Source organism: Sphingobium sp. IP1 (genome assembly GCF_002708645.1).
In the GTDB taxonomy this organism is placed as follows: Bacteria; Pseudomonadota; Alphaproteobacteria; order Sphingomonadales; family Sphingomonadaceae; genus Sphingobium; species Sphingobium yanoikuyae.
On sequence record NZ_NOIW01000042.1, the window covers coordinates 1 to 43,715 of the forward strand.

The window sequence follows — 43,715 nt, forward strand, 5'->3', positions numbered from 1 at the left end:
CTCGATAATCGCCCATTCCCGATCTGTCAGTTCGTACCGCCGCCGTGCCATCAAGCCCTCCAACTCTGGAGGCCTCTGAATCACGCCAATCGCCAATCCTCAAGGCTTTTTATGAGTTTACGGCCTAGGGGTGATAGGCTCTTGAAGTCAGGACAGGGGGCATGCCGAACCAGGTTCGGTATGCCCTCGGTCGGTCTGCGGTTCGACGGGCATTGCAAGGAAACAGAACGCAAAAACCCCGGACTTCCGATGGAAGTCCGGGGTTTTTCTGCTTACCGTCCCGAACCGAAGTCCGGGCGAATAAGTTGGTCGGGGAAAGAGGATTCGAACCTCCGGCCCCTGCCTCCCGAAGACAGTGCTCTACCAGGCTGAGCTATTCCCCGACCGGTGCCGAAGCCGCTTTTGGGGCGGCCCCGTAAGGCAGGAGTGCGCCTATAGAGAGGGGTTTGAGGGCTGGCAAGCCACCTGATGCGCTTTTTTGAAAATTCTACAAAAGGCCTGCGTCGCGGAAGCTGAAACAGCCGGTCGGCGTGTCGATCCGATGATCGGCGAGGTGGATGTCGAGCGCCCGCAGCCGGCGGTGCAGGCTGCGGGTCAGGGCGATGTCGACCGGCTGCGGTGCCGCCGTGCCCCGCTGCTGGTGCAGGATGACCCGCCGGGCATCGCTGGCCAGCAGATGGGCGACCAGGCAGGGCCAGTTGCCATCGGGGTGCAGCCGGTCGCGCGGTTGGCCGTCCTCGTCGAGAATCATCAATGTCAGCATCGCACCCCCTGGGCACGCAGCCTGTCAGCAATGGGCCGGGAGTGGAGACGCGGAATGATCCGTAGTGGCGGAACGCAGCGGGCCGGGATGGTAGTCGCATCCGTTATGGCGCGACCTTTGGTCGGGACAGCGGGGCAGGGGGGATGCTACATGGACGGGACGCCCAGATACATTCCCATCCCAGGATCATCGACCTTGCACGCCATGTCGCCGCAACCGCCCCATTATGAAGAGCAATATCTCGACCTGATGCGCCATATCTGGCGCCATGGCGACGAGCGGATTGATCGCACCGGCGTCGGCACCCGATCGATCCTGGGCGCGACCCTGCGATTCTCGCTGGCGGACGACGCGGTGCCGCTGCTCACGACCAAGCGGGTCTATTGGAAGGTCGCGGCGCGCGAGATGCTGTGGTTCCTGACCGGCGACACCAATATCCGCGAACTGGTGAAGCAGAATGTCCATATCTGGACCGACTGGCCGCTCGACAGTTACCGCAAGGCGACCGGCGAGGATATCGACCGCGACGCGTTCGAGGCGCGAATCATCGAGGATGAAGCCTTTGCCCGGCAATGGGGCGATCTCGGCCCGGTCTATGGCGCCCAATGGGTGAACTGGCCGCGCTACGAGCCGGCCGGCGACGGCCTGTTCCGCCGGGCGGCGCAGGGCCACAACCAGATCGCCGCGCTGGTCGATGCGATTCGCACCAATCCCGGTTCGCGCCGCCTGCTCTTCACCGGCTGGAATGTCGCGGAAGTCGCGCAGATGGCCTTGCCGCCCTGCCACATGACCTATCAGTTCCAGGTGTCCGACGGCCGCCTCAACGGCCTGCTCTTCCAACGCAGCTGTGACCTGGGATTGGGCTTTGCCTTCAACATCTTCGGCCTGTCGATGATTACCCGGATGCTGGCCCAGCAATGCGATCTGGAGCCGGGCGAGGTGGTCTGGCAGGGTGGCGACGTTCATCTCTACCTCAACCATGCCGATCTGGTGGAGGAGCAGATCAGCCGCACCCCGGCGGGTGCGCCGAAGCTGCGGATCAATCGCCGGCCTTCGAGCATTTTCGACTATGGGATCGAGGATTTCGAGGTGCAGGATTATGCGCCGCAGGCCCATATTTCCGCGCCCGTCGCTGTTTAAGGTGACAGCGAAGGCGACAGGCGAAAAGGAATTGGGTCAGTAAGGCTTGCCTTGCGCGGCGTTGAAATATAATAATTGCCACAAGCAATATTATTGCAACGCACAATAGGAGGCAGGATGACCGATTCGATCGAATCCGGCGCTGTGACGGACGGGCAGGGACGCAACCTGCCGCCGTTGCAGCTGCATGTGCCCGAGCCGCCCGCGCGGCCCGGTGAAAGCGCGGACTTCACCCATTTCGACATTCCCGCGGCCGACGCGGCACCGCGCCCGGACGAGGCGACCCATCCTTCGCAGATGCGCGACTTCGCCTATGGGCTGGTCCGCGTCCTGGATGAGGATGGCCATGCGGTCGGCGCCTGGGATCCCAAGCTGCCGGCCGACACGCTGCTGCGGATGCTGCGCTACATGGCGCTGACCCGCGCCTTTGACGGCCGCATGTTCCGCGCCCAGCGCCAGGGCAAGACCAGCTTCTACATGAAGTCGACCGGCGAGGAGGCGGTGTCGATCGGCGCAGCGCTCGCCTTGTCACGCGACGACATGTGTTTTCCGTCCTATCGGCAGCAGGGCATATTGATCGCGCGCGACTGGTCCATCGTCGACATGATGAACCAGATCTATTCCAACAAGGGCGACCGGATGAAGGGCCGCCAGCTGCCGATCATGTATTCGGCGCGCGAGGCCGGCTTCTTCTCCATCTCCGGCAACCTCACCACCCAATATCCCCAGGCCGTTGGCTGGGCGATGGCGAGCGCGGCCAAGGGCGATACCCGCATCGCCGCCACCTGGTGCGGCGAGGGCTCGACCGCGGAGGGCGACTTCCATTCGGCCTGCACCTTCGCCAGCGTCTATCGCGCCCCGGTCATCATGAATGTGGTGAACAACCAGTGGGCGATCAGCAGCTTCTCCGGCTTTGCCGGGGCGGAGGCGACCACCTTCGCCGCCCGCGCGATCGGCTATGGCATCGCCGGGCTGCGCGTCGACGGCAATGACGTGCTGGCCGTCTATGCCGCCACCCGCTGGGCCGCCGACCGTGCCCGCGCCAATGGCGGCCCGACGCTGATCGAACATTTCACCTATCGCGTTGAAGGGCACAGCACGTCGGATGATCCGACCGCCTATCGCTCGGCCGAGGAAAGCAGCAAATGGCCGCTCGGCGACCCGATCGCGCGGCTGAAACAGCATTGCATCACGCTGGGCATCTGGGACGAGGAGCGGCACGCCGCGATGGACCAGGAACTGGCCGAGATGGTCCGCGACGCCGCGCGCGAGGCGGAAAAGAACGGCATATTGGGCCATGGCCTCCACCATCCGATGGAAAGCATGTTCCAGGACGTGTTCGAGGACATGCCCTGGCACCTGAAAGAACAGCAGCAGCAGATGCTCGACGAATGGAAGGCGGCAGGGCTGTGAGGGCGCCTGCGTCCACCAGTTCCGTCATCCCAGCGAAGGCTGGGATCTCCCTTCTTCTGAAGGGCAGCACGAAGAAAAATGAGATGCCAGCCTACGCTGGCATGACGAATGGAGAGGATTCGCATCATGGCAGATGATGTGATGGAGGCTGTGGCTGACACCCAGCAGATGAACATGATCCAGGCGATCAACAGCGCGCTGGACGTGATGATGGGCCGCGACCCCGACGTCGTGGTGATGGGCGAGGATGTCGGCTATTTCGGCGGCGTGTTCCGCGCCACCGCCGGCCTGCAGCAGAAATATGGCAAGAACCGGGTGTTCGATACGCCGATCACCGAATGCGGCATCATCGGCGTCGCGGTCGGCATGGGTGCCTATGGCCTGCGGCCGGTGCCCGAAATCCAGTTCGCCGACTATATCTACCCCGCGCTCGACCAGCTCGTCAGCGAGGCGGCGCGGTTGCGCTATCGTTCGGCCGGCGAGTTCATCTCGCCGATGACGGTGCGCTCGCCATTTGGCGGCGGCATCTTTGGCGGCCAGACCCACAGCCAGAGCCCGGAAGGCATCTTCACCCATGTGTCCGGGGTCAAGACGGTGATCCCGTCCACCCCCTATGATGCCAAGGGCCTGCTGATCGCGGCGATCGAGGATAATGACCCGGTCATCTTCTTCGAGCCCAAGCGCATCTATAACGGCCCGTTCGACGGCCATTATGACACGCCGGCCAAGAGCTGGGCGGGCCATGCAGATGCGCAGGTGCCGCAGGGCTATTATCGCATTGATCTCGGCAAGGCGCGGATCGCCCGACCCGGCGAGGCGCTGACCATCCTCTGCTATGGCACGATGGTCCATGTCGTCGAAAATACCGTGGCGAAGCTGGGCATCGATGCCGAGATCGTCGACCTGCGCAGCCTGGTGCCGCTCGACATCGAGACGATCGAGGCCTCGGTCAGGAAGACCGGCCGCTGCCTGATCGTGCATGAGGCGACGCGGACCAGCGGCTTTGGCGCCGAACTGTCGGCGCTGGTGCAGGAACGCTGCTTCTACCATCTCGAAGCGCCGATCGAGCGCGTCACCGGCTTCGACACGCCTTATCCGCACAGTCTGGAATGGGCCTATTTCCCCGGCCCCGTGCGCATCCGCGAAGCCATCAACAAGATCATGAAGGACTGAGCGCCATGGCTCTTTTCACATTCAAGCTGCCGGACATCGGCGAAGGCATTGCGCAGGCGGAGATTGTCGGCTGGCACGTCCAGGTCGGCGACCGGGTCGAGGAAGACCAGCCGATCGCCGACATGATGACCGACAAGGCGACGGTCGAGATGGAAAGCCCGGTCGCGGGCACCGTCGTCCGACTGGCGGGAGAGCCGGGCGATCAGGTGTCGATCGGATCGATGCTGGTGGAGATCGAGACGGAAGGCGAGGGGGCTGCCGCCCCTGCGCCGTCGGTCGAAACGGTCGAGGCCGAGACCCCATTCCTCCCCGATACGGGGAGGGGGACCGTTCGCGAAGCGAATGGTGGAAGGGGGGCGCCGCTGGACGCGCCCGTCGAAGAACCGGCCATCACGCCCCAGCTTGCGAAAGCGGACAGCCCCCTCCACCAGCCTGCGGCTGGTCCCCCTCCCCGTGCCGGGGAGGATAGCCCCATCCTTGCCTCCCCAGCCGTCCGTGCGCGCGCCAGGGAACTGGGCATCGACCTCGCGCTGGTGAAGCCCAATGGCGACCATATCCGCCATGCCGACCTCGACGCCTATCTGCTCTACGGTTCGGGGCAGGGCTATCGCCCGGCCGGCCGCACGGCACCGCGCGCCGACGAACAGGTGAAGGTGATCGGCATGCGCCGCCGCATTGCCGAGAATATGGCCGCGTCCAAGCGTCACATCCCGCACTTTACCTATGTCGAGGAAATCGACGTCACCGCGCTGGAGGAGGCGCGGGCGCAGCTCAACGCCCATCGCGGCGATCGGCCCAAGCTCACCATGCTGCCGCTGCTGATCGTGGCGATCTGCAGGACGCTGCCCGACTTCCCGATGCTCAATGCCCGTTATGATGACGAAGCGGGCGTGGTGACGCGCCATGGCGCCGTTCACCTCGGCATGGCGACGCAGACCGACGCGGGGCTGATGGTGCCGGTGATCCGCGACGCGCAGGACAGAAATGTCTGGCAGCTGGCGACCGAGATCCGCCGCCTCGCCGACGCCGCGCGCAGCGGCAAGGCGACATCGGCCGAACTGTCGGGCTCCACCCTGACCCTGACCTCGCTCGGCCCGCTCGGCGGCATCGCCACCACCCCGGTCATCAACCGGCCCGAAGTGGCGATCATCGGCCCCAACCGCGTGATCGAGCGCCCCATGTTCCGGGGTAAGGAGATCGTCGCGGCAAAGCTGATGAACCTGTCGATCAGCTGCGACCATCGCGTGGTCGACGGCTGGGACGCGGCGAGCTTCGTCCAGGCCGTGCGCAAGCTGCTGGAAACGCCGGTCCTGCTGTTCGAGGGGTGATTGCGCGGGATCGGGGCGGCCTTTGTCGCTCCGGTCCCACCGGCGTCAGCGCACCTGCGCCCGATAGGTCAGCCGCCCCGATTGTCCCGGCGCCACGCTGTCGGGCAGGCGCCAGCGTATATGGGTGATATCCTCGGGCGTGGCGCGGCGGACACCGCCCAGCGGCGTCGGCAGCCATAATTGCTCCAGTCGGCCCCAATGGGCGCCGCCATCGACCGATGCCTGCATGGCGGGATCGGTCAGGTCGAGCAGGGTGCCGCGCGGCACCTGGCGAACCACGGTCAGCCCATGGGCCGTCCGGATGCCTTCATGGCGCCAGTCGACCACGACGATCAACTGGTCGCCCGACATGGCGCGTTCGGCATTGGCGATGGTGCGGCGCGGGCGGCCATTAATGTCGGTCTGCACCCGTTCGACGAAGGTCCGGCTGTCGAGCCGCATGTCCTGCGCCCCGGCCTGCCAGGATGCGGTCATGCCTGCGATCAGGCCCAGTCCCGCGATCAACCTTCTTGCCATGCGATATCCCCCTTATCGAATGTCCGCATCTCTTACGGCCAGTCTCCCCAATATTTGGTTAAGCCCCTGTTTGCCGTCTTCCTGATGCGACTCGCTGATGGCATTTGACCGGCCGCAGCGCCGGGTGCAGAGCGGCAGGGCTGCTGTACAGGGGACGGATAGGGCGTGACCACCAACGAGGAACTGGAAGTCAATCGGCGGCGCGACCGTTTGCTGGCGTCGATCGCCTTGTCCTCGGGCGTCGGCCTGTTGCTGGCCTTGCCCTTCGCCTTGCGCGCGGGCGCGGAGTTCTTCCTGCCGCTGACCGCCGCGCTGGTGATCGCGATCGCGCTGGTGCCGCTGCTCGAATGGCTGGAGCGGCGCGGGCTGCCCTCGGGCCTGTCGGCGCTGCTGGCGGTCATCGCCTTCCTCAGCGTCGCCAACACCGCGCTGGTGCTGATCGTGGTGCCGGCGACCGACTGGTTCCGCATCCTGCCCCAGCGCCTGCCCAAGATTCAGGCGACGCTGGCGCCGCTCATCGATTTCTATTCACAGGCCCAGCGATTCGTCGACGAAACCGTCCAGATGCTGGTCGCGGGTCCGGCATCGGTCGCGCACCGGGCGGCGGTGGAAACGCCCGGATCGCTGCTGCAGTTCGCGGCCGCCTCAGCCCCGTCGGCGATCATCCAGATGGTGTTCGCGCTGCTCATCATCTATTTCTTCCTTGCCGGCTGGACCCGGCTGCGCCGTCGCACGATCAACAGCCGGGGCAGTTTCGACGGCGCGATGGCGGTCGCGCGGGTGATCCAGAATGTGGTCGACGCAACCTCCGCCTATGTGATGACGATCGCCACCATCAACCTGTGCCTCGGCCTCGCCGTGGCGCTGGCGCTGTGGCTGATCGGCATGCCATCGCCCTGGATGTGGGGCGGCATCGTCGCATTGCTCAACTTCATTCCCTATTTCGGGCCGATGCTGGCCGCCGTGCTGCTGGCGCTGGGCGGCCTCATGGTGTTCGACGATGTCTGGACGGCGCTGCTGCCCGCCTTTCTCCAGATTGGCTTCCATCTGGTGGAGGCCAATGTCATCACGCCCACCATCCTTGGCCGTCGCCTGACGATGAACCCGCTGCTGATTCTCGTCTCGCTGACCTTCTGGGGCTGGGTCTGGGGCACGCCCGGCGCGCTGCTCGGCGTGCCGTTGCTCATCATCGTGCAGACCGTCGTGGCCGCCGCCGGCACCCCGGATATCGCCGGTTTCCTGTTCGAGCAGGGGACGCTGACGGTCAGCCGTCGCAAAGAAAATGCAACAAGTGAAGAAACTGATGGCGAGGACGGTTGACAGCTTGGCCGGACCCGCATAGACGGCCGCCCACACCGAACGCGGGTGTAGCTCAGTTGGTTAGAGCGCCGGCCTGTCACGCCGGAGGTCGCGGGTTCGAGCCCCGTCACTCGCGCCACTTTCCCTGACCGGAAAGTCGGAAGGTAAACAGATTTGCATCATCTGGTGGCCATGGGTCACGATAGGATGCCGCCCTGCGCGGGTGTAGCTCAGTTGGTTAGAGCGCCGGCCTGTCACGCCGGAGGTCGCGGGTTCGAGCCCCGTCACTCGCGCCACTTCATTCTCGAAGTGATCCGATCGCCAGGCGATCCTTTTTCCTCACATCGATACAGGCCAGCGGGCCGACACCAACGGCATCGGCCCGTGACGATTCGTCTCTCAGAGATGCTCGCCGGTCACATGCGGCGGCAGCGGTTCGTTGGCGAGCCAGCGATAGACGCCGCCGGCGGCCAGCGCGCCGATGATCGGCGCCACCCAGAACAGCCAGAGCTGATGCAGCGCCAGTCCGCCGACCAGCAGGGCTGGGCCGGTGCTGCGTGCCGGATTGACCGACGTGTTCGTGACCGGGATGCTGATCAGGTGGATCAGCGTCAGCGCCAGGCCGATCGCGATCGGGGCAAAGCCCGCGGGCGCGCGGCTGTCGGTCGCGCCCAGGATGACGCTCAGGAAGCCGAAGGTCAGCACCATCTCGATCGCCAGTCCCGATGAGAGCGTGTAGCCGCCCGGCGAATGCAGGCCATAGCCGTTGACCGCCAGGCCGTTGGGCGCCAGCTCATAGCCCGGCTGGCCGCTGGCGATGAACAGCAGCAGGGCGGCTGCGATCACCGCGCCCACCAGTTGCACGACGATATAGGGGGCGATGTCGCGGGCCGGGAAGCGCCCGCCGGCCCACAGGCCGATCGTTACCGCCGGATTGAGGTGGCAGCCCGAAATATGGCCGATGGAAAAGGCCATGGTCAGCACCGTGAGGCCGAAGGCCAGGGCCACGCCCAGCAGGCCGATGCCGACATCGGGAAAGGCCGCCGCCAGCACGGCGCTGCCGCACCCGCCGAACACCAGCCAGAATGTACCGAAACATTCGGCAAACAACCGCTTGCTCAATGGAACCATCAACGCCTCCTGTTGCACTGTGCGCCTGCCACCGGACATGGCTTGGGACCGGTGCGGGGTGGCGCCGCCCGGAGAATGCAGGATGATCGAAGGGAGCCGTCCGCGGCATGGGCGGCCGATGCTGGTGACTGGCGCATGGACATGCCGTTGCCCCCGTTTCCGGCGAGCCGCCTGCATCGCGCATGGCCGCGATGCGTCCGCTATGGTCGCCTAACGCTCAGGGATAAGGCGAAACGCCATGGGCTGGGCATCGGGATTAACCCTGACGCCAGCGCCCCGTTTCCATCCAGGCGAGCAGCCGCCGCAGCGGCAGGATACAGATCCAGATCAGGCCCAGGAAAATATAGACCGGCACCTGGCCCCACATCGGCAACTGGCCGATCAGCGGCGACAGGCTGCCGACCAGCACGGCCCAGCCCAGGATCAGCCCCAGGATCGCGAACATGCCAGCCGGCTTGCGCCAGCTGGGCTGATGATAATGGCGCGGGTCGATGCTCATCGGGTTCAGCCTGCCTCGATCACGGCGGTTTCGGTCAGGATCATGTCGAGCGGCAGATCCCAGGGGTCGGCCGGCACATCATCCAGTTCCTGCGCCGACCAGGCAAGGCCGACGCGCAAGGCATCGGGATGGCGGGCAAAGGCGCGGTCATAATAGCCGCCACCCTGGCCAAGGCGGTTCATTCGCCGGTCGAAACCCAGCAGCGGCGCGATGATGACATCCGGCGCCACCGCGCCGCCCGACGGTTCGGGATGGCTGGTGCCGAACAGGCCGGGGAACAGCTGGTCCTCGGGCCGCCACAGCAGGAAGTCCATGCTGCCCAGCCGATCGAGCACGCGCGGCAACGCCACCTGCTTGCCCATCACGCCCAGTTGCGGGGCCAGACGCTGCGCCGGCGCCTCGTCATCCAGCGCCATGTAGAGCGCGATCACCTGCGCGTCGGCGATGCGCTGGGCGAGCGGGGAGGGGACGGCCTTGAACGCCAGCCTGTGGGTCAGCGCGTCGAGCGAGGCGACGAAGTTGCGCCGCCGCTGCCGGGCGATCGCGCGCAGGGTCGACTTGTCGGCGGCATCACTGTCGTCGGGCATGGGGTGCCTTTGCTGGTAGGGGAGGGGTGACGGGACCGCCTTGGCCGTTTGCTGGAATATCCTCTGACGCCTCAACGTCAGGTGGGGACCATGTAGATCGGGCCAGAGCCCGCCCAGGGACAGCCCCCGTGGATGTGATTATCGCCTCAGGGATGTTCGCTAAAGCTCGCACCAGGCAGTGCCCGTCGCCGCCAATCTAGGCGTCGGCGGCGCGGGCGGCAAGAGCCTCGCTCAGCTTTTCTACGCGCGCAGCCAAAGCCTCGACCGCGCGGGCGGCCGGCTCGTCATCGCCGTCCAGCGCCAATTGCTCCTGCCGGCCCGCCGCGGCGCGCTTCAGTTCGTTGAGTTCGTCCGCCATGAACAGCGCCGCGAACAGCAAGGTGCGCACCTCGGTCAGCCCCGGCGTGCTGCGCTGCGCCTGATAGGCCTTGTCCTCGATGATCTGGGCCAGATGCGCCATATGCGCTTCCTCGCCATCGCGGCAGCGCAGCTGATAGGGGCGGCCGGCGATCTGCAGCATGATTTCAGCCATCGGTGCGCCCCCGCAATTCCCCGATCAGATCGTCCAGCGATTGCAATGCCGCCTGGGCGGCCATCTGGTCGATGCCGGAATTGGCGTGGGGGACAGCCTGCGAAAGGCTGGCCACATTCTGTTCAAGCCGACTGATCGCGCGCTCCAGCGTGCCGATCGCCTGCATCATGCGGTCGCTTGCCATATTTTCTGCATAGCCAATGTTTTCGCCTTGCAAAAGCGCTGTTTGGACGGCTTGCCGCGCACCACGCCCCGCCTGCGGTTGACGCATGGGGATTGACGCGACAAAGGGAACCCAAATCGACTCGCCCGTTCGCGCGGGCATTCCATGCCAGTCATGAAAGACATCTTCCCGCTATGACCGTTTCCGACACGCAGCTCGCCAACGCCATCCGGGCGCTTTCCATGGACGCCGTGCAGGCTGCCAACAGCGGCCATCCCGGCATGCCGATGGGCATGGCCGATGTCGCCACCGTGCTGTTCAAGGATTATGTGAAGTTCGATCCGGCTGCGCCGAAATGGGCCGACCGCGACCGCTTCGTGCTGTCGGCCGGCCATGGCTCGATGCTGATCTACTCGCTGCTGAACCTCACCGGCTATGCCAGCCCGACGATGGAAGACATTCGCAACTTCCGTCAGCTCAGCAGCCCCTGCGCCGGCCACCCGGAGAATTTCGAGCTGGCAGGGGTCGAAGCGACCACCGGCCCGCTGGGTTCGGGCCTCGCCACCGCCGTCGGCATGGCGATTGCCGAGCGTCACCTGAACGCCGAGTTCGGTGACGATCTGGTCGATCACCGCACCTGGGTGATCGCTGGCGACGGCTGCCTGATGGAAGGCATCAACCATGAGGCGATCGGCCTTGCCGGTCACCTCAACCTCTCGCGCCTGATCGTGCTGTGGGACGATAACAAGATCACCATCGACGGCGCCGTCAACCTGTCGAGCAACGAAGATGTCCGCGCCCGCTATGCCGCCACCGGCTGGCATGTCGTGTCGTGCGACGGCCATGACGTTGCCGATGTCCGCCGCGCCATCGACGAAGCGCTGGCCGATCCGCGTCCCTCGCTGATCGCCTGCGCCACCAAGATCGGTTATGGCGCGCCGAACAAGGCCGGCACCTCGGGCGTCCATGGTTCGGCGCTGGGCGAGGCCGAAGTCGCCGCCGCCCGCGAGTTCCTCGGCTGGACCGCCGAACCCTTCGTGGTTCCCGCCGACATCGACGCCGCCTGGAAGGCGATCGGTGCCAAGGGCGGTGATGTTCGCGCTGCATGGGAAGGCCGCCTGGCAAATGCCGCGGAAGGCGCTGAATTTTCGCGCCGCATGGCGGGCGAACTGCCGGCCGGCTTCTCGCTGGACGCCTATATCGACAGCCTGATCGCCAACCCGCAGAAGGTCGCCACCCGCAAGGCCAGCGAACTGGCGCTGGGCGCGATCAACGATCTGCTGCCCGAAACCGTCGGCGGCTCGGCCGACCTTACCGGCTCGAACAACACCAAGACCAAGTCGACCGGCCCGCTGACCCGTGACGATTATTCGGGCCGCTATGTCTATTATGGCATCCGCGAATTCGGCATGGCCTGCGCGATGAACGGCATGGCGCTGCATGGCGGCGTGATCCCCTATGGCGGCACCTTCCTGGTCTTCTCCGACTATATGCGCGCCGGCATCCGCCTCGCTGCGCTGCAGGAGCAGCGCGTGATCCACGTCCTCACCCATGACTCGATCGGTCTGGGCGAAGACGGCCCGACCCACCAGCCGATCGAGCATGTCATGTCGATGCGCATGATCCCGAACCTCGACGTCTATCGCCCGGCCGACATCGTCGAGACGGCGGAATGCTGGGAACTGGCACTGAAGGATGCGACCGGCCCGTCGGTCCTCGCCCTGACCCGTCAGAACCTGCCGCAGTTGCGCCTGGAGAAGAGCGAGAATCTGTCGGCCAAGGGCGCCTATCGCCTGGTCGCCGCGACCGCCGATCGCAAGGTCGTGCTGCTCGCCACCGGTTCGGAAGTCGAGATCGCCGTCGCCACCGCCAAGGCGCTGGAAGAACAGGGCATCGGCGCCGACGTCGTCTCGATGCCCAGCTGGGCGCATTTTGACGCGCAGGACGCCGCCTATAAGGCCGACATCCTGCCCGCCGGCGTGCTGCGCGCCTCGATCGAGGCCGGCACCACCTTCGGCTGGGAACGCTATACCGGCCTTGACGGCCTGCGCTTCGGCATCGACAGCTTCGGCGCGTCGGCCCCCGCCGAAGTCCTCTACGACCATTTCGGCCTGACCGCCGCCAAGATCGCTCCGCAGATCAAGGCCGCGCTCGGCGCCTGAGCCCAAGACCTACACGCAAACCGGGAGACAAGTGCAGTGGCAACGAAGGTAGCAATCAACGGTTTCGGCCGCATCGGTCGTCTGGTGGCGCGCGCCATCCTCTCGCGCACCGACCATGATCTGGAACTGGTGAGCATCAACGACCTGGGCGATGCCAAGGCCAATGCCCTGCTGTTCAAGCGCGACTCGGTCCATGGCAACTGGGCCGGCGAAGTCAGCGTCGACGGCGATTTCCTGGTGGTCGACGGCAAGAAGATCAAGGTGACGGCAGAGCGCGATCCCGCCAACCTGCCGCACGCCGAACTGGGCGTCGAAATCGCCCTGGAATGCACCGGCATCTTCACCAGCAAGGACAAGGCCGGCGCCCACCTGACCGCCGGCGCCAAGCGCGTCGTCATCTCGGCACCGGGCACCAACGTCGACAAGACTGTCGTCTTCGGTGTCAACCATGACGAGCTGACCGCCGACGACATCATCATCTCGAACGCCAGCTGCACCACCAACTGCCTGGCGCCGCTTGCCAAGGTGCTGAACGATTCGATCGGCATCGAACGCGGCTTCATGACCACGATCCACAGCTACACCAACGACCAGAACACGCTGGACCAGATCCACAAGGACATGCGTCGCGCCCGCGCCGCTGCCCTGTCGATGATCCCGACCACCACCGGTGCCGCCCGCGCCGTGGGTGAGGTTCTGCCCGCGCTCAAGGGCAAGCTGGACGGTTCGTCGGTCCGCGTGCCGACCCCGAACGTCTCGGTCGTCGACCTGAAGTTTATCCCCAGCCGCGCCACCACGGTCGAGGAAGTCAACGGCCTGCTCAAGGAGGCGTCGGAATCCGGCCCGCTCAAGGGGATCCTGGGCTATTCGGACGAACCGCTGGTCTCGATCGATTACAACGGCGATCCGCGCAGCTCGACCGTCGACAGCCTGGAAACGGCCGTGATCGAGGGCAATCTGGTCCGCGTGCTCAGCTGGTACGACAATGAATGGGGCTTCTCGAACCGCATGATCGACACCTCGGGTGTCATGGCGAAGTTCCTCTAAGCCTTCTCAACCCCGCCGGACCAACCGGCGGGGTTTTTCTTCTGATATAATTCCAAATTCTAGGAGCGATCATGGCAAAGCCGTTCAAGACACTCGACGACATGGGCGACATCACCGGCAAGGTGGTGCTGGTGCGCGAGGATCTGAACGTGCCGATGCAGGATGGTTCGGTCAGCGACGACACCCGTCTGCGCGCGGCGATGCCGACCATCCTGGAACTGGCCGATCGCGGCGCCAAGGTGCTGATCCTCGCCCATTTCGGTCGGCCCAAGGGCCAGAAGAACCCGGAATTTTCGCTGAGCAAGATCACCCGTCCGCTGACCCAGGTGCTGGGTCGCGAGGTGCAGTTCATTCCCGACTGCCAGGGTGAAGCCGCGACCGACGGTATCAAGGTGATGCGCAACGGCGACATCGCGATCCTCGAAAATACCCGCTTCCATGCCGGCGAGGAAAAGAACGACCCTGCGCTGGTCGATGCGATCGCCGCGATCGGCGACCTCTATGTCAACGACGCCTTTTCCGCCGCGCACCGCGCCCATGCCTCGACCGAGGGGCTGGCCCACAAGCTGCCCGCCTTTGCCGGCCGCTCGATGGAAAAGGAACTGGACGCGCTCGAAGCCGCGCTCGGTGCCCCGGTCAAGCCGGTCGCGGCCGTCGTCGGCGGCGCCAAGGTGTCGACCAAGCTCGACGTGCTCAACAATCTCGTCACCAAGGTCGATCATCTGATCATCGGCGGCGGCATGGCCAACACCTTCCTCCACGCCCGCGGCGTCGATGTCGGCAAGTCGCTGTGCGAAAAGGATCTGGCCGACACGGCGGACGCCATCTTCGACAAGGCCGAGGAAGCCGGCTGCATCATCCATCTGCCCTATGACGTGGTCGTGGCGAAGGAATTTGCCGCCAACCCGCCGTCGGTGCGCACCTGCAACGTCCATGAAGTCGCCGAGGATGAGATGATCCTCGACGTCGGCCCGGCCGCGGTCGAGGCGCTGGGCGATGCGCTCAAGAATTGCCGCACCCTGGTGTGGAACGGCCCGCTCGGCGCGTTCGAGATCGCGCCCTTCGACGCCGCGACCGTCGCCCTTGCCAAGACCGCGGCGGCGCTCACCAAGGAAGGCCAGCTGGTTTCGGTCGCGGGCGGTGGCGACACCGTCGCCGCGCTCAACCATGCCGGCGCGGCCGCCGACTTCACCTTCATCTCGACCGCCGGCGGCGCCTTCCTCGAATGGATGGAAGGCAAGGAACTGCCGGGCGTGAAGGCGCTCTACGCTTAAGGCATCTCGTCATTGCGAGGCGCGAAGCGCCGCGGCAATCCATGGATTGCTTCGCTGCGCTCGCAATGACGAAGGAGTGTGATCGGCGTCAGCGCGTGGCGCTGGCGCCCCGGTCGAACAGGATGAAGACCAGCGCGGCCACGCCGCCGATCGCCGCACCGGCGATCGCGCTCAGGCTCCAGCCGCCCGCTTCATAGGTGGTCGATCCGATCACCGATCCCAGCGCCCCGACCACGAACATCACCGTCATATAGGCCGCGTTGATCCGGCCGCGCGCATGCGGATCAAGCGAGAAGATCAGCTTCTGCCCGGTGATCTGGCTGACCTGCACCGCCGCGTCGATCAGCACCGCCATGATGGTGAAGCCGATCAGGCTGCCTGCGGCCACCGTCCAGTCCGCCAGCAGGAAGCCGATGGAGAGCGCAATCAGCGCGCCGAGCGAGGCCGGGCCGGTCAGCCGCCGGTCGGCCAGCCAGCCCGCCACCGGCGCCACCAGCGCGCCGCCTGCACCCGCCAGAGCAAAGGCGCCGATGCCATTATGGCTGAGGCCAAAGTCATGGATCAGGCTCAGCGGCGCGGCGGTCCAGAACAGGTTGAACGCCGCGAACATCGACGCCTGATAGAAGGCACGCATCCGCACCACGCGATACTTGCCAAGCTGCGAGAAGGTGGAGCTTAGGACTTCGCCATAATGCATGCCGCCCTTGGGCCGGCGCTGCGGACAGGCGATCAGCAGCGCGATCGCGACCAGCGCGATCACCCCGGCCGACAGCAGGAAGGTCGCGCGCCAGCCCATCGATCCGGCAAGGAAGCTGGCGATCGGCCGCGACAGCATGATGCCGAACAGCAACCCGCTCATCACCGTGCCGACCACGCGGCCCTGCCGCTCGGGCGGTGCCAGATGGGAGGCGAGGGGGATCAGCACCTGCACGCCGGTTGCACCAACGCCGGTCATGACCGACGCGATCAGGAAGGTGGCGGGACCATTGGACAGGGCGATGGCGATACAGCCCAGCACCGTCGCCACTGCCGATATCAGCACGATCCGCCGGTTCTCGAACAGGTCGGCCAGCGGCACCACCAGGATGATGCCCAGGCCATAGCCGAGCTGTGTCAGCGTGGTGATGAGGCCCGCGACCCCGGCCGACATGCCGATCTCCGGCCCGATCACGTCGATCAGCGTCTGGGCATAATAGAGGTTCGCGACCATCGTCCCGCACGCGACCGCCATCAACAATATGGCAAAGCGGGACAGGGGCGCATCATCGCGCGGCAGGGGCAGGGCGGCGGAACTAGTCATGCCGCCCTAATGGTCACCCCCGGTCCCGCTTTCAACCGGATGACGGAAATTTCATTGTGCAATGCAACTGAAAATCGCCTCAGGCGGGCGGCTGTTCGTTGAGCAAGGGCACCAGCAGCGCATTGAGATCCTCCAGCTCGAACGCGCCGGACTTGGCGTAGCGCAGCCGGCCCGCCCGATCGATGACGAAATTGGTGGGCACCCCGGTCAGCGGGCCATAGGGGCCCTTGATCCTTCTGGCCGACGGGATGTGCATCGCCGCGAACAATTGCTTCAACTGCGCGACCGGCACCGATCCTTCGGTCGTGATCGCGAACACCTTCAGCCCATGTTTCTTCTGGAGCCCATAATAGCTGTCGAGCGTGGGCAATTCCTTGCGGCACGGCACGCACCAGGTCGCCCAGAAATTGAGCAGCACCACCTGGCCCTTCAGCTCCGCCAGCGACACTTTGCTGCCGTCGATCAGCGTTAGCTCGAAATCCGGCGCCATCTCGCCGACCACCGGCTTGGTCGCCGCCTGCGCCGCCCCGATATCGAGCAGCCCCAGCATCAGCGCGGCCGCCATGACCGGCCGCATCTTCCCGATCCCCATTCTTCCCCCGATTCAGACCTTTGGCCACAGCCTATCAGGCACTTTCGCACGCGCCAACGATATTGGCGGCCGCCCCGTCGCCGCGCGGGGGGCAAGCATCTTGCGGTGCGACATGGGACTAGCTAACAGCCCGGATACCGGCGCGCCTGACGGCGCGCTACAGTCATGCCGTCGGGTTCGCCCGATGGCTTCCATCTTTCCGCGCTGCCGAGGGGGCGGCGCGCCCCAAGAGAAGGTATGTGCAGATGCTGGATCAGGACATGGTCAAGAAGGTTTCCGACGGTCAGGGCTTCATCGCCGCGCTCGACCAGAGCGGCGGTTCGACGCCCAAGGCGCTCAAGGGCTATGGCGTCGAGGAAAGCGCCTGGAGCAATGACGAGGAGATGTTCGGCCTGATCCATGCGATGCGCAGCCGCGTCATCACCTCGCCCGCCTTCACCGGCGACAAGGTGCTGGGCGCGATCCTGTTCGAACGTACCATGGACGGCACCGTCGACGGCAAGCCGACCCCGACCGCGCTGCTCGAGCGCGGCGTCGTGCCCTTCATCAAGATCGACAAGGGGCTGGAGGATGAGGCGAACGGCGTGCAGCTGATGAAGCCGATGCCCGAACTCGACGCGCTGCTCGCCCGCGCCAAGGGCCTGGGCGTGTTCGGCACCAAGGAACGCTCGGTCGTGAACCTCGCCAATCGCGAGGGCATTGCCGCCGTGGTCGCGCAGCAGTTCGAAATCGGCCGCCAAGTGCTGGCCGGCGGTCTGATGCCGATCATCGAACCCGAAGTGAACATCAAGTCGCCCGAACGCGCCGAGGCCGATCAGATCCTGCTCGAGGAAATCCTCAAGCAGCTCGACGCCCTGCCCGAAGGCGAGCAGGTGATGCTCAAGCTCTCGCTGCCCGCCAAGGCCGGCCTGTTCGATCCGCTGGTCGATCATCCCAAGGTGCTGCGCGTCGTCGCCCTGTCGGGTGGCTTCAGCCGCACCGAGGCCTGCGCCGAACTCGCCAAGAATCGCGGCATCATCGCCAGCTTCAGCCGCGCGCTGCTCAATGACCTGCGTCACCAGATGAGCGACGACGAATTCAACGCGTCGCTGGGTGGCGCGATCGACGAAATCTACGCCGCTTCGGCCACCAAGACTCCGGTCGCGGCCTGACGCATATGGACGGCGCCGGGCAGGGGGAAAGTCCCGCCGGCGCCGCCTTTTCCTATCATCGCGCGGTCGCGCCGATGCTCTGGGTTCTACTGGGCCTGATGGTCGTCGAGACGTCCGTGGTCCATCTGCTGGTCGCGCTGTGGAGCCCGCGCGCGGCGCTGGTCCTTTCGCTGCTGAGCCTCGCCATGATCGGCTGGTTCATCCTCTTCATCCGATCCTTCCGCGACCATCCGGTGCGGATCGGCCCGGATGGGCTGGTCTGGCCCGCCGGTACGCTGCGCAGCCTCTCCATTCCCTGGCCGCAAGTCGCGGGGTTATGCGACGACTGGACCCTGGCCGATCTCAAGGCGGCGGGCCTGTTCAACGGCGCGCTGATCGCCCACCCCAACATCGTCATCGCGCTCGATCCGCCGGCCAAGGCAGGGCGGCGCACGATCCGCTACCTTGCCCACCGGCTCGACGATCCGGCTGCCTTTATCGCAGCCTTCAGCGCGCGTCCTTCAACATAGGCAGCACCTTGTCGAGCGGCAGGGCCTCTGCCGTGCCGCGATTGCCGACCACGGTCTGCGCCTTGAACAGCGCGTTCAGCACCGCTTCCTCGGTCGCCTCGATGGTCGCCTGGAACAGCGGCGAGATGCGGTCATTGGGCACGTCGTCCACCGCTGCCACCGCGTTGCGCTTTGCCGCCGTGCGCCGCACCGCGTCGCTGGTGGAAAAGGCGATGGCATAGTCGCCCGACCCGTTGGAGAAGCTCGACCCGGTCCGCGCGATGCCGCCAAAGGCGCGCTCGGCGACGCGGCGCAGATTGCGGTCGGACAAAGGTGCATCGGTCGCGATCACGATCACGACAGAGCCATCCGCCTTCTTTTCCTCCACCTGTTGGCGATAGTCATAGCGGCCAAGCTTCACCCCCACCGGCACGCCCGCGATCGTCAGCACCCCGCCATAATTGGCCTGCACCAGCACGCCCACGGTCCAACCGCCGAGCGACGCCGGCAGCTTGCGGGAGGATGTGCCGATCCCCGCCTTGAAGCCGAACGCCACCGTGCCGGTGCCCGCGCCCACCACGCCTTCCTCGACCGGGCCGGTCTTGGCGCTCTCGATCGCGCGCCGCGCGTCGGCGATGGTCACATGCCGCCCGCGAATGTCGTTGAGCATGCCGTCATTGGTCTCGCCCACCACGGCATTGACCGACCGCACCTCCTCATTGCCCGGCTGCGCCAGCGTCCATTCGACCGAGGCCGCGCCGGCTTCGGCCACGTTCAGCGTATTGGTCAGCAGGATCGGCGTCTCGATCTCGCCCAGTTCGGCCACCTGGGTCGATCCCATGAACTTGCCGAACGCATTATAGGCGACGAAGCCCGCCGGCACCTTGTCCTGGAACAGGTTGCCGCCATGCGGCAGGATCGCGGTGACGCCGGTGTTGACGTCCTTGCTGCGCGGCAATGTTAGCTGGCCCACCTTCACCCCCGCGACATCGGTGATCGCGTTGAGTGGGCCGGGCTGGAGGATGCCGACGGTTACGCCTGCCTCCCGCGCGCGCGGCCGCGGCGCCTCCTGCGCCAGCACGGGCGCGGCGGACAGGAGCAGCAGGGCGGCGAAAGCGTGGCGCATGGAACATCCTTCAATATGGTGATCGCGGTCATAGCCGCACTTGGCGCGGCCGCGCGAGCGGCTATAAGGCGCGCATGACCGATTTCACTGACGAAGAACTGGCGCTCGACCCCCATTTTGCCGAGCAGTTCGAAAAGGGCTTTCGCCCGGCCTGCCAACTTTATCTGATTTCGCCGCCGGCGATCGACGAGACTTTCGTCGATCAGCTCGCCCAGGCGTTCGACGGCGGCAAGGTCGCCGCCTTCCAGCTGCGCCTCAAAGGGATCGACGATCATGCCATCGCCGCGCTGGCCGGGCCGATCCAGGCGCTCTGTGCCGAGCGTGAGGTCGCCTTCATCATCAATGACAGCATCGGCCTTGCCAAGCGGCTGAACGCCGATGGCGTCCATTTGGGGCAGGAGGATGGCGACCCGCGCGAGGCGCGCAAGCAGCTTGGTCCCAAGGTCCAGATCGGCGTGACCTGTCACGATAGCCGCCATCTGGCGATGGAGGCGGGTGAGGCGGGGGCCGACTATGTCGCCTTCGGTGCCTTCTACCCGACCACCACCAAGGAAACGACGCACCGCGCCGAACCGTCGATCCTGGGCTGGTGGACCACCCTGTTCGAACTGCCCTGCGTCGCGATCGGCGGCATCACGCCGGACAATGCCGCCCCCCTGATCGCAGCCGGGGCCGACTTCCTGGCGGTCAGCGGCACGGTGTGGAATCACCCCGAAGGGCCCAAGGCCGGCGTCGCCGCCTTCGCGTCGGTGCTGGGCGGCGCCTAATCGCGGGTTTATCCCGATAGGCAAAGGGCCGCCACCGGGCCAGCATCCCCCCCAATCGGGCAAGGGATGCTGGGCATGGCGTTGGAAGAATTCGTCCATCAATTGGCGGAATATGTCGCGCTGCTGGTCAATCTGCTGGCGATCCTGGCGATCGCCATCGGCTCGGTTCAGGGCGCGATCGGCCTGACGGGGCTGCTATTGTTCAAGGCGGACGAATCGAAGCTCATGCCGGTCTGGATGAGCTTTGGCCGCTGGGCGGTCGCCGGGCTGAGTTTCCAGCTCGCGGCCGATATCGTCGAAACCAGCATCGCCCCGACCTGGGCGGAAATCGGCAAGCTGGGGGCGATTGCCGCCATCCGCACCTTCCTCAACTATTTCCTCGACCGCGATCTGGAAGCCATACGCGAGCGGGAGAAGGCCAAGGCGGAGGCCGAAGCCATCTGATCGCAGCGGCACAGGCAGCTTTCCGTCGCCTGCTGCGTTGTCTCTTCCATGATATGGGAGAGTATCGCCTTGAAATATCGTCTTCTCGGCCTGCCGCTGCTGTGCGCGGCCTGCAATGTGTCGACCACCGACGCCAATGAAAGCCAGCCAGCAGCGCCAACCAACCAGGCGCCGATCAACCAGACCCAGGCCGCGCCCGATCCCTCGGCCGCCTATGCCTTCCAGGTCGTGGAGGAACCCGGCGGCAAGCCCTGGCAGCCCAGCCAGATATTGCAGGCGCAGGTGGCGCTCGATCGCTGGGGCTTCTCGCCCGGCGTGATCGACGGCAAGGACGGCATGAGCTTCAAGGCGGCCTTGCGCGGCTTCCAGGAGGCGAACAAGCTGCCGGTCACCGGCGACTATGACCAGAAAACCTCGGCCGCACTGCTGGAGGGGGAGGCGAAGCCGACCACCTGGCTGGTGCGCATCCCCGACGGCTTTGCCCGCGGACCCTTCTTCGACATTCCCAAGGGACTGAACAATCAGGCGAGCCTGCCCGCGCTCACCTATCGCAACCTGCTCGAAAAGCTGGCCGAGCGCTTCCACACCACGCCCGAAGTGCTGACCGGCATGAACCCGCCCGATACGAAGGTTGCCGCCGGCGCGACCATCCGCGTGCCGGCGATCGCCAACCAGCCGGTGGCACGGATCGAGGGCGACGAGCGTGGCTGGGGCGAAACGCTCGCCGGCCTCGGCGTCGCCAAGGACCAGCCACAGGCCGACCATCTGGTGGTCGACAAGTCGGAGGGACTGCTCAAGGTCTATGGCGCGGACAACCGCCTGATCGCGCAATTCCCGGTCACCACCGGGTCACAGCATGATCCGCTGCCGTTGGGCGAATGGACGATCAAGGGCGTCAGCCGCAATCCCGACTTCCATTATAATCCCGACCTGTTCTGGGATGCTGCGTCCAAGGACCAGAAGGCGGTGCTGAAACCCGGTCCCAACGGCCCGGTCGGCGTCGTGTGGATCGATCTGTCCAAGGATCATTATGGCATCCATGGCACGCCCGAGCCGCAACTGATCGGCCGCACCGAAAGCCATGGCTGCATCCGCCTCACCAACTGGGATGCCGCGCGGCTGGCGCAGATGGTGAAGAGCGGCGTCAAGGCGAAGTTCCAGGCATGAATGTCCGGCTGTGGGGCGGTGTCGCGTTCGCGCTGCTGCTCTGCATCGCCTTCGCCCGCTATTGCGTGCGGATCGTCCCGGCCGATGCGCCGGTGCGATCCGTTGCATCCGCGCCGCCAACCGTCAGCAACGGCGCGCTGCTGATCCCGGTGGAGGGCGTGCCGGCCTCCGCGCTCACCGATACCTTCGCCCAGGCGCGGGCAGGCGGCGCCCGTCCGCATGATGCGATCGACATCATGGCGGCGCGGGGCAGGGCGGTGCTGGCCGCCGCCGACGGCCGGATCGAGAAGATCTTCTGGAGCGAGGCGGGTGGCCGCACCCTCTATGAGCGCGCGCCCGACGGGCGCACCCTCTATTATTATGCCCATCTCGACAGCTATGCGCCGGGCCTGCACGAAGGGCAGACGGTCCGGCGCGGGCAGGGCATCGCGACCGTGGGCAGCACCGGCAATGCCGATCCCGCCGCGCCGCACCTTCATTTCGCCGTCAACCGCATGGCGCCGGCTGATCCCTGGTATGGTGGCCAGCCGGTCAATCCCTATCCGCTGCTGGTCGGCCAATGACCTGTCCTATCGGCCCGCGATCGGCTATCATCGGGGCCAGCCGCGATCGAAAATTGCTCAAGTAGGAAAGCGAATTTCAAAATGTGCGGGAAATGTGCGAAGTTAAGCGGAAACGCCGCCCTCTTGCCCTTGGCGCCGTCTCGCGGTAAAGGCGCGGCCAGCCTCGCAGAGGCCGGCTCTTTTCCACATTCAGACATATAGGCAGGCTCTTCCCATGAAGATCAGCGGCGTGGACATTCGTCCCGGCAACAATATCGAATATGAGGGTGGCCTGTGGCGCGCCGTCAAGATTCAGCACACCCAGCCCGGCAAGGGCGGCGCCTATATGCAGGTGGAGCTGAAGAACCTGATCGATGGCCGCAAGAACAATGTCCGCTTCCGCTCGGCCGAGAGCGTCGAGCGCATTCGCCTCGACACCAAGGATTTCCAGTATCTCTACCCCGAGGGTGACATGCTGGTGTTCATGGACACCGAAACCTATGACCAGATCAACCTGCCGATGGACCTGGTCGGCGATGCCGCCGCCTTCCTGCAGGACGGCATGATGGTCATGCTGGAAATGTATGAGGAACGTCCGATCAGCGTCCAGCTGCCCGAGACGGTCGAAGCGACCATCGTCGAAGCCGACGCCGTGGTGAAGGGCCAGACCGCATCGGCCAGCTACAAGCCGGCGATCCTCGACAATGGCGTCCGCGTCATGGTTCCGCCGCACATCGTCACCGGCACGCGCATCGTGGTCGATGTCTATGAGCGCGAATATGTGAAGCGGGCCGACTGATGCGGTTCGGGCGCAGCACGGCATTGGCCGCCATCCTCGCGATCGGCGCCCTGCCGGCTGCGCTCCCTGCCCAGACGGTCAACAAGCCGTCCAAGGCGCAGATCGACAGTGCGGCCTATGTGCTGCAGGTCATCAGCAGCGCGCTGGAGTCGAAGGACGTCGAGCAGCCGGTCAAGACCGCGCTGTTCGAATGCCTCTACAGCAATTCGCTGTCGCAGATCAGTGCGGCGACCGACAAGGTGATCGCCGGCAATCCGGGCAAGGTGAACCGCAAGGATCCCTCGCAGATGCTGGCGGTGATCGCCGGCACCTGTGGCTATCGTCCGGCTGCCGCCAAGCCCGCCCCCAAGAAATAAAGCAAAGGCCGCCCACCGGGGCGGCGGAGATTTTACATGGTATCCCATTCCGGCCTTCTCACCGTCATGGAACGCGCCGCCCGCAAGGCCGGCTCCAAGCTGCGCCGCGACTTCGGCGAGGTCGAGCATCTGCAGGTGTCGCGCAAGGGGCCGGCGGACTTCGTGTCCAAGGCCGACAAGCAGGCTGAACAGACGCTGGTCGAGGAATTGCAGAAGGCGCGTCCCGACTGGGGCTTCCTGCTGGAAGAGGGTGGGGTGATCGAGGGTGATCCCAACAAGCCGCGCTGGATCATCGATCCGCTCGACGGCACCACCAACTTCCTGCACGGCATCCCGCACTTCGCCATCTCGATCGCGGTCGAGGAGCCTTTGTTCGGCGGCAAGCGCGAAGTGACCTCGGGCCTGATCTATCAGCCGGTCACCGACGAAAGCTATTGGGCGGAAAAGAATCGTGGCGCATGGCGTCATGACCAGCGTCTGCGCGTCTCGGCCCGCCGTGACCTCGCCGACTGCCTGATCGCCACCGGCATCCCGTTCATGGGTCATGGCAACATGGCCGAATGGACCCGCATCTTCGGTGCGGTGGCGCCTTCGGTCGCTGGCCTGCGTCGCTTCGGTGCCGCCTCGCTCGACCTCGCCCATGTCGCCTCGGGTCGCTATGACGGCTTCTGGGAAAGCGGCCTCCAGCCCTGGGACGTGGCGGCCGGCATCCTGATGGTGCGCGAGGCCGGCGGCTTCGTCAGCGACTTCCGTGGTGGCGACCAGATGATCGACCGCAAGGAAGTGATCGCCGGCAATGACGCGACCCACAGCAAGCTGCACAAGCTGGTGGCAGGGGCGCTGCGCTAAGCGCCTGGCCGCGATTGGGGGGAGGCGCTCCGCGCTTCTGCCGATGGCGTGAATCAGGCTCTGCTAAGCTTCTGATTTAAGAGCAAAGGGCGTCGGCCCACCGCGGCGAGTCTTCGGGCTTCCAAAGGTGGTCCGGCGCCTGTTTTTTTGTGTCTGCGGCAATCGTCTCTTGCGCTTTTGGTAACGCGATCAAGCCTTTGCAATTGTTGCGAATCATTCTCACAGGTTCGCCCCTTGCTTCGCATATGCAGCAGGCCTAAAGGCCCCCCAGAACAATTTTCGCCCAGGGGATTCCATTGGTCGATCTCAGCCAATATCTGCCGATCCTGATCTTTCTCGGGATCGCTCTGCTGCTCTCCAGCACCTTCGTCTTCTTGCCGATGCTGGTTGGCCGCCTGACCGGTGCGCACAAGCCCGATCCTGCCAAGCTGTCCGAATATGAATGCGGCTTCCCCGCATTTGAAGAGCCGCGCAGCCAGTTCGACGTGCGTTTCTACCTTGTCGCCATCCTGTTCATCATTTTCGACCTGGAAGCGGCATTCCTCTTTCCCTGGGCGGTGAGCCTTGACCAGATCGGCTGGGCCGGCTGGGCGACGATGATGATCTTCATAGCGGAGCTGGTGCTCGGCCTCGTCTATGCGTGGAAGAAGGGAGCACTCGATTGGGAGTAGAACTGACCAGCCCCATTCCCGGCACCATGCCGCCGATGGGGACGCAGCCCGACCAGGACTTCTTCAACGCGCTCAGCAGTGAAGTCAGCGACAAGGGCTTCCTTGTCACCTCGACCGAGGAACTGTTCCAGTGGGCCCGTACGGGTTCGCTGTGGTGGATGACCTTCGGTCTGGCCTGCTGCGCCGTGGAGATGATCCACGTCAACATGCCGCGCTACGACATGGAGCGCTTCGGCGCTGCGCCGCGCGCGTCTCCGCGCCAGTCGGACGTGATGATCGTCGCGGGCACGCTGTGCAACAAGATGGCGCCGGCGCTCCGCAAGGTCTATGACCAGATGTCCAACCCGAAATATGTGATTTCGATGGGCAGCTGCGCCAATGGCGGTGGTTACTACCACTATAGCTATTCGGTCGTCCGTGGCTGTGACCGCATCGTGCCGGTCGACATCTATGTGCCGGGCTGCCCGCCCACCGCCGAAGCTCTGCTCTACGGCATCATGCAGCTGCAGCGGAAGATCCGCCGGATCGGGACGATTGAGCGTTAATATGGGCCATTCTGCACCCAAGATCGTGAACCCCGAAGGGATCGCCGAGGAAATCGGCGCCCTGCTGGGTTCGATGCTGATCGAAACTATCGATCATGCCGGCGAGCTGACCTTCGTTGTCGCGCGCGACGACCTGGCCAATGCCATGGTCGCGCTGCGCGACATGGCGCATTACCAGCAGCTGATGGAAATCGCCGGCGTCGACTATCCGGAACGTCCGGACCGGTTCGAGGTCGCCTATCACCTGCTCAGCGTCACGCGGAACCACCGCGTCCGCGTCAAGGTGTCGACCGACGAGGATACGCCGGTGCCGACCGTCACGCACCTCTGGCCGGTGGCCGGCTGGCTGGAGCGCGAAGTGTTCGACATGTATGGCGTCATCTTCGACGGCAATACCGACCTGCGTCGCATCCTGACCGACTATGGCTTCAAGGGCCATCCGCAGCGCAAGGACTTCCCGCTGACCGGCTATGTCGAGCTGCGCTATTCCGAAGAAGACAAGCGCGTCGTCTATGAGCCGGTGAAGCTGGCCCAGGACTTCCGCAGCTTTGACTTCATGTCGCCCTGGGAAGGCGCGCAATACGTGCTTCCGGGCGACGAAAAGGCGGAGGGCAAAGCCTGATGTCCGACTATCTCGAAAAGATGGATCATGTCACCGATGCGGCCGACCCGGCCTATGGTGACACGGAAATCCAGAACTACACGATCAACTTCGGTCCGCAGCACCCTGCGGCGCACGGCGTTCTGCGTCTGGTCATGGAACTGGACGGCGAGATCGTCGAGCGCTGCGACCCGCATGTCGGCCTGCTGCACCGCGGCACGGAAAAGCTGATCGAGCACAAGACCTATATGCAGGCGCTGCCCTATTTCGACCGGCTGGACTATTGTTCGCCGCTCGGCATGGAGCATAGCTATGTTCTGGCGGTCGAAAAGCTGCTGGACCTGGAAGTGCCGCTGCGCGCGCAATATCTGCGCGTGTTCTTCGCGGAACTGACCCGCATCTGCAATCACATGCTGAACCTGGGTTCGCACGTCATGGACGTCGGCGCGATGACGCCGAACCTGTGGCTGTTCGAAATCCGCGAGGACTGCCTCAACTTCTTCGAGCGCGCGTCGGGCGCCCGCATGCACTCGGCCTATTTCCGGCCGGGTGGCGTCCATCAGGACGTGCCGCTCAAGCTGCTGACCGACATCGCCGACTGGCTCGACACCCGTCTGCCGCGCCTGTTCGAGGACGCGATGAGCCTGGTTGTCGACAACCGCATCTTCAAGCAGCGCAATGTCGACATCTCGATCGTCAGCAAGGAAGATGCGCTGAAGTGGGGCTTCTCCGGCCCGATGCTGCGTGGTTCGGGCATCGCCTGGGACATCCGCAAGGCGCAGCCCTACGACGTCTATGACCGCATGGAATTCGACGTTCCGGTCGGCACCGCCTATGACTGCTATGACCGTTTCATGGTCCGCGTCGAGGAAGTGCGCCAGTCCGCGCGCATCATGAAGCAGTGCCTCAGCGAAATGCCCGAAGGGCCGATCGCCAGCTTCGACCGCAAGGTCTCCCCGCCCAAGCGCGGCGAGATGAAGCGGGACATGGAAGCGCTGATCCACCACTTCAAACTCTATACCGAGGGCTTCCACGTCCCCGCGGGCGAAGTCTATGTGGCGACCGAAAGCCCGAAGGGTGAATTCGGCGTCTATCTGGTCAGCGATGGCTCCAACAAGCCCTATCGCTGCAAGATCCGCCCGACCGCCTTCAGCCATCTGCAGGCGATGGACTTCATGATGAAGGGCCACATGCTGGCCGATACAACCGCTGTACTGGGCGCGATGGACATCGTGTTCGGAGAATGTGACCGATAATGGCTGACGCAGTTCATATCCCCGATGAGGCCGAAACCCGCGCGCGCTGGGGCGCGTTCGAGTGGACGCCCGAAAATGCCGAGCAGGCCAAGAAGGTCATCGCGCGCTATCCCGCCGGTCGCCAGCAGTCGGCCGTGATGCCGCTGCTCGATCTGGCCCAGCGTCAGGTCGGTGCCGAAACCCAGACCAATGGCTGGCTGCCGGTCCCGGTCATGGAATATATCGGGCGTCAGCTCGATATGCCGTACATGCGCGTCTATGAGGTCGCGACCTTCTACACCATGTACAATCTCGCGCCGGTCGGCCGCTACCATGTGCAGGTCTGCGGCACGACGCCGTGCATGCTGCGCGGGTCGGACGATGTCTTTGCCGCGTGCAAGAACAAGGGCCTGGTCAAGGGCGGCACGACCCCCGACGGCCTGTTCACCCTCAATGAGGTCGAATGCCTTGGTGCCTGCGCCAACGCGCCGATGGTCCAGATCAACGACGATAATTTCGAAGATCTGACCTACGACAGCACCATCGCCATCCTGGAAACGCTGGCCGCCGGCGGCCAGCCCAAGATCGGCCCGCAGATCGATCGCCAGACCAGCGCGCCGGAAGGTGGCCCGACCACCCTCAAGGAGATGGTCGGCGAAAATCACGACTATCGCGGTCAATGGAACGAAGGAGCGACGGCATGACCGATGCACCCGCACCGGCCCCCTTCGTCGGGCCGCTGTCCGACAAGGACCGCATCTTCACCAACGTCCACGGCTTCCAGGATTGGGGCGTCGATGCCGCGATGAAGCGTGGCGATTGGGACAATACCAAGAAGCTGATGGAAATCGGCCAGGACGCGATCATCGATACCATCAAGGCGTCGAACCTGCGCGGCCGCGGTGGCGCCGGCTTCCCGACCGGCATGAAGTGGAGCTTCATGCCCAAGGAAAGCAAGGACGGCCGTCCCAGCTTCCTCGTCATCAACGCTGACGAATCCGAACCGGGTTCGTGCAAGGACCGCGAAATCATCCGCCACGATCCGCACAAGCTGATCGAAGGCGCGCTGATCGCCGGTTTCGCGATGCGGGCGCGTGCCGCCTACATCTATATCCGCGGCGAATTCATCTATGAGGCGAAGGTGCTCTTCGCCGCCGTCGAGCAGGCCTATGAAAAGGGCTTCATCGGCAAGAATGCCTGCGGTTCGGGCTATGATTTCGACGTGTTCGTCCATCGTGGCGCCGGCGCTTACATCTGTGGCGAGGAAACCGCCCAGATCGAAAGCATCGAGGGCAAGAAGGGCCAGCCCCGCCTGAAGCCGCCTTTCCCGGCCGGCGCGGGCCTCTATGGCTGTCCGACCACCGTGAACAACGTGGAATCGATCGCGGTTGCGCCGACGATCCTGCGTCGTGGCGCCGCCTGGTTCAACGGCTTTGGCCGTGAAAATAACCGCGGCACCAAGCTGTTCCAGATCAGCGGTCATGTGAACAAGCCCTGCGTCGTCGAGGAATCGATGTCGATCCCGTTCCGCGAACTGATCGATCGCCATTGCGGCGGCATCCGTGGCGGCTGGGACAATCTGCTCGCGGTCATTCCGGGCGGGTCGTCGGTGCCGCTGGTTCCTGCGAAGGAAATCATGGACGCACCGATGGACTTTGACGGTCTGCGCGCGCTGGGCTCGGGCCTGGGCACCGCCGCCGTCATCGTCATGGACAAGTCGACCGACATCGTCCGCGCCATTTCGCGTCTCTCCTACTTCTACAAGCATGAGAGCTGCGGCCAGTGTACGCCGTGCCGCGAAGGCACCGGCTGGATGTGGCGCGTCATGGAGCGTCTGCGCACCGGCGACGCCGACCAGAGCGAAATCGACATGCTGTTCCAGGTGACCAAGCAGGTTGAAGGCCACACCATCTGCGCGCTTGGCGACGCAGCGGCATGGCCGATCCAGGGGCTGATCCGGCACTTCCGTCCGGAAATCGAGCGCCGGATCAACGAGAACAAGGGTAGTGCCCCCGTCATGGAGGCAGCGGAGTAACCATGCCGAAGGTCAAAGTAGACGGCGTAGAACTCGAAGTCCCGGCGGGCGCCACAGTCCTCCAGGCTTGCGAGCAGGCGGGGAAGGAAATCCCCCGTTTCTGCTATCATGAGCGCCTTTCCATCGCCGGCAATTGCCGCATGTGCCTGGTCGAGGTGAAGCCTGGGCCGCCCAAGCCGCAGGCTTCGTGCGCGCTTCCGGCCACCGAAGGCCAGGAAATCCGCACCGACAGCGAAATGGTCAAGAAGGCCCGCGAAGGGGTGATGGAGTTCCTGCTCATCAACCACCCGCTGGATTGCCCGATCTGCGACCAGGGTGGCGAGTGCGACCTGCAGGACCAGTCGGTCGCCTATGGCCGTGGTTCGTCGCGCTATGACGAGAATAAGCGCGCCGTCACCGAGAAGAATATGGGGCCGATCGTCAAGACGGTCATGACCCGCTGCATCCAGTGTACCCGTTGCGTGCGCTTTGCAGAGGAAGTCGCGGGCGTGCCGGAAATCGGCGCCATCTATCGCGGCGAAAATATGCAGATCACCACCTATCTCGAACATGCCGCCAAGAGCGAGCTGTCGGGTAATGTGGTCGATCTCTGCCCGGTCGGCGCGCTGACCGCCAAGCCCTACGCTTTCGAAGCGCGCCCGTGGGAACTCAAGAAGACCCATGCGATCGACGTGATGGACGCGCTCGGTACCAACATCCGCCTCGACAGCCGTGGTCGTCAGGTGCTGCGCGCCGTGCCGCGCATCAATGACGACGTGAACGAGGAGTGGGCGTCGGACAAGACCCGGCACAATGTCGACGGTCTGGTCCGCAAGCGCCTCGACAAGCCGTTCGTCCGCAAGGATGGCAAGCTGGTGCCGGCGACCTGGGCGGAAGCCTTCGCTGCCGTCGCCGCCGTCCAGCATGGCGGCAGCGTCGCGGCGATCGCCGGTGACCTGCTCGACTGCGAAACCATGTTCGCCGGCAAGGCGTTGGTCGAAAAGCTTGGCGGTTCGCTGCTGGAAGGCCGTCAGACCGGCCTGTCCTACGACGTGTCGAGCCTGTCGTCGGTGGTGTTCAACACGCCGCTCGCCGATCTCGAAACCGCGGACGTCATCCTGCTGGTCGGCACCAACCTGCGCTGGGAAGCGCCGCTGGTGAACACCCGCATCCGCAAGGCGATCAAGAAGGGCACGAAGGTCTTCGCCGTCGGTCCCGAATTCGACCTGACCTACAAGGTCGAATGGCTGGGCAATGACGCGTCGCTGCTGGCCAAGCTGCCGGACGCCGTGCTCGAAGCCTTCAAGGGCGCTGCCCGTCCGGCGATGATCGTCGGCGGCGGCGTGCTGGCCAAGGACGGCGCGCATGGCGACACGCTGGCGCTGGTCGATACGCTGGGCCTGATCAAGGACGGCTGGAACGGTTACAACGTCCTGCACTTCGCTGCGGCCCGCATGGGCGGCCTGATGCTGGGCTATGCGACCAAGGGCGGCATCAAGGCGGTGGCTGCGGCCGCGCCGAAGCTGCTCTTCTCGCTGGGTGCCGACGAAGTCGACTATTCGGCCTTCGAAACCAGCTTCAAGGTCTATGTCGGCCATCATGGTGACAAGGGTGCTCACGCGGCGGACGTGATCCTGCCGGGCGCAAGCTATGCCGAAAAGGCCGGCACCTACGTCAACCTGGAAGGCCGGGTGCAGTTCGGTGAAAAGGCCGTGTTCGCGCCGGGCGATGCCCGCGAGGACTGGTCGATCCTGCGTGCCCTGTCGGAAGCGCTGGGCGCCAAGCTGCCGTTCGACAGCTTCGACGCGCTGCGCGCCGAAATGGTCAAGGCGGTTCCCGCGCTGGGCGTCGAAGGTATCGCCGACTATGGTTGGTCGGTCCCGTCGCTGCCCACCGGAGCGACCGGCGAGCTGGGTTCGCCGATCAAGGATTTCTACCTCACCAACGCGATCTGCCGCGCCAGCCCGACGATGCAGCAATGCTCGGCCGAGCTGATCCATGGTGAAAGCTTCGCGGAGGCCGCAGAGTGACCGCTTTCTTCCAAGGCCTTGGCCTGCCTTTCGAGGGCGCCTGGCTGCTTTCGACCATTATCGGTATCCTGGTCATCGCCCTGCCGCTGATGCTGGCCGTCGCCATGATCATCTATGCCGACCGCAAGATCTGGGCGGCCATGGCGCTGCGCCGTGGTCCCAACGTCGTCGGCCCGCTGGGCCTGCTTCAGTCCTTCGCGGACGGCCTCAAGGTCTTCCTGCAGGAAACCATCGTTCCTTCGGCGTCGAACAAGGCCCTGTTCCTAATCGCGCCGATCATCACCTTCACCGTGGCGCTGATGGCCTGGGCCGTCATCCCCTTCGGCGTCGGCGTGATGGTGTCGAACGTCAATGTCGGCCTGCTCTACATCCTCGCCATCTCGTCGCTCGGCGTCTACGGCGTGGTGCTGGCGGGCTGGGCGTCCAACTCCAAATATCCTTTCTACTCCGCGATCCGCGCCAGCGCGCAGATGATCAGCTATGAAGTCTCGATCGGCTTCATCCTGATCACCGTCGTGCTGTGGGCCGGCAGCTTCAACATGTCGGCGATCGTGGAAAGCCAGAAGGGCTATTATGGCTTCCTCAACGGCAACGGCTTCAACCCGCTGCTGTTCCCGATGGCGATCATGTTCCTGATTTCGGCCATGGCGGAAACGGCGCGCGCGCCGTTCGACCTGACCGAAGCGGAATCCGAACTGGTCGCGGGTTACCAGACCGAATATTCGTCGATGGCCTTCGCCCTGTTCTGGCTCGGCGAATATGCCAACGTCATCCTGATGTGCGGCCTCAACGCGATCCTGTTCTGGGGTGGCTATCTGCCGCCGTTCGACTGGGCGCCGCTGTACATGGTGCCGGGTATCATCTGGTTCCTGCTCAAGATCGCCTTCTTCTTCTTCGTCTTCTCCTGGGTGAAGGCGACGGTGCCCCGCTACCGTTATGACCAGCTGATGCGGCTGGGCTGGAAGATCTTCCTGCCGACCTCGCTCTTCTTCGTCTTCCTGGTTTCGGGCTTCCTCATGCTGACGCGCTATGGAGGCGCACAATGAGCCTCGGTTACTACGTCAAAAGCTTCACCCTCTGGGAGTTCGTGAAGGCGCACTGGCTGACCTTGAAGTATTTCTTCAAGCCCAAGGCGACGATCAACTACCCGTACGAGAAGAACCCGATTTCGCCGCGTTTCCGTGGTGAACATGCGCTGCGTCGCTATCCCAATGGGGAAGAGCGCTGCATCGCGTGCAAGCTGTGCGAGGCCATTTGTCCGGCGCAGGCGATCACCATCGAGGCGCAGCCGCGCGACGATGGCAGCCGCCGCACCACGCGCTACGACATCGACATGACCAAGTGCATCTATTGCGGCTTCTGCCAGGAAGCCTGCCCGGTCGATGCGATTGTCGAGGGCCCGAACTTCGAGTTCGCGACCGAAACCCGCGAGGAGCTGATCTACGACAAGGCCAAGCTCCTGGAAAACGGTGACAAGTGGGAGCGTGCCATCGCTGCCAATCTTGCTGCCGATGCCCCCTATCGTTAAGCCGCCGGCGTCAAAGGGAATATGAACCTGTGATCCACGTCCTCGCCTTTTACCTGTTCGCCATTCTGGTGGTGAGCAGCGGCGCGCTCACGATATTGTCGCGCAACCCGGTCCACTCGGTCCTCTGGCTGATCCTGGCCTTCTTCAACGCTGCCGGTCTGATGATCCTGCTCGGCGCCGAATTCATCGCGATGCTGCTTGTCATCGTCTATGTCGGCGCGGTCGCGGTGCTGTTCCTGTTCGTCGTCATGATGCTCGACATCGACTTCGCCGAACTGCGCGCCGGCTTCGTCAGCTATCTGCCGTTCGGCCTGCTGATCGCGCTGGTGCTGCTGGCGGAAATCGTCCTGGGCATCGGCCTGTGGAGCGCCGGTCCGATCGAACTCGCGCAGCGTGCGGCCCCGGCCAATCCGGAACTTTCCAACATCCAGGCGATCGGCGGCATTCTCTACACCCGCTACATCTTCCTGTTCGAGGCGGCGGGTATCGTCCTGCTGGTCGCGATGATCGGCGCCATCGTGCTGACCCATCGTGCCCGTGGCGGCGTCCGTGGTCAGAATGTTGCCAAGCAGAACCGCCGTCGTCCGCAGGACGCCGTGCGCAACATCAATCAGCCCGTGGGGCAGGGGGTGGAGCTGTGATCGGCCTTCAACATTATATGGTGGTCAGCGCCATCCTCTTCGTGATGGGGGTGCTCGGCATCTTCATCAACCGCAAGAATGTCATCATCATCCTGATGGCGATCGAGCTGATCCTCCTCAGCGTGAACATCAACCTCGTCGCCTTCAGCGCCTTCCTGGGCGATCTGGTGGGCCAGGTCTTCTCGATGTTCGTGCTGACCGTCGCGGCGGGTGAAGCGGCCATCGGCCTCGCCATCCTCGTCATTTACTTCCGTGGTCGCGGCACCATCGCCGTCGACGATGTCAACCGGATGAAGGGCTGAGCCAAATCCCATGATCCAGCTTATCGTCCTTCTCCCGCTGCTCGCCGCAGCCATCGCCGGCCTGGGCAACAAGGCCCTGGGCAAGATCCCGGCGAAGATCGTCACGACTGGCGCGCTGTTCGCAGCCTGCGCCATGTCCTGGCCGATCTTCATCAGCTTCCTGACCGGCCATGCCGAACCCTATGTCGCGCCCGTCTTCACCTGGATCGAAAGCGGCAGCTTCGACGCCCAGTGGGCGTTGCGGGTCGACACCATGACGGCGGTCATGCTGGTGGTCATCACCAGCGTGTCCAGCCTCGTCCACCTCTATAGCTGGGGCTATATGGACGAAGAGCCGGATCAGCCGCGCTTCTTCGCCTATCTTTCGCTCTTCACCTTCGCGATGCTGATGCTCGTGACCGCGAACAATCTGCTGCAGATGTTCTTCGGTTGGGAAGGCGTGGGTCTGGCCTCCTACCTGCTGATCGGTTTCTGGTTCCGTAAGCCTTCGGCCAACGCGGCCGCGATCAAGGCGTTCGTCGTCAATCGCGTCGGCGACCTTGGCTTCATGATGGGCATTTTCGGCACCTATCTGGTGTTCAACACCATCTCGATCCCGGAAATCCTGGAAATGGCCCCGTCGATGGCGGGTTCGACCATCGGCTTCCTGGGTCACCGCTTCGACACCATGACCGTGCTCTGCCTGCTGCTGTTCATCGGCGCGATGGGCAAGTCGGCGCAGCTCGGCCTTCACACCTGGCTTCCCGACGCGATGGAAGGCCCGACCCCGGTGTCGGCGCTGATCCACGCGGCCACCATGGTCACCGCCGGCGTCTTCATGGTCTGCCGTCTGTCGCCGATGTTCGAAATGTCGCCGACCGCGCTGACCGTGGTCACCTATGTCGGTGCCGCCACCTGTCTGTTCGCCGCCACCGTCGGCACCGTGCAGACCGACATCAAGCGCGTCATCGCCTATTCGACCTGTTCGCAGCTGGGCTACATGTTCTTTGCGGCCGGTTGCGGCGCCTATGGCGCGGCGATGTTCCACCTCTTCACCCACGCCTTCTTCAAGGCGCTGCTGTTCCTGGGCGCCGGCTCGGTCATCCATGCGATGCACCATGAGCAGGACATGCGCTACTATGGTGGCCTGCGTAAGAAGATCCCCGTGACCTTCTGGACCATGACGCTCGGCACTCTCGCCATCACGGGCGTTGGCCTGCCGCTCGTCGGCGTCGGCTTCGCCGGCTTCTATTCGAAGGACGGCATTCTCGAAGCGGCCTTCGCGTCGGGCGGTGCGGGCATCGGTGCCTATTATGTCGGCGTGTTCGCCGCGCTGCTGACCAGCTTCTACAGCTGGCGCCTGGTCTTCCTGACCTTCTTCGGCAAGCCGCGCTGGACCCAGTCGGAACATATCCAGCATGCCCTCCATGACTCCCATGGGCACGACGATCACGGCCACGGCCATGACGATCACGCCCATGCCGGCCATGGTCATGACGATCATGCCCACGCGCACGCCGATCATGGCCATGACCATCATGCCCATGATGCTGGTGACGGCACCGGTGGCTATCACCCGCATGAAAGCGGCCTGGTCATGCTGATCCCGCTGCTCGTGCTCAGCCTGGGCGCCGTGTTCGCCGGCTTCGTCTTCCACGACCAGTTCATTGGTCCGGAAGGGGGCATCGAGTTCTGGAAGGGCGCCCTGGCGTTCGACAGCCACCTGATGCACGCCGCGCATGAAGTGCCGACCTGGGTCAAGTTCGGTCCGTTCACCGTGATGCTGACCGGCCTGGTCATTGCCTGGCTCGCCTACATCAAGAACACCGACTGGCCGCAGCGCTTCGTCGCCACCTTCGGCGCCCTGCACCAGTTCCTGCTGAACAAGTGGTATTTTGACGAGCTGTACAACTTCCTGTTCGTCAAGCCCGCCTTCGCCATCGGCCGCTTCTTCTGGCAGTTCGGTGACGTCGGCTTCATCGACCGCTTCGGCCCCAACGGGCTGGCTGCTCTGGTCGTGCAGGGCAACAAGATCACCCGTCGGCTTCAGTCCGGCTACCTCTACACCTATGCGCTGGTGATGCTGATTGGCCTCGCCGCGGCTGCAACCTGGGCGATGACACGATAATGGACGGCTTCCCCATCCTCTCCCTGATGATGGCAGTGCCGATGGCTGGTGCCATCGCCTGCCTCTTCGCTGGCGCCAATAATGCGCGCTGGATTGCGCTGATCGCCACGCTGGTCGATCTGGTCCTGGGCATCGTCCTGTGGGTCAATTTCGATCAGTCGGGCGCCGGCGCCCAGTGGCAGTTCACCGAATATGCGCCGATCTTCGGCCGCTTCGCGTGGGCGCTCGGGATCGACGGCATCGCCTTGCTGCTGATCGCGCTGACCGTGTTCCTGATGCCGATCTGCATCGGCGCCAGCTGGAACGCGATCAACAAGCGCGTCGGCGAATATATGGCGGCGTTCCTGTTCATGGAGGTGCTGATGATCGGCGTCTTCACCGCGCAGGATCTCTACCTCTTCTACATCATGTTCGAAGCCGGCCTGATCCCGATGTATCTGATCATCGGTATCTGGGGTGGTGCGAACCGTATCTACGCCTCGTACAAATTCTTCCTCTACACGCTGCTCGGCTCGGTCCTGATGCTGATCGCGATGATGTGGATGGTGCATGAGGCCGGCACGACCCGCATTCCCGACCTGATGGCCTACAACTTCGATCCGAAGATCCAGATCTGGCTGTTCCTGGCCTTCTTCGCCAGCTTTGCGGTGAAGATGCCGATGTGGCCGGTCCACACCTGGCTGCCCGACGCGCACGTTCAGGCGCCGACCGCCGGTTCGGTCATCCTGGCAGGCGTGCTGCTGAAGATGGGTGGCTACGGCTTCATCCGCTTCTCGCTGCCGATGTTCCCGGAAGCCTCGGCGCAGCTCGCGCCCTGGGTCTGGGGCCTGTCGATGGTCGCCGTCGTCTATACCAGCCTCATCGCGCTGGTTCAGTCGGACATGAAGAAGCTGATCGCCTATTCGTCGGTCGCGCACATGGCGATCGTCACCATCGGCCTGTTCGCCTTCAACCAGGCGGGCCTGGAAGGCGCGATGATGGTCATGCTGGGCCACGGCCTGGTGTCGGGCGCGCTGTTCCTCTGTGTCGGCGTCATCTATGACCGCCTGCACACCCGTGAGATCAACCGCTATGGTGGCCTCGCGATCAACATGCCGCGCTACGCCGTGCTGTTCCTGCTCTTCACCATGGCGTCGGTCGGTCTGCCGGGCACCAGCAACTTCGTCGGCGAATTCCTGTCGCTGATGGGCATCTATCAGGTTTCGACCTGGGCGGCGCTGATCTGTACCACCGGCATCATCCTGGGTGCGGCCTATATGCTCTACCTCTATCGCCGCATCTGCTACGGCGATCAGGTGAACGCCGATGCCGCCGCCATGCCCGACCTGTCGGCGCGTGAAATCTGGCTGCTCGCCCCGATTGCCGCGGCGGTGCTCTGGATGGGCGTCTATCCGGAAAGCTTCCTGGCCCCGATGCGTCCCGACATCCGCGCGCTCGAAGCGCGTCTCGCCCCTGCGGCTCCCGCAGGAGATTCCCAGATCAAGATGGGTGCGCCCAAGCCGGTAGGCGAGGGCCATCATGAAGAAGCCGCTGCGCACGGGGAGGCGCACTAATGATCGAAACCGCTTCCCTTCTGGCCGTACTGCCGGAACTCATCCTCACCGGCTCCGGCCTGGTGCTGATGCTGATCGCTGCCTTTGGTGGTGACCGCTCGACCCATGCCGTCAACTGGCTGGCAGTGCTTGCGCTGCTCGCCGCCGGCCTCAGCCTCTGCACCTCGATGGCGCATGGCCCGGTCGCGTTTGACGGCCTGGTCCGTGCCGACGCCTTCTCGGTCTATGCCAAGGCGCTGATCTATGGCGCGGCCGGTGCGGCCATCCTGCTGGCGCCGCGCTTCTTCGCCACCGGCGGCGCGCTGCGTCCCGAATATGCCGTCCTGATCGTCTTTGCCGCCATCGGCATGGGCATGATGGTCTCGGCCGGCGACATGCTGACGCTCTATGTCGGCCTGGAAATGAACAGCCTCGCATCCTACGTGCTGGCCAGCTTCATGCGCCAGGACGAAAAATCGTCGGAAGCGGGCCTGAAATATTTCGTGCTCGGTTCGCTGGCCAGCGGCATCCTGCTCTACGGCATCTCGCTGCTGTACGGCTTCACCGGTTCGACCGCGTTCGACGGCATTGCCATTGCCATGGGTGACGGCGTGTCGAAGGGCGAGCTGTTCGGTCTGGTCTTCGTGCTCGCGGGCCTTGCCTTCAAGATCAGCGCCGTGCCGTTCCACATGTGGACGCCCGACGTCTATGAAGGTGCGCCGACCCCGGTCACCGCCTTCTTCGGCAGCGCGCCCAAGGTCGCCGCCATGGGCCTGATGGTCCGCGTCGCGATCGAAGCGCTCGGCCCGGCCGGTCTCGACTGGCAGCAGATCATCATCTTCGTTGCGCTCGCGTCGATCCTGTTCGGTGCGGTCGCGGCGATCGGCCAGACCAGCATCAAGCGTCTGATGGCCTATTCGTCGATCAACAATGTCGGCTTCGCGCTGGTCGGCCTCGCCGCCGGCACGCCCGCCGGTGTTGCCGCGACGATGAGCTACATGGCCATCTATGTCGTCATGACCATCGGCGCCTTCGCCTGCATCCTTCAGATGCGGGATGCCGACGGCAAGCCGGTCGACACGATTGCCAGCCTCGCCGGCCTGTCGCAGTCGCGCAAGGGCCTGTCGGCCGCCTTCGCGATCTTCATGTTCTCGATGGCCGGTATCCCGCCGCTGTTCGGCTTCTGGGCGAAGTTCCTGGTGTTCGATGCCGCGGTTGCCGCCAACCTGACCGCGCTCGCCGCCTTCGGCATCGCCATGTCGGTGATCGGCGCCTTCTATTATCTCAAGATCATCAAGACGATCTATTTCGACGAGCCGGCCGCGCCCTATGAGGCGAAGGGCGGGGCGGTCGAAAACATCATCATGGCCGCCTGCGCCATCGTGATCGTCTTCGGTTATCTGCTCAACCCGCTGCTGGACAAGGCCAGCGCGGCTGCGGCGGCTTCGCTGTTCTGACGCAGTTCCGCACCGTAGAAGAAACCGGCTCCACCAATGCCGACATGCTGGCATTGGCGGAGCAGGGTGAAACCGAGGGCCTCTGGCTGCGCGCAAAGCGACAGTCCGGAGGCCGCGGTCGTTTGGGCCGGGCGTGGGAAAGCCCGGTCGGCAATCTCTATTGCTCGACCCTGATCCGGCTGCAGCCGGGCGACCCGATGGCGCACACGCTGGCGCTGGTCGCGGCGAACGCCGTCCATGCGCTGGTCGCGCCGCTCTGTGCCGGACAGGCGCGGATCAAATGGCCCAATGACATATTGGTCGATGGCGCGAAGATCGCCGGCATCCTGCTGGAACGCACCGGCGATGCCGTGGTGGTCGGCATCGGCATCAACGTCACCCATTTCCCGCAAGGCCTCGACCGTCCGGTCACCAGCCTCGCAGCCCAGGGCGCGGACGGGGAGGGAGCGGACGCCGCCGCGCTGCTGGCGCGTCTCGCCCAGCTTTTCGCCCATTGGCTGGCGATCTGGCGTGCCCAGGGGCTTGATCCGGTACGCACCCATTGGCTGCTCAACGCCCATCCGACCGGCACGCCGATGCGTGTCGTCCAGCCCGACGGCGACGTGGTGGAGGGCGGCTTCGGCACGCTCGACAGCCAGGGCATGTTGATCCTGCGCTTGGCGAATGGCGACACCCGTGCCATTCATGCCGGCGATATCTTTCTCATCTGAGGGTTCGGCCATGCTTCTCGCGATCGACGCGGGCAACACCAATGTCGTTTTCGCGCTGCTCGACGGGCGTGAGATCAGGACGCGCTGGCGCATCGCCACCGACCCGCGCCGCACGGCTGACGAATATGCGGTGTGGCTGAACCAGCTCTTGATGCTGGAAGGCTATGCCATGGCCGATGTCGACGCGGTGATCGTCGCCACGGTCGTGCCGCGCGCGCTCCATAATCTTCAGGTGCTGGCCGACAAATATTTCAAGACCACCGCGCTGGTCGCGGGCCAGGGGCTGGTCGACTGGGGCATCGAACTGGACGTGGCCGAACCCGCCTCGGTCGGTGCCGACCGGGTTGTAAACGCGATCGCGGCTCACCATCTTTATGATGGCGACCTGATCGTCATCGATTTCGGCACGGCGACCACCTTCGACGTGGTGGATTATCGCGGCGCCTATAAGGGCGGCATCATCGCGCCGGGCATCAACCTGTCGCTCGATGCGCTGGTGGCAGCCGCGGCCAAGCTGCCCCGCATCGCGATCGCCCCGCCGGAGAACCGATCGGTTATCGGTCGGACTACCGCCGACGCCATGCTGATCGGCGTCTTCTGGGGCTATGTGGCGATGATGGAGGGGCTGGTCGCCCGGATGCGGGCCGAGATCGGCCGCCCGACCAAAGTGATTTCGACCGGAGGACTCGCTGTCCTCTTCAATGACAATAGCGATATTTTCGATGCGATCGCGCCCGACCTGACGATCCAGGGCCTCGCATTGCTGTACGAACGGAGTTTACAGACAGAATGACACCCAAGGACGAGCTGCTCTTCCTGGCCCTTGGCGGCTCGGGCGAGATCGGCATGAACGTCAATCTTTATGGTTGCCAGGGCAAATGGGTCATGGTCGATCTCGGCCTGACCTTTGCCGACCCGCTTTATCCCGGCGTCGAGCTGGTGCTGCCCGATCTTGCCTTCATCGAGGAGCGCAAGGACGACCTGCTCGGCATCGTGCTGACCCATGGCCATGAAGACCATATCGGCGCCATCCCCTATCTGGCGGCGGATCTGGGCGTGCCGCTCTATGCCACGCCCTTCACCGCCGGCCTGATCCGGCTGAAGCTGGAGGAAGAGGGCCTGACCAAGGAGGTGAAGCTCCACGTCATCGAGAATGAGGGCAGCTTCAATCTCGGCCCGTTCGGCTTCCGCTACGTGCCGCTGGCCCATTCGATCCCGGAGGGCAATGCTGTCCTGATCGACACGCCGCACGGCCGCATCTTCCACACCGGCGACTGGAAGCTGGACTCAGCCCCGCTGCTCGGCCAGCCCTCCACGCCGGAAGAACTGACCGCGATTGGTGACGAGGGCGTGCTGGCTCTGGTGTGCGACAGCACCAATGTCTTCAATCCAGAACCATCGGGTTCTGAAAGCACCGTGCGCGATGGCCTGATGCAGACCGTCGCGGCAGCCAAGGGCCGCGTGCTGGTCACCACCTTCGCCTCCAACGCCGCGCGCGTGCAGACGCTGGGCGAGGTTGCGGCCGCCACCGGGCGCAAGCTGTGCGTCGCCGGTCGCTCGCTCGACCGCATCATTAGCACCGCCAAGGCCGCCGGCTATCTCAAGGATTTCCCGCCGCTGGTCGACTGGGACGATGCGATGGACCTGCCCCGCTCGGAAGTGATGTTCATCGCCACCGGCGGCCAGGGCGAGGCGCGCGCCGCCCTGTCGCGCATCGCCTTTGACAGCCACCCGATCAAGCTGGCCGAAGGCGACACCGTCGTCTTTTCGTCCAAGCAGATTCCGGGCAATGAAATCGCGATCGGCCGCATCCAGAATGCGCTGGCGACCAAGGGCATCATCATGGTGACCGACCGCCAGGCCGAGGTCCATGTCTCGGGCCATCCGGGCCGTCCGGAACTCGAATCCATGTATCGCTGGATCCGCCCCGCCATCCTGCTGCCGGTCCATGGCGAGCGCCGCCACATGGCGGAGCAGGCGCGGCTTGGCCTCGCCACCGGCATCCCCGATGCGGTGGTCCAGTCCAACGGCGACCTGCTGCGCCTGGCGCCGGGCAAGCCGACGATCATCGGGCATGAGGATACCGGCCGTCTGGTCCTCGACGGCGACGTCATCCTGCCGGCCGACGGCGCGACCATGAACGAGCGGCGCAAGCTCGGCCTGCACGGCCAGATCAGCGTCGCCGTGGCGCTCGATGCCAAGAACCGGCTGATCGGCGAACCCGTGCTGCGCACCCAGGGCGTGCCGGTGGAGGAAGACAAGGATGCCTTCCTCGCCGAAGCGGCCGAGGAAGCGGCGGCCGCCGTCGCCAAGGGATCGATGGAGCAGGAAGCCCTGCGCGAACGCCTGCGCCTCGCCGTGCGCCGCACCGCGACCCGCTGGACCGGCAAGAAGCCGATCGTCGACGTACTGCTGATCCGCGGATGATTTAGGCCAGAGTGCCGTTCGCGTCCGACCTTCGGGCAGATGCGGACGGCGCTTTCGCGCGTAGCCGGAAACATCTGGAGCGAGATGACGGCATGGGTTGATCTCATATCATCTCGCTCTAGGCTCGGGCAGATCAAAGTTGAATCGTCATGGCAATCGAAGCGCCGCAATGACGGGAGAGGGTAGGGGCATGCGCTGCAATAACGGGCGGGCCGGATGAACTGGTACGCGATCTTCGCCATCTATGTGCTGTTCTGGGTGATCAGCGCCTTCCTCGTCCTGCCCTTTGGCCTGCGCACGCCCGACGAGACGGGCGAGCTACTGCTGAAGGGCCAGGCGGACAGCGCCCCCAGCAACTTCCGCCCCGGCCGCGTCATGCTGCGCGCGACCCTGCTCTCGGCTGTCCTGTTCGGCCTCTATTATGCCAATTATGTGCAGGGCTGGGTCACGATCGACAATATCCCCGGCCTCCATCCGCCACGCTGAGCGGGGATGACGGAGTTGGGTGGATTTTAGTCAGTCAGCTTTTGGAGACATTACCGGCGATAGCTGACGCTCCGCGAAGAAAAATCGACCGGCAGCAATCGCCCCAATAGCAGACTTGAAGCCACATCTGCTAAGGTTGCTGCATGTGGCCTCTTTCCGTTGCTCGCGCCGAGTTTGGCGATCACCCCCATGCGCTACGGACATGGGTGCGAGGTCGATTACCGTTCTTCCTTTTACGCATGGGTGTCGCAGGTTTTGGGCGAGACTGCGATGGGCTTGGTGCAACTCATAACTGGCACAATCTCGACAACGTATACAGCCGCTGTATCTTTTGCGGACAAGAACGTGAAGGGCAGCTTTGGCAGGTCTCGCCCTATGCAGGCGCTACGGTCTGGCACGATCTGAACAACGGCATCTCGGCTCGCCGGAAGGGCGGTTAACATCAGATTTCGTCATTCGGCGTCCGGCATACCACACAAAAGAGTGGCCGGTTTCCAGGTCCAGGATTATCTGCAGGAGTGACCAAAAATGGTCGCTGGCTTCCATCCCCATCCCGTCATGCCGGGCTTGACCCGGCATCCCGCTTTTCTTGCTTTGCGAGCGCGCCCCGACCAAGGCCGCGCTCCCTCTGTCCTATTCGGCCCGTTCATGATCTAATCCAGCCATGAACAGCCGTTTCTCTCGCAAACATGTCTAGGCCGTAAACTCATAAAAAGCCTTGAGGATTGGCGATTGGCGTGATTCAGAGGCCTCCAGAGTTGGAGGGCTTGATGGCACGGCGGCGGTACGAACTGACAGATCGGGAATGGGCGATTATCGAG

The 43,715-nt window shown here is 64.5% G+C and carries 44 protein-coding genes, 3 tRNA genes and 1 pseudogene; 37 read left to right on the forward strand and 11 right to left on the reverse strand.

Annotation, left to right across the window (positions count from 1 at the left end):
• Window positions 1-306: 306 nt before the first annotated feature.
• Both CG471_RS15430 and CG471_RS15435 read right to left on the reverse strand, forming a co-directional pair.
• Window positions 307-383, reverse strand: a tRNA-Pro gene (locus CG471_RS15430).
• 104 nt (window positions 384-487) lie between these two features.
• The gene (locus CG471_RS15435; protein WP_099232384.1) at window positions 488-763 is read right to left on the reverse strand and encodes a JAB domain-containing protein; all 276 of its coding nucleotides are present in this window, start codon (window positions 761-763) and stop codon (window positions 488-490) included.
• A 204-nt stretch (window positions 764-967) separates the two neighbouring features.
• Between CG471_RS15435 and thyA the strand changes: the two genes are divergently transcribed.
• The 4 genes from thyA to CG471_RS15455 all read left to right on the forward strand — a co-directional run bounded on the left by thyA (window position 968) and on the right by CG471_RS15455 (window position 5,817).
• Window positions 968-1,903, forward strand: coding sequence for a thymidylate synthase (gene thyA / locus CG471_RS15440; RefSeq protein WP_017502205.1), 936 nt, complete (start codon window positions 968-970; stop codon window positions 1,901-1,903).
• A 117-nt stretch (window positions 1,904-2,020) separates the two neighbouring features.
• Window positions 2,021-3,316, forward strand: a complete 1,296-nt coding sequence (locus CG471_RS15445; RefSeq protein WP_069335794.1) for a 3-methyl-2-oxobutanoate dehydrogenase (2-methylpropanoyl-transferring) subunit alpha — start codon at window positions 2,021-2,023, stop codon at window positions 3,314-3,316.
• 168 nt (window positions 3,317-3,484) lie between these two features.
• Window positions 3,485-4,489, forward strand: a complete 1,005-nt coding sequence (locus CG471_RS15450; RefSeq protein WP_099232408.1) for an alpha-ketoacid dehydrogenase subunit beta — start codon at window positions 3,485-3,487, stop codon at window positions 4,487-4,489.
• Between the two features lie 5 nt (window positions 4,490-4,494).
• Window positions 4,495-5,817: a dihydrolipoamide acetyltransferase family protein gene (locus tag CG471_RS15455; protein WP_099232385.1), complete on the forward strand. Its 1,323-nt coding sequence runs from the start codon at window positions 4,495-4,497 to the stop codon at window positions 5,815-5,817.
• 45 nt (window positions 5,818-5,862) lie between these two features.
• Here CG471_RS15455 and CG471_RS15460 read toward each other — a convergent pair whose 3' ends face one another.
• Window positions 5,863-6,333 (reverse strand): hypothetical protein, encoded by a 471-nt coding sequence (locus CG471_RS15460; protein WP_180275715.1) that lies wholly within the window; start codon window positions 6,331-6,333, stop codon window positions 5,863-5,865.
• A 165-nt stretch (window positions 6,334-6,498) separates the two neighbouring features.
• Between CG471_RS15460 and CG471_RS15465 the strand changes: the two genes are divergently transcribed.
• From CG471_RS15465 to CG471_RS15475, 3 genes are all read left to right on the forward strand, one after another.
• A complete protein-coding gene (locus CG471_RS15465) occupies window positions 6,499-7,653 on the forward strand; it encodes an AI-2E family transporter (RefSeq protein WP_099232386.1) in 1,155 nt (384 codons plus the stop codon).
• A 41-nt stretch (window positions 7,654-7,694) separates the two neighbouring features.
• Window positions 7,695-7,771, forward strand: a tRNA-Asp gene (locus CG471_RS15470).
• A gap of 80 nt (window positions 7,772-7,851) precedes the next feature.
• A tRNA-Asp gene (locus CG471_RS15475) sits at window positions 7,852-7,928 on the forward strand.
• A gap of 103 nt (window positions 7,929-8,031) precedes the next feature.
• On the opposite strand, the gene aqpZ is transcribed toward CG471_RS15475, so the two are convergent.
• From aqpZ to CG471_RS15500, 5 genes are all read right to left on the reverse strand, one after another.
• Window positions 8,032-8,763 (reverse strand): aquaporin Z, encoded by a 732-nt coding sequence (gene aqpZ, locus CG471_RS15480; protein ID WP_048937381.1) that lies wholly within the window; start codon window positions 8,761-8,763, stop codon window positions 8,032-8,034.
• 256 nt (window positions 8,764-9,019) lie between these two features.
• Window positions 9,020-9,262: a DUF2842 domain-containing protein gene (locus CG471_RS15485; RefSeq protein WP_099232387.1), complete on the reverse strand. Its 243-nt coding sequence runs from the start codon at window positions 9,260-9,262 to the stop codon at window positions 9,020-9,022.
• A gap of 5 nt (window positions 9,263-9,267) precedes the next feature.
• Window positions 9,268-9,849: a 5-formyltetrahydrofolate cyclo-ligase gene (locus tag CG471_RS15490; RefSeq protein WP_099232388.1), complete on the reverse strand. Its 582-nt coding sequence runs from the start codon at window positions 9,847-9,849 to the stop codon at window positions 9,268-9,270.
• Window positions 9,850-10,045: 196 nt separating this feature from the next.
• Entirely contained in the window at window positions 10,046-10,381 is a 336-nt protein-coding gene (locus CG471_RS15495) for a cell division protein ZapA (protein ID WP_004211707.1), read from the reverse strand.
• Complete coding sequence (locus CG471_RS15500; RefSeq protein ID WP_143560216.1) at window positions 10,374-10,706, reverse strand: hypothetical protein; 333 nt, start codon at window positions 10,704-10,706, stop codon at window positions 10,374-10,376. Before CG471_RS15500 ends, CG471_RS15495 begins: the two co-directional genes overlap by 8 nt.
• 32 nt (window positions 10,707-10,738) lie before the next feature.
• Here CG471_RS15500 and tkt point away from each other — a divergent pair, with 32 nt between their 5' ends.
• The 3 genes from tkt to pgk all read left to right on the forward strand — a co-directional run bounded on the left by tkt (window position 10,739) and on the right by pgk (window position 15,027).
• Window positions 10,739-12,706, forward strand: a complete 1,968-nt coding sequence (gene tkt, locus CG471_RS15505; RefSeq protein ID WP_099232390.1) for a transketolase — start codon at window positions 10,739-10,741, stop codon at window positions 12,704-12,706.
• A 36-nt stretch (window positions 12,707-12,742) separates the two neighbouring features.
• The gene (gap, locus tag CG471_RS15510; protein WP_099232391.1) at window positions 12,743-13,753 is read left to right on the forward strand and encodes a type I glyceraldehyde-3-phosphate dehydrogenase; all 1,011 of its coding nucleotides are present in this window, start codon (window positions 12,743-12,745) and stop codon (window positions 13,751-13,753) included.
• A 71-nt stretch (window positions 13,754-13,824) separates the two neighbouring features.
• Window positions 13,825-15,027 carry a phosphoglycerate kinase gene (pgk, locus tag CG471_RS15515; protein WP_037507546.1) on the forward strand — a complete coding sequence of 401 codons (1,203 nt, stop codon included), beginning with the start codon at window positions 13,825-13,827 and terminating at the stop codon, window positions 15,025-15,027.
• 88 nt (window positions 15,028-15,115) lie between these two features.
• Here pgk and CG471_RS15520 read toward each other — a convergent pair whose 3' ends face one another.
• Together CG471_RS15520 and CG471_RS15525 are read right to left on the reverse strand one after the other, a co-directional pair.
• On the reverse strand, window positions 15,116-16,327 hold the full coding sequence (locus CG471_RS15520) for an MFS transporter (RefSeq protein WP_099232392.1): 1,212 nt from the start codon (window positions 16,325-16,327) through the stop codon (window positions 15,116-15,118).
• A gap of 79 nt (window positions 16,328-16,406) precedes the next feature.
• On the reverse strand, window positions 16,407-16,904 hold the full coding sequence (locus tag CG471_RS15525) for a TlpA disulfide reductase family protein (RefSeq protein ID WP_180275716.1): 498 nt from the start codon (window positions 16,902-16,904) through the stop codon (window positions 16,407-16,409).
• 260 nt (window positions 16,905-17,164) lie between these two features.
• Between CG471_RS15525 and CG471_RS15530 the strand changes: the two genes are divergently transcribed.
• Together CG471_RS15530 and CG471_RS15535 are read left to right on the forward strand one after the other, a co-directional pair.
• On the forward strand, window positions 17,165-18,070 hold the full coding sequence (locus CG471_RS15530) for a fructose bisphosphate aldolase (protein WP_099232394.1): 906 nt from the start codon (window positions 17,165-17,167) through the stop codon (window positions 18,068-18,070).
• Window positions 18,071-18,075: 5 nt separating this feature from the next.
• A complete protein-coding gene (locus CG471_RS15535; protein WP_099232395.1) occupies window positions 18,076-18,579 on the forward strand; it encodes a hypothetical protein in 504 nt (167 codons plus the stop codon).
• Here CG471_RS15535 and CG471_RS15540 read toward each other — a convergent pair.
• On the reverse strand, window positions 18,557-19,684 hold the full coding sequence (locus tag CG471_RS15540) for a P1 family peptidase (protein ID WP_099232396.1): 1,128 nt from the start codon (window positions 19,682-19,684) through the stop codon (window positions 18,557-18,559). The genes CG471_RS15535 and CG471_RS15540 overlap by 23 nt on opposite strands.
• 74 nt (window positions 19,685-19,758) lie before the next feature.
• Between CG471_RS15540 and thiE the strand changes: the two genes are divergently transcribed.
• From thiE to CG471_RS15665, 25 genes and pseudogenes are all read left to right on the forward strand, one after another.
• Window positions 19,759-20,451 carry a thiamine phosphate synthase gene (thiE, locus tag CG471_RS15545; protein WP_010337227.1) on the forward strand — a complete coding sequence of 231 codons (693 nt, stop codon included), beginning with the start codon at window positions 19,759-19,761 and terminating at the stop codon, window positions 20,449-20,451.
• A 75-nt stretch (window positions 20,452-20,526) separates the two neighbouring features.
• Window positions 20,527-20,895 (forward strand): DUF1622 domain-containing protein, encoded by a 369-nt coding sequence (locus tag CG471_RS15550; protein WP_099232409.1) that lies wholly within the window; start codon window positions 20,527-20,529, stop codon window positions 20,893-20,895.
• A 48-nt stretch (window positions 20,896-20,943) separates the two neighbouring features.
• Window positions 20,944-22,062 carry a L,D-transpeptidase gene (locus tag CG471_RS15555; RefSeq protein WP_099232397.1) on the forward strand — a complete coding sequence of 373 codons (1,119 nt, stop codon included), beginning with the start codon at window positions 20,944-20,946 and terminating at the stop codon, window positions 22,060-22,062.
• Entirely contained in the window at window positions 22,059-22,625 is a 567-nt protein-coding gene (locus tag CG471_RS15560) for a M23 family metallopeptidase (RefSeq protein ID WP_099232398.1), read from the forward strand. The genes CG471_RS15555 and CG471_RS15560 overlap by 4 nt, the downstream gene beginning before the upstream one ends.
• Before the next feature lie 214 nt (window positions 22,626-22,839).
• Complete coding sequence (efp, locus tag CG471_RS15565; RefSeq protein WP_004211725.1) at window positions 22,840-23,403, forward strand: elongation factor P; 564 nt, start codon at window positions 22,840-22,842, stop codon at window positions 23,401-23,403.
• Complete coding sequence (locus CG471_RS15570) at window positions 23,403-23,759, forward strand: hypothetical protein (RefSeq protein WP_099232399.1); 357 nt, start codon at window positions 23,403-23,405, stop codon at window positions 23,757-23,759. The genes efp and CG471_RS15570 overlap by 1 nt, the downstream gene beginning before the upstream one ends.
• A gap of 36 nt (window positions 23,760-23,795) precedes the next feature.
• A complete protein-coding gene (locus CG471_RS15575; RefSeq protein WP_004211727.1) occupies window positions 23,796-24,608 on the forward strand; it encodes an inositol monophosphatase family protein in 813 nt (270 codons plus the stop codon).
• A 296-nt stretch (window positions 24,609-24,904) separates the two neighbouring features.
• Window positions 24,905-25,279: an NADH-quinone oxidoreductase subunit A gene (locus CG471_RS15580; protein ID WP_004211729.1), complete on the forward strand. Its 375-nt coding sequence runs from the start codon at window positions 24,905-24,907 to the stop codon at window positions 25,277-25,279.
• Complete coding sequence (locus CG471_RS15585; protein ID WP_004211730.1) at window positions 25,270-25,824, forward strand: NADH-quinone oxidoreductase subunit B family protein; 555 nt, start codon at window positions 25,270-25,272, stop codon at window positions 25,822-25,824. Before CG471_RS15580 ends, CG471_RS15585 begins: the two co-directional genes overlap by 10 nt.
• 1 nt (window position 25,825) lies before the next feature.
• Window positions 25,826-26,440: pseudogene (locus CG471_RS15590) on the forward strand (NADH-quinone oxidoreductase subunit C); the annotation flags it as partial.
• A gap of 5 nt (window positions 26,441-26,445) precedes the next feature.
• Window positions 26,446-27,681 (forward strand): NADH-quinone oxidoreductase subunit D, encoded by a 1,236-nt coding sequence (locus CG471_RS15595; protein ID WP_099232401.1) that lies wholly within the window; start codon window positions 26,446-26,448, stop codon window positions 27,679-27,681.
• Window positions 27,681-28,364, forward strand: coding sequence for an NAD(P)H-dependent oxidoreductase subunit E (locus CG471_RS15600; protein ID WP_004211734.1), 684 nt, complete (start codon window positions 27,681-27,683; stop codon window positions 28,362-28,364). Before CG471_RS15595 ends, CG471_RS15600 begins: the two co-directional genes overlap by 1 nt.
• Window positions 28,361-29,695: an NADH-quinone oxidoreductase subunit NuoF gene (gene nuoF / locus CG471_RS15605; RefSeq protein WP_004211735.1), complete on the forward strand. Its 1,335-nt coding sequence runs from the start codon at window positions 28,361-28,363 to the stop codon at window positions 29,693-29,695. The genes CG471_RS15600 and nuoF overlap by 4 nt, the downstream gene beginning before the upstream one ends.
• A gap of 2 nt (window positions 29,696-29,697) precedes the next feature.
• Window positions 29,698-31,704: an NADH-quinone oxidoreductase subunit NuoG gene (nuoG, locus tag CG471_RS15610; RefSeq protein WP_099232402.1), complete on the forward strand. Its 2,007-nt coding sequence runs from the start codon at window positions 29,698-29,700 to the stop codon at window positions 31,702-31,704.
• Window positions 31,701-32,750: an NADH-quinone oxidoreductase subunit NuoH gene (gene nuoH / locus CG471_RS15615; RefSeq protein WP_099232403.1), complete on the forward strand. Its 1,050-nt coding sequence runs from the start codon at window positions 31,701-31,703 to the stop codon at window positions 32,748-32,750. The genes nuoG and nuoH overlap by 4 nt, the downstream gene beginning before the upstream one ends.
• Window positions 32,747-33,232 (forward strand): NADH-quinone oxidoreductase subunit NuoI, encoded by a 486-nt coding sequence (nuoI, locus tag CG471_RS15620; RefSeq protein ID WP_004211738.1) that lies wholly within the window; start codon window positions 32,747-32,749, stop codon window positions 33,230-33,232. Before nuoH ends, nuoI begins: the two co-directional genes overlap by 4 nt.
• Before the next feature lie 29 nt (window positions 33,233-33,261).
• The gene (locus CG471_RS15625; RefSeq protein WP_004211740.1) at window positions 33,262-33,873 is read left to right on the forward strand and encodes an NADH-quinone oxidoreductase subunit J; all 612 of its coding nucleotides are present in this window, start codon (window positions 33,262-33,264) and stop codon (window positions 33,871-33,873) included.
• Window positions 33,870-34,175 (forward strand): NADH-quinone oxidoreductase subunit NuoK, encoded by a 306-nt coding sequence (nuoK, locus tag CG471_RS15630; RefSeq protein WP_004211745.1) that lies wholly within the window; start codon window positions 33,870-33,872, stop codon window positions 34,173-34,175. The genes CG471_RS15625 and nuoK overlap by 4 nt, the downstream gene beginning before the upstream one ends.
• 10 nt (window positions 34,176-34,185) lie before the next feature.
• A complete protein-coding gene (gene nuoL, locus CG471_RS15635) occupies window positions 34,186-36,282 on the forward strand; it encodes an NADH-quinone oxidoreductase subunit L (RefSeq protein ID WP_099232404.1) in 2,097 nt (698 codons plus the stop codon).
• Window positions 36,282-37,835 (forward strand): NADH-quinone oxidoreductase subunit M, encoded by a 1,554-nt coding sequence (locus tag CG471_RS15640; RefSeq protein ID WP_007714750.1) that lies wholly within the window; start codon window positions 36,282-36,284, stop codon window positions 37,833-37,835. Before nuoL ends, CG471_RS15640 begins: the two co-directional genes overlap by 1 nt.
• Window positions 37,835-39,271 (forward strand): NADH-quinone oxidoreductase subunit NuoN, encoded by a 1,437-nt coding sequence (nuoN, locus tag CG471_RS15645; protein WP_004211750.1) that lies wholly within the window; start codon window positions 37,835-37,837, stop codon window positions 39,269-39,271. The genes CG471_RS15640 and nuoN overlap by 1 nt, the downstream gene beginning before the upstream one ends.
• A complete protein-coding gene (locus CG471_RS15650) occupies window positions 39,268-39,981 on the forward strand; it encodes a biotin--[acetyl-CoA-carboxylase] ligase (RefSeq protein ID WP_099232405.1) in 714 nt (237 codons plus the stop codon). The genes nuoN and CG471_RS15650 overlap by 4 nt, the downstream gene beginning before the upstream one ends.
• 10 nt (window positions 39,982-39,991) lie before the next feature.
• Window positions 39,992-40,774, forward strand: coding sequence for a type III pantothenate kinase (locus CG471_RS15655; protein WP_099232406.1), 783 nt, complete (start codon window positions 39,992-39,994; stop codon window positions 40,772-40,774).
• Window positions 40,771-42,408: a ribonuclease J gene (locus CG471_RS15660; RefSeq protein WP_099232407.1), complete on the forward strand. Its 1,638-nt coding sequence runs from the start codon at window positions 40,771-40,773 to the stop codon at window positions 42,406-42,408. Before CG471_RS15655 ends, CG471_RS15660 begins: the two co-directional genes overlap by 4 nt.
• Window positions 42,409-42,624: 216 nt before the next feature.
• Window positions 42,625-42,894: a DUF1467 family protein gene (locus CG471_RS15665; protein ID WP_007714730.1), complete on the forward strand. Its 270-nt coding sequence runs from the start codon at window positions 42,625-42,627 to the stop codon at window positions 42,892-42,894.
• The last annotated feature ends 821 nt before the right edge of the window (window positions 42,895-43,715 follow it).

Excerpts from the sequence above, each read along its gene's own strand:
- CG471_RS15435 (WP_099232384.1), bottom strand. The coding sequence starts at position 763 with ATGCTGACATTGATGATTCTCGACGAGGACGGCCAACCGCGCGACCGG.
- thyA (WP_017502205.1), top strand. The coding sequence starts at position 968 with ATGTCGCCGCAACCGCCCCATTATGAAGAGCAATATCTCGACCTGATG.
- CG471_RS15445 (WP_069335794.1), top strand. The coding sequence starts at position 2,021 with ATGACCGATTCGATCGAATCCGGCGCTGTGACGGACGGGCAGGGACGC.
- CG471_RS15450 (WP_099232408.1), top strand. The coding sequence starts at position 3,485 with ATGAACATGATCCAGGCGATCAACAGCGCGCTGGACGTGATGATGGGC.
- CG471_RS15455 (WP_099232385.1), top strand. The coding sequence starts at position 4,495 with ATGGCTCTTTTCACATTCAAGCTGCCGGACATCGGCGAAGGCATTGCG.
- CG471_RS15460 (WP_180275715.1), bottom strand. The coding sequence starts at position 6,333 with ATGGCAAGAAGGTTGATCGCGGGACTGGGCCTGATCGCAGGCATGACC.
- aqpZ (WP_048937381.1), bottom strand. The coding sequence starts at position 8,763 with ATGGTTCCATTGAGCAAGCGGTTGTTTGCCGAATGTTTCGGTACATTC.
- CG471_RS15485 (WP_099232387.1), bottom strand. The coding sequence starts at position 9,262 with ATGAGCATCGACCCGCGCCATTATCATCAGCCCAGCTGGCGCAAGCCG.
- CG471_RS15490 (WP_099232388.1), bottom strand. The coding sequence starts at position 9,849 with ATGCCCGACGACAGTGATGCCGCCGACAAGTCGACCCTGCGCGCGATC.
- CG471_RS15495 (WP_004211707.1), bottom strand. The coding sequence starts at position 10,381 with ATGGCTGAAATCATGCTGCAGATCGCCGGCCGCCCCTATCAGCTGCGC.
- CG471_RS15500 (WP_143560216.1), bottom strand. The coding sequence starts at position 10,706 with ATGCCCGCGCGAACGGGCGAGTCGATTTGGGTTCCCTTTGTCGCGTCA.
- tkt (WP_099232390.1), top strand. The coding sequence starts at position 10,739 with ATGACCGTTTCCGACACGCAGCTCGCCAACGCCATCCGGGCGCTTTCC.
- pgk (WP_037507546.1), top strand. The coding sequence starts at position 13,825 with ATGGCAAAGCCGTTCAAGACACTCGACGACATGGGCGACATCACCGGC.
- CG471_RS15520 (WP_099232392.1), bottom strand. The coding sequence starts at position 16,327 with ATGACTAGTTCCGCCGCCCTGCCCCTGCCGCGCGATGATGCGCCCCTG.
- CG471_RS15525 (WP_180275716.1), bottom strand. The coding sequence starts at position 16,904 with ATGCGGCCGGTCATGGCGGCCGCGCTGATGCTGGGGCTGCTCGATATC.
- CG471_RS15530 (WP_099232394.1), top strand. The coding sequence starts at position 17,165 with ATGCTGGATCAGGACATGGTCAAGAAGGTTTCCGACGGTCAGGGCTTC.
- CG471_RS15535 (WP_099232395.1), top strand. The coding sequence starts at position 18,076 with ATGGACGGCGCCGGGCAGGGGGAAAGTCCCGCCGGCGCCGCCTTTTCC.
- CG471_RS15540 (WP_099232396.1), bottom strand. The coding sequence starts at position 19,684 with ATGCGCCACGCTTTCGCCGCCCTGCTGCTCCTGTCCGCCGCGCCCGTG.
- thiE (WP_010337227.1), top strand. The coding sequence starts at position 19,759 with ATGACCGATTTCACTGACGAAGAACTGGCGCTCGACCCCCATTTTGCC.
- CG471_RS15550 (WP_099232409.1), top strand. The coding sequence starts at position 20,527 with ATGGCGTTGGAAGAATTCGTCCATCAATTGGCGGAATATGTCGCGCTG.
- CG471_RS15555 (WP_099232397.1), top strand. The coding sequence starts at position 20,944 with ATGATATGGGAGAGTATCGCCTTGAAATATCGTCTTCTCGGCCTGCCG.
- CG471_RS15560 (WP_099232398.1), top strand. The coding sequence starts at position 22,059 with ATGAATGTCCGGCTGTGGGGCGGTGTCGCGTTCGCGCTGCTGCTCTGC.
- efp (WP_004211725.1), top strand. The coding sequence starts at position 22,840 with ATGAAGATCAGCGGCGTGGACATTCGTCCCGGCAACAATATCGAATAT.
- CG471_RS15570 (WP_099232399.1), top strand. The coding sequence starts at position 23,403 with ATGCGGTTCGGGCGCAGCACGGCATTGGCCGCCATCCTCGCGATCGGC.
- CG471_RS15575 (WP_004211727.1), top strand. The coding sequence starts at position 23,796 with ATGGTATCCCATTCCGGCCTTCTCACCGTCATGGAACGCGCCGCCCGC.
- CG471_RS15595 (WP_099232401.1), top strand. The coding sequence starts at position 26,446 with ATGTCCGACTATCTCGAAAAGATGGATCATGTCACCGATGCGGCCGAC.
- CG471_RS15600 (WP_004211734.1), top strand. The coding sequence starts at position 27,681 with ATGGCTGACGCAGTTCATATCCCCGATGAGGCCGAAACCCGCGCGCGC.
- nuoF (WP_004211735.1), top strand. The coding sequence starts at position 28,361 with ATGACCGATGCACCCGCACCGGCCCCCTTCGTCGGGCCGCTGTCCGAC.
- nuoG (WP_099232402.1), top strand. The coding sequence starts at position 29,698 with ATGCCGAAGGTCAAAGTAGACGGCGTAGAACTCGAAGTCCCGGCGGGC.
- nuoI (WP_004211738.1), top strand. The coding sequence starts at position 32,747 with ATGAGCCTCGGTTACTACGTCAAAAGCTTCACCCTCTGGGAGTTCGTG.
- nuoL (WP_099232404.1), top strand. The coding sequence starts at position 34,186 with ATGATCCAGCTTATCGTCCTTCTCCCGCTGCTCGCCGCAGCCATCGCC.
- CG471_RS15640 (WP_007714750.1), top strand. The coding sequence starts at position 36,282 with ATGGACGGCTTCCCCATCCTCTCCCTGATGATGGCAGTGCCGATGGCT.
- nuoN (WP_004211750.1), top strand. The coding sequence starts at position 37,835 with ATGATCGAAACCGCTTCCCTTCTGGCCGTACTGCCGGAACTCATCCTC.
- CG471_RS15655 (WP_099232406.1), top strand. The coding sequence starts at position 39,992 with ATGCTTCTCGCGATCGACGCGGGCAACACCAATGTCGTTTTCGCGCTG.
- CG471_RS15660 (WP_099232407.1), top strand. The coding sequence starts at position 40,771 with ATGACACCCAAGGACGAGCTGCTCTTCCTGGCCCTTGGCGGCTCGGGC.
- CG471_RS15665 (WP_007714730.1), top strand. The coding sequence starts at position 42,625 with ATGAACTGGTACGCGATCTTCGCCATCTATGTGCTGTTCTGGGTGATC.